The sequence below is a fragment of the Sporomusa acidovorans genome (genome assembly GCF_900101845.1).
Classification (GTDB): domain Bacteria; phylum Bacillota; class Negativicutes; order Sporomusales; family Sporomusaceae; genus Sporomusa; species Sporomusa acidovorans.
This window is the reverse complement of the sequence record NZ_FNAM01000034.1, coordinates 1-57,671: the sequence shown is the minus strand read 5'-3', so window position 1 is coordinate 57,671 and position 57,671 is coordinate 1. Positions and strand designations below refer to the sequence as shown.

The window sequence follows — 57,671 nt, the reverse complement described above, 5'->3', positions numbered from 1 at the left end:
GGAAGATTACTTTCCCTTTGGGTGTTAAGGTTACCTGTTTCACTTCATTAAAAAAACTGTAGTTTGTTGGAGTGGACACGTCTTTAGGCAGTTTTTGCATAAAGGGAAGGATGCAGATGGTGAGAACGGCAAAAGAAATAAAAGCTATCCGCCAACTAATAAAATTAGCGAAAATACCACCCAAACCAACACTTAATCCTTGTCCAAGAAATACAATTCCCATAAATTTTCCTACATATTTCTGCCGGTCCGATAACGCTACCGTGTCGCCAATCATAGCCAGGGATACAGCAATTACCCCTGCGGCAAAAAAGCCTGTTATCAGCCGCCATAGACAGAGAACCCATAAAGAAGGCGCGATGGCACAACCGATAGTGCCAAAAGCCAGCCCGAACACGATCCATTTGAGTATTTTGGCTTTACCCCAACGGTCACTGATATAACCGTAGACAGGCTGCATAATTCCATAAGGGATCAGATAGGCTGTTAAGATAATGCCAACCTGGGCGATAGAAACAGCAAATCCTGCTGCAATGGCCGGCAAGATAGGCGAGACAATCCAATTGTCTGCCGCCGAAATGAATCCGGCTAACCCTAAAATTAAGACTAATTGTTTATCGGTTATCGAACGTATGCAATTCATTCATCTCACCACAATTCATAAATAAGAGTACATTACCGTTGCTTGTAATGAACAGCCTAATACCTAACTTGTAAAACAATATATAAATAAGTGTATAACTCAACAGGAGTGATTTCAATAGAAAAAACGAATTTTACCTGGATCATTGCGAGAGGATCGACTTCAACACCGATTATTGAAACAAAAAGTCTGGAGAATTATGGCCGATAAAGTTACGGAAGTTTAGATTGCAATTATATATTTCACATTAAAGAAGTTTGCAGGCGCAGGCGGGTGGTGTATTGCGCCTGCAAAAAATCTTTAGTACACAGAAACCCGCGGAATCTTTTCGCGGGTTTCTGTCGGTTAAATATGCAAGGTTAATTTGCTTATCACGCCAGGAAGATAGGTTGAGTTAAATTGGAAAAACCTTCTAATTTAATTTGCACAGGATAGAGCCAAATCGCGCGTAGCAATAATATCTACTCCCAGACCCAAAATGTTGGGGCAGACAACATCGCCTTCCGCCACCGGGGCTTTCACTCTGACAGCAGACAAATGACGGGCGCAGGCCATTACTTTGTCTTTGGGCAGCGCTGTCCTGGAGACCACAGGCAGTAAAGGTAATTCTCCGTTATCAACTCTTACGGTGGTAGTAAGGGTACGTTTGGGCGAGGTTACTTCTTCTTCGCCATATTTGCTGCCGCGATCACAGGTAAACCCGGTAATAGCCTGAATTTCACCGTTTTCTAAAGTTACTTCTCCCACACAGCTGAGAGGACAGACAATACAATTGATTTTTTTTACACATTGTGCCATTTCTTATTCACCGCCTTGTTTGGTTTATAGTGACACTGTAATTTGGTCACCTGCGTTTACTAGTTCGCTGGCAGGTACTTCCACGACAATCATTTCGCTGGGTTTGGCCACCGGCAGGCGGCGTTCTTTGAGGATTTGCTCCGCACTGGTTACGGTAATTTTTACTTTTTTGTCCGGTTTGCCGACCCGCATAAATAACCGAACCGGTTCGGACGGCGTTTTCGGTACAGCAATTTGCTGCGGCACCACCGTACGGATGCCTGTTCCTGCCGTTACGGCAATGGTGCGCAGAGATTCGGCAAGAGTTCCGAGCGCATACTGGGCCGCATATTTGCCGGCTATTTCGCCCTCTTCCGATACAAAATCGACTAAATCGTGTACATGGACGACATTGCCGGCTGCAAAAAAGCCGGGCAGAGAGGTTTGACGGAGCTGATTCACCACCGGTCCGCCGGTAATGGGATCTAACAGCACTCCTGCCGCTTGTGACAGTTCATTCTCCGGAATGAGTCCAACCGACAGCAGCAGACAGTCACACTCGATGTCAAATTCGGTTCCGGCAATAGGTTGCAGCTTGTCGTCAACGGCGGCACAGGTAACCCCGGTTACCCGGTCACTGCCGTGAATTTTGGTGATGGTATGAGAAAGGTGAAGGGGTATGTCATAGTCTTCCAGGCATTGGACAATATTGCGGGTCAGGCCGTTGGAGTAAGGCATGATTTCCAGTACCCCCTGCACCTTAGCGCCTTCCAGCGACATTCTTCTGGCCATGATTAGGCCGATGTCGCCTGAGCCCAGAATGACGACTTTTTTGCCGGGCAGATAACCTTCCATATTGACCATGCGTTGGGCGGCTCCGGCGGTGAATACGCCGGCAGGACGAAATCCTGGGATACGGATAGCGCCCCGGGTTCTTTCCCGGCACCCCATAGCGAAAATAACAGCTTTAGGTATGATTTCCATTAAACCAAATTTAGGGTTGACCGCCCAGATGGTTTTGCCAGCCGTTACCTCCAATACCATAGTATCCAGCATAATTTCAACAGCGGCGTCTTGTTTGACAAGTTTGATATAGCGTCCGGCATAACCCGGCCCTGTTAACTCTTCCTGAAATTTGTGCAAGCCAAATCCGTTATGGATACATTGCTGCAGGATGCCGCCTAACTCCCGGTCGCGCTCAATAATGAGCACACGCTTGGCCCCGGCTTGACAAGCGCTGTGGGCAGCCGCCAACCCGGCCGGACCGCCGCCGATGATTGCGATATCATAGTTAAGTTGACTCATTGTAACGCCTCCCTGCAGTCTGCGGTCAGTTTGTCAAAGAAAAGATAAGACGCGGGCGAATCTTTTCGTACGGCTGTTACCGGAATATTTAGTTCCCGGGCCAGGATTGCCGTTACCCGCGGACCGCAGAAGCCTCCCTGACAGCGTCCCATGCCGGCGCGGGTCCGCCGTTTTACGGCGTCAACCGTACGGGCACCGCACAAGCCATGAATGGCTTCAATAATTTCTGCCTCCGTGATGGTTTCGCAACGGCAGATTACCCGGCCATATAATGGATTTTGGGCGATCAGTTGCTGTTGTGCTGCATGGGAGAGTTCGCGGAAGACAATTTTGCGGGGATTTACCGGATCAAAATTCACTTTGCGTTTCAATTCCATTCCCTGGTCCTTAAGAATATTGACCAGCATTTCCGCTATGGCCGGGGCTGAAGTCAAGCCGGGCGACTGAATGCCGGCGGCATGAAATAATCCCTGGACAATAGCTGAAGGGCGAATGATGAAATCCCCGCCGCCGTCGGCAGCGGCTCGCAGACCGCTAAACTGGGTAATGGCCGCATTTAATGGCAGTTTTGGTAGTAATTGCTGCGCTTTGCTGACAATTTCCTGTAAACCGCCCAGCGAAGTGGCTACATCTTCTTTATCATCAACATCCTGGGCATTAGGGCCGATAAAAATATTGCCATGTACAGTGGGGGAAACCAGTATTCCTTTGGAGACTTTGCTGGGTGTGGGGAATAGTACATTTTGAACCAAATTGCTGACCTTTTTATCAAAAAGGATATACTCCCCTTTACGCGGTTTTATGGCAAAGCTATCATCGCCGGCCAGCCGGCTTATTTCATCGGCATGAACACCGGCAGCGTTGATTACGTATTTGGCAGACAAAAAGCCGTGTTTTGTCCGGACACCGGTAATTTTGCCGTTCTCAGTCACCATTTCTTCCACCGGGCAGTCTGTTACCACTTTGGCGCCGTTCTTAACAGCATTTTCAGCAAAAGCAAGCGCCGCGCCGAATGGCAGAAAAATACCGGCAGAAGGCGCCCATAAAGCGCCTGTTACATTCGGAGTAATGTTTGGTTCTCTGGCCAACACTTCTTCCCGGGAGAGGATTGCCAGCCCCGGAACACCATTGGTGCGGCCCCGCTCCAGTAATTCTTTCAGTGTCTCCTGCTCGTCAGAATTCACGGCAACAACCAATGATCCTGTCCATTTTATATCAAGGCCCAGTTCGTCTTCTAAGTCGTGGTATAACTTGTTGCCACGAACATTCAAAGTTGCCTTAAGTGACCCGGGCTTGGCATCAAAACCGGCATGAAGAATGCCGCTATTGGCTTTGGTGCTGCCGGACGCAATGTCCGGATTTTTTTCCAGTAACACAACATCAAGCTCATATTTGGAGAGTTCCCGGACAATCGCCGTACCGGTAATACCGCCACCGATAACTACGACGTCAGTCTTATCAATATTGAGCATGCTTTCACTTCCTCTTAGTGAATTTGGACAAAAGAAAAAGAGAAACCCGAAAATAACCATCCTAAAATTATATGGTCATTCCCGGACTTCTCTTCATCTCAGTCCACAATATGTTTTTATATGTATATTCGCTGATCAGTAAAAAAATCCTGCTCAATATCAAAATTTTCGAATTTTTATTTTTAAAGTCGGATAAAGTCGATTTTTAGGCATGCTGATAGGAAAATTTTTATCTATTTGCCACTTCTTTAATACAATTTGCCAATGCCTGGCGGAAGACATTGCGGTTACCGCCTTCATCCAGTAGAGGCGCGTACCCGATTTCCCTGCCGGCCCTATCCCAGCTAAGGTGCCAGGTTTCGTTAAGAAATGCGGGACCGTCCCAGTCATTCGGATCTACAAGTTGTAATTTTGAAGTTGATTGGGTTAACTCAATAATAGTTTGGCCGATTTCCTCCCAAGCCAGAAACAGGCTGCCCAGATTGTAGGTATTACCGCAGTCTGTCAGGCGGCTGGCAGTCAGTTCAAGAGCCCTCCCGATATCATTCACGGTAACGAAGGTTCCGTCAGAGCCCTTAACCATTCTTAATGGTTGCCCGTTCAAGGCGAGCCTGATCAGTTCGCGCAAGTGTTTGCCGCCGATTGTATTGCCAAATGCCCACCAAAAGCGGAATACGGATACCGGCAGGTTATGCTGCCGGCCAAGTACCAAGGCTAACTGTTCGGCACAAAGTTTGGCTACCGCATAAAGCGGCTTGCGGGCCTGTTCCGGCCGGCAAAAATATGCTTCATCAACCGGCTGGGCAGGCGGCGAGCCATAGATGCCGGCAGTGCTTGTATAGATAAAGCGTTTGACACCGGCATTGGCACAGGTATGAAGTAAATTAATGTGATCAACAATATCATGTTCGAATAAAAATTCCGGTTTATCGCTGAAACTCCAGGCCAAATTAACAACAATTTCATTGCCGGCAACAATATTTCTAAGCAGTACCCTATCCGTAAGATCGGTTACACAGGTGGCAACGTCAGGCTTTTTTTGAGCAAAAGTACGTATGTTTTTATCAGCAACCGTTACCGTATGGCCTTGTTGATAAAGGTATTCGCTGAGGTTTTGTCCGACACTGCCCGCTCCGCCTACTAACAGAACTCTCATGAGTATACCTCCCGTAATTTTATTAACTTTTATTACTTCTACTTTACCACTAGTTGTTGCGGTTTGCGGTATTTTGTAAATAAGAATAGTAAATATCTTGGGATACCTTGACTAACGGGCAAAAAGCTCGTAAAATCATAAGAGAGGTATTTAATTAAAAAATAAAGAACGGATCGTTAGAGAGACTGACTGAGTGAACCGCTCATGCTGTCTTTTTTTATTTGTTTTACAGGAAATAACTAAAGACTTTTATCATCAGAATATTTAGTAACGTTTTGCCGACACATTATTTGCCTGCAAAAAATCTTTAGTATGTTGTATATAGCATGAACAAATCGATAAAAATTTAACTGGGGGTAGTAACGTGGACAGTGACAGAGTTTTATTTTCCGGGTATGCGCGCTTGCCTGCCGGCAGTGTTTCAAGTGAAGTTTTTAGGATTTTAGGCCTGATTGTCGTTGTTCATCGTCATTCTTAGCGCATATAAAATATAATTTCAACGAGCGTAAAAGTGCCCTATAGTCAGCAAAGTGGCCATAGGGCATTTTTACGTCTAATAGTATTCTTATCTTTTCAGATGGTAGGGAATTGTGGCTACCACTACATCTTCCTTTAGGATAAGCAAGGTTCTTAATATCAACCCGGTTTGATTATGGAGAAACCTGTGCCACCATTTTCTCGTTTCAAATTCGGGAATTAAGACAGTAATGAAGTCTTCCGGTGCTTTATTTTTTTGCAATTTTTCAATAAAGTGGATCACCGGCTGGATAACAAGACGATAAGGGGAATAGACCGTGATCAAGCGTACACCGGGGTCCCAGATTTTCCACTTTTCTTCTACTTTGCGGCCTAATTCCCGGTCTGTCGTAACATGTAAGGCAATTACATTCATACTGATAGAATGAGCATAGCGCATCGTTTGTACGACGACACTTGTGGGACTTGATACCGGGACAACAATAATATTTTTTCCCGGAGGCCCCTGTTGTAAGGCTTCCCATTCAGCAAAAGATAAGTGTAACTGTTCAGCCATATCGGTATAATGTTGTTTAATGGCTTTAAAAATATAAATCATAGCCGGAATAAAGAGGAGTACAATCCAGGCGCCTAGGAAAAATTTCGAAATTGCGATAATCAGTACAACAATCCCGGTAATAACAGCGCCGCAAGCGTTGATTATGGCCCGTAGTTTCCAACTGGGTCCCTTTTCCCGCCGCCAATGGATCACCAGGGCAGTTTGCGCAATAGTAAAGGAGAGAAATACACCAATTGCGTACAAGGAGATCAAATGTTCCACATTGCCGCCAAAGCCGGCAATTAAGGCGCCGGCAGACAGGCTCAGGAGAATAATGCCGTTGGAAAAGCTTAGGCGTTCTCCCCGAATTCCCAGATAGCGCGGCATATAGCCGTCTCTTGCCAGAATCGACAGCAGCAGAGGTAACCCGTTGTAAGAGGTATTAGCGGCCAAATACAGGACCAGCATGGTGGCAAGTTGGAGAAAATAGTACATCCAGCCCCGGCCAAAAGTTTCCTCGGCTAGCCGGGAAAGCATGGTTACGTTTTCTTGCGGCAGAATGTGGTTATGAAGAATCAAAAAGGTAGTGCCGGCCAGCATGACTGCGAGCATCCCCGCCATCAGGAAGGTTGTTTTTATTGCATTTTCCGCCTGCGGTTGCTTAAACATGGGAACGCCATTGGAGATGGCCTCCACGCCGGTCATGGAGCTGCAGCCGCTGGCAAAAGCCCGTAAGAGCAGTACTATGACCAGCCAGTCAAAAGGTTGTTTGGTTGTAGACTCTGCGGGAATGACAGGCGCAGTACCGGTGAAGGCCTGATATGCTCCTGTCAAAATTAAGATAAACATGCTGATAACGAAAAAATAAGTCGGAAATACAAAAACATTGGAAGACTCCCGTACGCCACGGAGGTTGACCAGCATTAAAATAGTAAAGAGGACAAATAAGTCTATAGTTACTTCTGCGTGCAGCAAGTCCGGAAAGGCGGATATGAGGGCTTCGGTCCCGGAAGAAACACTAACGGCCACTGTTAAGGTATAATCGGCAAATAAGGCGGCAGCAGCGACCAAAGCGGGAAATTCACCGATATTATTTTTGGCGACTGCGTAGGAACCGCCGCCGCCGGGATTGGCGCGGGATACCTGGACATAAGAAATAGTGACAATCGCCAGTAACACTAAAATGGCGGCAGCCACATAGCCAATATATCCGTAGAGCAGTAATCCCGGTACAGCTAGCGTAATAGCAATCTGCTCCGGTCCATAACCAACCGAAGAGAGTGCGTCGGAAGAAAAAATCGATAACGCTTTCCATTTGGGCAAATGCTCAGCAGTTAGCTCACGGTTGTGCAGGGGGCGGCCGATAAATAATTTTCGTAGTTGACGATACATGGTTACTCTCCTCAATCATGGATAGATTTCTTTATTGACAGCTACTATTGTACCCTCGTTGCCGGCAAAAATGTCGTCAAGAAATAGTCCTATGATGTAAAGAAAGTATAAAGAAATGCGTGCCAAGCAGGCAGTTAATGGTCCATTAAGCGATAGCCGACACCTGATTCGGTAATGATATGGCGCGGCTGCGTCGGGTCGGCTTCGATCTTGCGGCGAAGCTGGCCAATATAGACCCGGATATAGTGTGTGTCTTCGTCATAAGCTGCACCCCAAACCGCTTTCAGTAACTGTTTGTGCGTCAGGACCCTTCCCCGGTGCTGGGCCAGAATTTTGATGAGTTCATATTCGGTAGGAGTTAGTTTTATTTCCTTGCCGGCAACGGTCACGCGCCGTTGTACCAGATCAACCACAAGATCACCGCAGGTTATTACCGGTTCATGTTCGGAAGCAGCCGCCCGCCGGAGTGATACCCGCATTCTGGCCATGAGTTCTCCCACACTGAACGGTTTGGTGACATAATCATCAGCACCGGCGTCAAGGGCTTCGATTTTTTCCTCTTCCTGATCACGTACGGTTAACACAATAATTGGTGTTTGCGACCATTCCCGTATTGTTTTGACCACATCTTTGCCGTCTATATCCGGCAGACCCAAATCGATAATGAGAAGATCCGGCTTAAACGTGGCCGTCCGGCTAATACCGTCAACTCCTGTAGTCGCTTCCTCAATTTCATAGCCGTGCGCACCGAGCGCAACTTTTAAAAGTTTTCTAATTTGTGGCTCGTCATCAATAATAAGGATACGCATGCCTTTTTTCACAATGTGTTAACCATCCTTTCAGGAATAACAACTTTTTCCCCCACCGGGATTTGAAACGAAATGGTTGATCCCCCGCCAGGCTTTCTTTCAGCCCAGATTACGCCGCCATGGGCTTCAACGATGCCTTTGCAGATGGATAATCCCAAACCGGTGCCGCTAACATGTTTGGGTTGCTGTATCCGGTAAAACTTATCGAATATTTTAGTAAGATCTTCTGCCGGTATGCCTATGCCGTTATCGGACACGGAAATAAGAACGGCTGCCTCTTTGGGTTTGGCGCTAATCAGGATTTCGCTGCCGTCAGGTGAATATTTCATGGCGTTGTCAATAATGTTAACGAGAACCTGCTCTAATAAGACACAGTCGGCTTTCATCATCGGTATGTCCGGAGCTGTTTTAACAGTAAGAATATAGCGTTCCGTTCTTTTCCTAAGCCGGTTCAGCGAGGCGCCAATAATATCTTCGATATCACACCAGTCTATTTTTAGTTGCATCATGCCGCTTTCCAGGCGGGCTGTATCTAAAAGATTAGCAATAATACGTTCCATTCTTGCCGCACCGTCTTGAATGGTTTCGAGCAGCTCATGTCTGGCGGCTTCCGAGTACAGTTTCTCAGCTTCCACCAGTGTAGAAACCGAGCCGATAATGGAGGATAACGGTGTTCTTAATTCATGAGAAATGGAGTTAAACAGGGCGGTACGCAGCCGATCTGATTCCAAAAGCAAGGAGGCTTCCCTGGCCTGAGCCGCCAGTTTGACACGTTCCACGGCAATAGCCGCTAGTCCTGCCCAGGCATCAATCAGGCGTTTCTCTTCCGGCAGAACATTTTTTTCTTTTACATAAATGCCCAGAACGCCGACAATGTTATCATTCGTTTTAAGTGGTGTATACAGATATCTGGCAGAGGAAAGGGTATCAGTCGAGCGGCCGGCCACCTGAGCATGTTCAAAACTCCAGCGGGCGGCGGCCATTTCAGTGGGGTTTGGCGACAATTGGTTACTGCCGTCAGGGTGTGCATGGCTTGCAGCCCGGATCGATAGTTGCCCTGATGAATCAGGCAGCATTACCAGAACGGAACTGCCAAGCGTATCAGCAGCCTGTTTGACTAATTCCTGGGAAATCAGGTCTAAATCAATAATGCCCGCAATTTCCCTGCTAAACTGATATAAGGCGCGGGTGCTGATTTCCCGTTGTCGGGCGGAAGTCGCTTCCCGGCGTAAAAGTTCCGTTCGGCCGCCGATAACAAAGGCCATTATCAGAAAGGTGATAAAACTCCATAAATAGCGAATATCGGCAACACTAAAGGTCAGGGTTGGCGGTACAAACAAAAAATCAAAGGCAGCCAACCCGCAGAGGGCTGCAAAATAAGAAGGCCACCTTCCCCACCAGAAAGCGCTCATAACAACAGGAAGCTGATAAAGTAAGGCAATATTGATGAGCTCCAGCTTTTCGAGAAAGTAAAGCGAAAACAGTGTTGCCAGCGTTATCATGGCTAATCCGCCGAAATATTGACGCCAGTTAACTCCTTCTGGTTTTGCGGTTGTCCGGATGCCGGTGTCCTGATCCTGCTCAGCGGCTCCGCGAATCACATAAATGTTTATGCCGCCACTATGGCGAATGAGTTTATCCACTAATGAGCCATGCCAGAGTTCCCATAAACGGCTGTGCTGTGGTTTGCCGATAACAATAGCTGACACATTTTGTGCACAAGCTACTTCAATAATTTCCTGAACCAGGTCTTTACCGATGATTGTTAGTGTTTTGGCGCCGAGATCTTCGGCAAGCCGCATGTTACGGGCTACTCTGTCCCGCTCTTTATCGCCCACGGGAAACCGGCGGGCAGGCGCTTCAATATGGACGGCTAACAGTTCCGCTTGGATACCTGCCGCCAGCCGGCGGGCAGCACGAATTAACTGTGCGGAAAAGGGACTGGCACTTACACATACCATGACACGTTCTGCCGCCGGCCAGGGCCCCTCAATTTTATGCTCAACCATATATTCGCTTAAATCTTTATCGACGCGGTTAGCGGTAAAGCGTAACGACATTTCCCGCAAGGCATTGATATTACCCGGACGGAAAAATTTACGCATAATCGGTTCTGTTTCAGGCGGAATGTTAACTTTGCCTTCTTTTAGGCGCTTCAGCAATTCCTCAGAAGGTATGTCGATAAGTTGGACACTGTCCGCATTTTCTAAAATATGATCAGGAACTGTTTCGTTAACAATTACGCCTGTTATTTTGGTGACGATGTCGTTCAAGCTTTCGATATGTTGAATATTAAGGGTCGTATAAACATCGATGCCTGCTTTTAGAATTTCCTCGATATCCTGAAAACGGCGAACATGGCGCGACCCCGGAATATTGGTATGGGATAGATCATCCACTAGGACTAACTCCGGTCTGCGGTTAAGAATGGCGTCAATATCCATCTCCGGCAAGTGGTGATCTTCAGGATTGCGGAAAGGCAGCGGTATTTGCGGAAGCTCAGCCAGCAGCCGTTCAGTTTCCGGCATTCCATGGGTGTTTGCCCAGGCGACGACAACATCATGCCCTTCCTGTAACCGTTGCTGAGCGGCCTCCAGCATCGTATAGGTTTTGCCAACTCCCGGTGCGGCTCCTAAAAAAACCGTCAAATTACCTTTTGGTTTCACTGTATCTTTCATGGATATCCTTGTATTCCTCTCCTGTTAATCTGTTCTAAGTATACTCCTTTTGCCAATAAAAGAATGGATGATTTTTTACTTTCTTTAAAACATTACATTGTGTAAAATATAGTCTATTTCCTCTTATTGCTTTAAAAGTCTTTATTGGAAATTGCGCAGCGTTATTCTAATCGTTGGGGAAAGGGAAAACAGCTATTTATCCGGTAATGGACAAATAGCTGTTTTTTTGCAGTTTTCACTTAGTACATATTATTCATGCTTGCCTTCCCTTTCCAGTGGCAAGGAAAGGCTTATAAAGAGTGTTCTTTAAGATAATCCGATACTTTACGGCCGATGATTTTTTTTGCTGAAATATCAGGATGAAGACCATCTTGCGCATATTTAACAGGTAAGAATCCCTGCTCATCGACTAAAGCCGGGTAAATATCGACATAATCGGGTTGGCTTTTAATAAATGTATTTACTTTAGCCAATTCGGTCTGCCAATTTGGCGCGGTTTCCTCGTTAAAAACACGGAGAATACGCTCGGGATTTATGGGGGGAAGTGTCAAAAAAATCGGCCTGATATTGTTTTCTAAACATTTTTGTTTAATAGCGGCTAAAGATGCTATTACAGAAGTTGCGCTTGTTCCTCCCCGGATGCTGTTGCTGCCTCCTAAAATCAATAGATACTTAGGCTGAAATGGCAGTACATCCTGATCAAAGCGTTGTTCCAGCATGGCCGCTGTATCGCCGCTTTTGCCCAGATTTTGTACCTCATATGGCAGATAAGTTGCATAGTCGAAACGGCCATCTGATGGCGGATTGGAAATGGCCCCGCCGCCATGGGTAATACTGTCGCCGAAGGTTGCCCAGTCACAACTGCCGGTTTTTACTTGCAAGAGAACAGGATCCGAGTACAGTCCAATTGGCCGGTTGTCGGCATTATAGGCAAGAACGCGCCAATAATAAATCCCATCATTGCGAAAGGGGTTGGGATCGTAAAAATCAAACCCCTGCCCGGCAGAATAGGAACGTATCCGGTATTTGGACGGTTCCGTTCCATTTAAAGATTCCGGCCAATGGTCAGTAATTTCAATTTCATATTTGACAGCTCCCGCTACGGGAATCCAAGAGTAAACAGGATATAAGGGAACCGGACGATCATTAAAAAATGCCGTGGGGGTTGGTTTGATCGGATTCAAACTCATATCCGCGAGACTCCGTGGCAGGGAAAAAGGGCCTACGGGGTTTTTATCTAAGTCTAACGGCCGGGCCCGGAAATATAACTTTTTAAGATCTTGCCCCTCCAATAAGGATAACGGTAATTGAACACCAGGGGTATAAATGTTGGTTGCCGTATAGATAATCTGTTCTTGAGCTGCCTGTATATTTTTATTTACCGGGACTGTGGCAATCTCCAACTCATACATGACCGCATCCTCAGCATTGGGCCATAATAATTCAATTTTACCTTCCTGAGCCTGTGCGCAAACCGTCAAAAAAGTAAAAAAGACCATAATAACCATTGTTTTGATAATGTGTAACATAGTTCGCCTCCAGATAGTATGCAAATGAAAATAAGTTTCTTTGTAAGGCATTCTATGAACGATTTTCATTTTCCTTCTGCTATAGCAGCCACTGCAGGTTCTGTTGTTAGGTGACTGTTGGAAAATGGTTTTTAATAAGACGATACTTTTATTAATGGCATATTCTATAATTGAATAAGAAAAACAATTGTGCTATACTAATTACCGTAAATGTTGTTTAGCATAGACTATATTATAAAAGAGTCTATACTATTTAATATGGAGGGAAGACAGTGGTAACAAAAATAGGAATTAATGGTTTTGGGCGAATTGGGAGAATGTGTCTTCGGGCTGCATTAGATAATAAGGCAATGCAAGTGGTGGCAATTAATAGCACTTCTGATGCCAGGGCTTCGGCTCACCTGTTAAAATATGATTCTACCCATGGCAAACTTAATCATACCGTTGAGGCGACAGATACTGAAATTATTATTGATGGCCGTCCAATCACGATTCTGTCTGATCGCAATCCGGCTAATCTGCCATGGGGCAAGCTGGATGTGGATGTTGTTATTGAATCAACCGGAAAATTTAATTCCGGCAAGGACTGCCAAGTGCATTTAAATAATGGCGCTAAAAAGGTGATCATTACAGCTCCGGCCAAGGACAATATTCCTACCATCGTTATGGGAGTTAACGAAACCACCTATAATCCGGATTTGCACCATGTTATTTCCAATGCTTCGTGTACAACGAACTGCTTAGCACCTGTTGTCAAAGTTATTCATGATAATTTCGGAATTGTAAACGGATTCATGTCTACCATTCATGCGTTTACTACTGATCAGCGCGTCTTGGATAACAGCCATAAAGATCCGCGACGCGCTAGAAGCTGTGTGCAATCCATTGTTCCGACCACCACCGGGGCAGCTAAGGCAATCGGCCTCGTTATACCTGAGTTAAAGGGAAAATTAAACGGCATATCGGTGCGGGTGCCGGTGCCGAATGTTTCGCTGACTGATTTGGTCGTTGAACTAAAGCGAGATGTTACGGTGGAAGAGGTTAATCAGGCGTTAAAGCGGTCTGCCAGGCATTCGCTGCGCGGCATTATCGAATATTGTGAAGAGCCGCTGGTATCCAGTGACTTTTTAAATAACAGCCATTCGGCTATTGTAGATGCCCTTTCAACAATGGTAATTGATAAGCGCAAGCTCAAATTACTTGCCTGGTATGACAATGAATGGGGTTATTCCTGCCGGGTAATTGATTTGGCTCAATATGTTAGCCAAATGGTATCTGACAAGGAAAGCAGCTATCAAAACTTAAAAGCCATCGGTTAGCGGTAGCTTACGGCGAAGCCCTCTAGTTCAATGAATTAGAGGGCTTTTGTTTACGGCTATTTTCACCACTAGGACGGTATAAACATATTATGTAGCATCAAGATAGTTGAATGCCAATACTAAAGCGGTGGTGAGAAATGTTTAAATTAATTATGGCACCAGGGAGTCTGGCTGCAATCCTGTTTGTCGTTGAGGCAATTATTAAATTTGTGTTGTTTGACAGTCAAACATTCTTCTTTGATATTGGTCCGAGACTGTCGTTATGCAATAAGCCGGATTGGTACTAGAGAGCCAAATATAAATAAGGCAATAACAAACGATGGGGAGCAGTAACCGGCTTCCCATCGTTTGTTATATGTAATCCACATTAAAAAAGTTTGCAGGCGCAGGCGGGTGGTGTATTGCCAACGCTCCCCACTGGCGTTTGACTTCCGCTTTTGCCAACACACCACCCGCCTGCAAAAATCTTTAGCACGTTGTACATATATATGAAATCCAATAAAGATTTTCTTTTGCCAGGGTGTTAGTAACCTTCCTCCACCCACCTGAGTCTGGATTAAAAGGTAAAGGGCATCTCAACAGACTGCTGAGATACCCTTTACCTTTTAACACTTTTACTACTCTAAGACATCACAAATACATTCCCTGCATACCCGGACGGCAAAGTCCATTTCTTCACGGCTGATTGTCAGCGGCGGGTTAAAGTAGAGGACATCCCCCAATGGCCTGAGCAAAACACCTTTAGTGAGTGCTTTTTTGTAAATTTGATAGCCGATTCGCCGCTGGGAAGCAAAAGGCTGTTTGCCGGCTCTGTCGGCTACCAGCTCAATTGCATTAATTAGGCCAATGGAACGGATTTCCCCCACATGTTTGTGGCGGATCAAACTGTCATTAATCAATTGACGAAAATATTTGGCATTTTCCGCCGCGGTTTCCAGGATGCGTTCTTCCTGCAAGATGGAAAGTACTGCATTGGCGGCCGAGCAGGCCAGCGGGTTGCCGCTGTAGGTATGGCTGTGCAGGAAGGCTTTGCCTTCACTGTAATCGGCGTAAAACGCCTCATAGATTGGTTGCGTGGTTACAGCCAGCGCCATGGGAAGGTAGCCGCCGGTCAGCCCCTTGGAGAGGCACAGGATATCAGGCGAAACAGAGGCATGTTCACAGGCAAACAGCTTGCCTGTCCGGCCAAAACCGGTGGCGATTTCATCGGCAATCAGGTGGACATGGTAGTGCGTACAAGCCTGGCGAAGTTTTTTCAGGTAGCCTGGCGGGTAGATCTTCATGCCGGCTGCGCCCTGTACGAGCGGTTCCACAATAAAAGCACAGACCGTATCGGCGTATTCCGCCAGGGCCTGTTCCGCGGCAGCAAAGCATTCCGTCTGGCAATTGTCACGGCTTTTTTCATAGGGGCAGCGATAGCAGTCCGGTCCGTCCACCCGGATAATATCCATTAGCATCGGTTTATAGATGCGGGAATACAAATCCACCCCGCCAACTGACAAGGCGCCGACAGTTTCTCCATGGTAGGCGTTACTTAACGCCATAAACCGGGTTTTTTGCGGGTTGCCTGTCTGATAATGATACTGCAAGCTCATTTTCAGAGCTGCTTCCACTGCCGAAGAACCGTTATCGGTAAACAAAAATTTAGTGAGTCCCGGCGGCAGCAAGGGGGAAAGTCGACTGCATAGGTTGATAGCGGGAGTATGGGAAAAGTTAGCGAAAATGACATGCTCAAGTCTGTCAATTTGAGCCTTAACCGCGTGATTAACGCGTTCGTTGCAATGCCCCAACAGGTTACACCACCAGGAACTGACAACATCCACATAGCGGTTGCCGTTCATATCGTACAGGCAGGAACCTTGGGCATGGTCAATGACAATTGGCGGTAAGTCTTCATAATCTTTCATTTGTGAACAAGGGTGCCAAATATGTTGTAGGTCTTTTTCTACCCAATTCATGACTTACACTTCCTTATACAGGCCGCACAGGACAGCCGTATCGATAGCAAGGTCTGCTGCCTGACTGGTTACACAGGCGACGACAGGCAGCTTTGTGAGCTGGGTGATGACTTTTTTATTGTCCTGGTGTAAAAAGTTGGTGCGGTCATAATGATTGAGAATAAACCCTTTGACCGTTAGACCCAGGCTTTGGGCATAATGGGCGGTTAAAACAGCACTGTTGATGGCGCCAAGACCAGACGGGGCGACAATCAGGAGATCCAGCTTCAGCAGCTTAATGACATCGGTCTGTATTAATACCGTATCATCAAGGCGCAAGGGACAAATAATGCCGCCGCAGCCCTCAACTGTCAGGTAATCATGGCAGCGCGTAAATTTGCTGAAATCGGCCAGAATGGTCTCCGCCTCAATGGGACGCCGGTCCAACTGGGCGGCAAGATGAGGCGATACGGCTGTTTTATACATATAGGAGGTTAATTTTGCGGGAGCGATGTTGAGACCGGCGGTATGGGTAACAAATTGACAGTCGCCGGGGACTAGTTCGCCGTCAATCCATTCAGCGCCGCTTAATGCCGGCTTATAATAGCCGGCATTAAGCCCGCTGGCGCGAAGTTTTTTAACAATTAAACCGGTCACATAGGTTTTGCCGACATCTGTGCCGGTGCCGGTGATAAAAATTCCTTTACTCATAAAGCTTCGCCTCGAATCCCAATTCTTTGAGAATGTTTATGTCATCGCTGATGCTGATACCGGCTGTTGTCAACATGTCGCCGGATATTGCCGCGTTTGCCCCGGATTGAAACACGGCCCGACCTTTGTCGGCTAGTAAACCACGGCCACCGGCCAGGCGAATATTGGCGTCCGGCAGGATGAAACGGTAGGTAGCCGTAATCCTTCTGACTTCTTCGCCCGTAATCCTGACTGCATTTTCGAGAGGAGTACCTTTTATCGGATTTAAGAGATTGACAGGAACTGACTTTATTCCCAAGCTTCGCAGGTCAAGGGCCATGTCGATCCGGTCTTCCGCTGTTTCGCCAAGCCCCATGATGCCGCCGCTGCATACTTCCAGTCCTGCCGCCAGGGCATTTTTTATTGTCCGGAGTTTATCGTCATAGGTGTGGGTGGTGCAAATCTGTGGGAAAAAGCGGCGCGAGGTTTCGAGGTTATTATGATAGCGTCTCACGCCGGCGGCCTTAAGCTGCTGGAACTGTTCAAACGACAGCAGACCGTGCGAGGCACAAAGCAAGATTGTGCAACTGTCCCGCAGAGCGCGGTAGCTTTCACAGATTATGTCCAATTCGGCGTTAGATAGATTTCGGCCCGAGGTAACGATGGAGTAGCGGAGAACGCCCTTGCTTTCGTTATAACGGGCCTCTTTCACGATGCATTCACTGTCCAGAAGCGCGTATTCTTCAATCTCGGTGCAGTAATGGGAGGATTGGGCGCAGTACTTACAATTTTCGGAGCAGCGGCCGCTTTTACCGTTAATAATCGTGCAAAGATCAAAGGCATTTCCGCAGAAATGTTGGCGCAGTTCATCGGCGGCTGTGCATAATTGTTCCAGAGGAGCGCTGTAAAGCGACAGAGCTTCTTCTCTGGTTACTTGATAGCCGTGGGTGACGGCCAACTTTAATTGCTGGATGATACTCATGTTAATGAACTCCTTTTTGTAAGATGGGGATTAGACGTTTTCCCAGGCCGGCGGCGGCAAAACAAATTGCCAGGTCACCTGGGAGCGGGAATAAAAAGCAGTACAAAATGAGCGGCCAAACTCCCAGCGGTTGGTTAATAAAGTAGTTGGCAACAACGTAGTAGTAGATCATACCAAGCAGATAAACAAGGAGCAGCCCGGCAAAGTTTGCAGCTAACAGTCTTTTAAGGGAAGGCTGGCGCGCAGAGGCTGCGAGGGCGCCGGTGACATATGTACCAACGTAAAAACCGAGCAGATAGCCAAAGGTTGGCTGTAAAATGTAGCCGAAGCCGCCGCCGCTCGTAAATACGGGAATACCGAGCAGGCCGATTCCAATATAGATGCCGACAGACAGGGAGCCAAGTCTGGGGCCGAGCAGCAGGCCGGCCAAGGTTGTAAATAAGAATTGCAGGGTAAAGGGGACAGCCGGTACGGGAATTTTAATAAAGGCACCTACCGCAATGAGGGCTGAAAATAGCCCGCAGAGGATGAGACTACGGGTACCGGTTCTTGTTGACGCAGACGTATGTAATATGCTGATTCACCTCCAACCATGGTTTGGGTTGTTGTTGCTTGCATGTTAAGTTGTCTAAGAACTATTATAAAGTGTAAAAATTAATTGTCAACCTTTTAAAATAATAATGGTTAACAATACGAATATATATAAATTCTATTATTTCATTTAAGGGAAAGCCTGTTTTTACGATATAGAATATGAGCCTATAGTTCAATGAGTAGTTTGGACAGTGCCCATAAACCATTTTTATTGGAAAGAAAAGATTAATTTTATATGAAATGTTCTCTTGCGGTGTCGCTACTGGCATTGTAGTTATGATATAGTAATTATGGATATATTATTGAAAGGAATGGTCAAAACTGAAACTTTTCTTTAACCAAGAAAATGAAGTAGATATTTCCGGCTTAACCAATAAATCGACTGTGCAAGATTTTTTTGATGCTATCGATGAATTTTTAATTGAGAATCCATTGCCCTGTGGTACCTGTAAGCAGCATTGCTGCAAGGGAAGATTCAAAATTCATATGGACAGTATCAGCGCCCAACGACTATCCAAGGGAAAGCCTGAGCGAATTATGCCGAAACTGTTCGTTGACACAGGGGAGAACAAACTCGAGATATTTCTCATAGCCGGGCACAAAAAGTGCCGTTATCTTGACGGGCTGTCGAGATGTCTTTCTTATAATGCGCGGACGGCAAGCTGCCGGACCTATATCTGTATTCCGCAAAGTGCCTGCTATAAAATTCTGGATGCAGCCGTTGCGGCGGAAATGCATCATGCTATGCGGGCGGAATATCTCGATTGGGTGATCAATAACCCGGCTACGCCACCAGCGGCAATTGAACCGGCAAAAGCTTTGCGCCAAGAAATTATTAATACCAGTACCGCTTATGGACGCGGCAGTTATAGTGAAATCTTAATTAAAGATTGTGTAAGAGCTGATTTTACACATTCCAATGTATCACCAGAGCAAGTACGCTTGTTTCAGGATATTGTCAACCAGGAGGAAAACCAGGTCAAATTGAGCGCTGGCGCCTAACTTCAGTTTTTTCTGACACCCTGTCGATAAATCTTTACTGGATACAATTTAGCACCAACGCTGCCAGCAGTTGCCTGCCGGAATACTAAATATTTGTTAGAGTGTAACGTTGCCGATAGGTTACAGCAGTGTGGCGGAAACAATAAAAAAAATTCTGAAATATTCTGCCGTTTTTTGCAGGATTTTATGTGATTATGGTAAATAATTATAATGTGTCAATGGTATTAAGAAAGTATCTGCTTTGTGTCCTTGACGAAGTCTTTACTTTTGGTTCAAAGAGACTTAGCAAAAGAATTTTTCTGCGCATGACATTATTTCAAGTAATATATCGTAATTAAAATTATATGAAAGGCGGGATAAGTCGTGACAACATTATTAAAACAAACACGCAAATTAAACGAACTATTACAACGATCCGAAAAAGTGGATTATAGTGAGGTTACTAAGCTCCTTAGCGGAGTAATGGCTGCCAATGTTTATCTGGTTAGCAGAGAGGGCGCCATTTTAGGATACGCTTTGCATGAAAGCTTTGAATGTGGAGTTATGCTGGAAGACGTGCTGGAGCAAGGGCAATTTCCCGAGGAGTACATGAAAGTACTGAGAAGTGTGCGGGAAACTACCTGCAACATTCGCCTGAATAGCGGACACTGTGTATTTAATGAGGAACTAAAATGCCCTGTGGGTGAAAAGTATACGCTGGTTGCCCCGGTTGTGGGAATTGGCAAGCGTCTGGGATCTTTGCTCATCGCTAAATTTCATGTGGACTTTACTGAAAATGATATTGTGTTGGCTGAATATTGTGCGACAACACTTGGCATGGGCCTGCTCCGGGGCAAAATGGAAAAACTGGAAGAGGAAACCCGCAGAAAAACGACCGTGCAGGTTGCTCTAAACACCCTTTCCTATTCTGAACTTGAGGCAGCCATTAATATCTTAGGCGAACTCGAAGGGGATGAAAGCTTAATTGTAGCTAGTAAAATTGCTGACCGGGCCGGAATTACCAGATCCGTCATCGTCAATGCTTTGCGCAAACTTGAGAGTGCCGGTGTGATAGAATCAAGGTCGCTTGGTATGAAAGGTACGTATATCAGAATTATCAATGAACATTTGATGGAAGAAGTTAAAAAGAAAAAGCATTGATGGCTGGCATGGTGACAAAAGCTAATCTGCGAATTTGCAGGCAATATGAATTGAGTGGTTGAGGCGCATAGGCCCGCATACTGTGGGTCTATGCGGTAATGCTCCGGACTGCTGATGTGGATAGGGTCGCGTGGAGTTACATATAAAATTTTTTTATAGGAATCATAACCATCCGCAATTTCCCTAGCTTTAATCCTGCGCATTATAATATGAGCAAGAAGATGGTGCGCGGAGCGCCTTAGAGGAGGAAATTGGGGATGGAGATGCTTTTGTTTTTTGTCATGGCTATTCTTTTGTCAAAGTATGGGGATATTTCCTAAGAAGAGTACCCCTGCGGTAAACAAAATATGGCTTAAAATACTGTATACATTATTCTTTGGTTGCAGATATTGACTTGGAATGGTAACAGAGTTATTTTATACTAGTAAATAATTTTATAGGCATTAAGCAAAGACGCTTACCAGGTATTTAACTGTAAAGTGTCTTTTTTTTAAATTTTTCACGTGGTAATTGCCTCACAGCATGAAGGTAAGGACAAGGCAGCAAACTATGAGGAGTGAGGCAGTCACTTATTTTTTACTATGAGAGTGAAACTGGGTACCGCTTGGCGGAACAATACTGTTGGAGGAGTTATTGAGGTGGAATGGCTTAACCGATTTGTGACGATAATGGACTTTGTTTGTGAAGCAACAGCAGCGGGGATTAGTCTAACTGAGCTTGCGCATGCAACAGGATTAAGCAAGGGAACTCTGCACCGGGTACTTAGGGATATGGTTGATCAAAACCTTGTTACCCAAGATGCAGATACCAAAAAATATTGTTTAGGGCCAAAAGCGATGGTTTGGGGAAGTAAATTTGTTTTAGGACAGGACCCGGCAAGGCTGCTTTCCCGCTATTGCGATTTACTGGCCGAAAAAACCAGTCTATATACTTTTCTTTGCCGTATCAGCGAAGGCGAAGTTTATTGTATTTACACCAGGCAGCCAAGTAAGATCAGTAAAAAATATTTTGTTCATGTAGGGCAAAGAATGCCGGTTCATTGTACGGCGGCAGCCAAATCGATACTGGCATTTTTGCCTGACAATCAGGTCAGGCTGATTATGGCCAGATGCAATATGGAAAAATTTACAGACCATACCAAAACAGATATAAGTTCGCTTATCGGCGAGTTGCAAGCTGTCAAACAGACCGGGGTTGCCTTTTGCCGGGAAGAAATAGAGACCGGGGTTTCTGCAATTTCCGCGCCTGTGTTTGTAGACAATAAAAAAGCGGTTTATAGTATTAGTCTGCTCAGTGATGCTGCATTTCTCAGACAACAGGAAACTAATTTGGTACGTGTGATTATCCAGATTGGGCAGCAGGCCAGTGAACATATGAAGCGGGCTCAGGTACTTACTTCTGTATAAGCTGGGGAGATGTAGCATATATATTCTGTTCTGTATCAGGCACTTAAAGGCCAGGCGGGCGGGGTACCGCCTGCAAAAAATTTTAGCTATAGTCTGCGGGTGGACATATTGAACAATTCTAAAGGAGTGAAGGAAACATGGAAATGGAAAATAAAACAGACCGTCTGATTGTTGCCCTTGATATTCCGACAACCGAACAGGCAATTCATGTCGTGGATTCGCTGGGAGAACTTGTACAATATTACAAGGTTGGGATGGAAGCCTTTTATGGCATGGGACACGCTGTCCTCGCGCAAATTGCCGGCCGCGGCAAAAAGACTTTTCTTGATCTTAAATTACACGACATTCCTACGACCGTTGCGCGAACGGTGACTACGCTTTGCCAATTTTCACCGGCGTTCTTAACATTACACGCGGCCGGTGGTTCGAAGATGCTGAAAGCAGCCATTGGCGCGGCCGATGAATGGGCCGGCAAAACCAACCAGCCTCGTCCAAAACTTTTGGCGATTACTGTTTTGACAAGTATTGGCGAGCGGGACTGGGTCGAAATCGGTTATCAAAGTCCCATACGCGAATCTGTACTGCGCATGTCGGTCATGTGTAAGGAGGAAGGGGTGGACGGTGTTGTTGCTTCGCCGCGGGAGGCTGCAGCTATTCGGGCGTTGTGCGGGCCGGACTTTTTGATTGTCACGCCAGGCATACGGCTTTTGCCTGAAGAGCATGGGGATCAAATGCGAACAGCCACACCTGCCCAGGCTCTTAAAGTTGGCGCGAATTATCTGGTGGTGGGCAGGCCGATTGTGGAGGCCGATAATCCCAGAAAAGTAGCTGCCAATATTATTGCTGATATGAAATACCTATAAGACTTATCGATTAACGCGGTGTTAAGGTGGGATAAAAGTGGACGAAAATAAGATTGCTCAACCGGCAGAGGTACTACTGCTCAAAAACGGACGGATTATCGATCCGTCGCAAGGCCTGGATGGCCCGGCCGATGTTATGATTTCTGCAGGGAAAATCGCCGCGATTGCTCCTAATTTATCATGTGAGGGAGCGGGAATATTTGATTGCAGCGGCAAGTGGATTGTGCCGGGATTGATTGATGTTCATTGCCATCTGCGTGAACCGGGGTTTGAACACAAAGAGACTATTGCGACAGGCACGCGCGCGGCAGCCCGCGGCGGTTTCACGACAGTGATCGCTATGGCCAACCTTAATCCTGTTCCGGACAAACTCAGTATCTATGCGAAAATACAAAAATTAATCGAAGAAAAGGCCGTTGTGCGTGTCGTTCAGGCCGCCAGCGTCACGAAGGATTTAAAGGGCCGGGATCTTTGCGATATGGCGACTTTAGCGGCCGCAGGCGTTACCATATTTTCCGATGACGGACTCTATCTTGACCGGGCCGCAGTTTTGTATCAGGCTCTGCAATTAGCCAAAAAGCTAAATGTCGTAATTTCGCTGCACGAGGAAGATGCGACCTTAAAATCTTATTGGCCTACTGCTTATGAGCCTGTTAATGAATTTGCCGCTATTGCCCGTGATCTTGAAATTGTACGGGTTACCGGTGGAAAGGTGCATTTTCAGCACCTGAGTACGGCTAACAGTGTAGAATTGATCCGCCGGGCGAAAAAAGAGGGGCTGAATGTGACGGCAGAAGTATGTCCGCACCATCTAACACTCACTGTGGCTGACGTTGCGCGTCAAGGAACAAATGCCAAAATGGCGCCGCCGGTAAGAACGCAGGAAGATATTGCCGAATTAATTCGCGGGTTGGATGATGGAACGGTGGATGTGATTGCCACCGACCACGCACCACATGCCCTGGATGATAAGAATGTGACTTTTGATTTGGCGGCTAACGGCATTGTTGGTTTGGAGACAGCCCTGCCGCTGCTGCTTGACAAATTGGTGCATGAACAGGGGCTTTCCCCTGCCTGGCTGATTCAGCGGATGAGTTGTAATCCGGCAAAACTGTTTGGGCTGCCGGGTGGAACATTGCAAGCGGGAGCGCCGGCAGATGTCTGTGTTATCGATCCGTTTCAGGAATGGATGATTGATAAGAACGCGTTTCTATCCAAGAGCCGTAACACACCTTATCACGGAACCCGGGTAAAGGGAAATATCTGGCTTACTTTTGTTAACGGAAATGTCGTCTTTGATGGCAGGGAAACTGCACAAGAGGAACATTTTGTTAAATAATGATTTTATTATTTTAAGGAGGAGAAAAAATGGAAATGAAAACCAAACAAAATTTGTTTTCCGGTGATGATGAAGCTACCTGGAAGCGACGTTGGAAAATGATGTATGCATCAATCGCGGGGTATGCCATGGATGGCTTGGACATGCTGATTCTTTCCTTTGTTATGACTGCCATTATCAAGGAGTTCGGTTTATCATTTGCCGAGGCGGGATTAATTGCCACTTATACATTGATTGGGGCCGTTCTTGGCGGCTATATATTTGGTATTATGGCCGACTACGTCGGCAGGGTAAAAGTTTTTTCGCTGACCATTATTCTGTTTTCAATTTTTACGGGCTTGTGCGCGTTTGCCAGTTCGCTTACTGAGCTAAATATTTATCGTTTCTTGTCAGGATTAGGGTTAGGGGGCGAATTCGGTATCGGCATGACCCTGGTTGCCGAAACCTGGCCTGCTGCGAAACGGGCGCGGGCGTCTGCCGGTGTGGCAATTGGCTGGCAAATGGGTGCCGTTCTGGCCGCGCTGCTGTCGGCGCTGGTCGTACCGCATTTTGGCTGGAGAGGGCTTTTTGCTATCGGGGTTTTGCCGGCTTTATTTGCGGCCTGGTCCCGGCGGGGTATTCCGGAACCTGATATTTGGGTTAACCGCAAAATTATGAAGGAAACGATTCAGCAAAAGGTTGCGCAAGGTGAGGCATTGACGGAAAGCGAACAAGAATTTTTAAATAAGGCTAACAAGTTTCCACTGACGCACCTTTTTGCCAATCCGCGAAAATCGGTAACAACGTTTGCGCTTACAGTAATGACAAGTGTGCAAAATTTTGGCTATTATGGCATTATGATTTGGCTTCCTACTATTCTGATGCAAAAGCATAACCTTACCCTGAATAAGACTACTACCTGGATGGTTGTTACCGTAATCGGCATGGTAATCGGCATTTATCTTTTTGGGCAGTTTGCCGACCGGATCGGGAGAAGGCCGGCCTATATAACCTTCTATATTTGTTCGGCGGCTGCCGTCTGGGGTTACTCGGTTTTGAATGATCCAATTTTATTATTGATCGGCGGTGCCGTTCTTGGTTTCTTCTGCAATGGAATGATGGCCGGTTATGGGGCTCTGTTGTCAGAGCATTATACAACCGATGCCCGTTCTACGGCACAAAACTTTATTTTTAATTCCGGCCGGGCGGTTGGTGGCTTTGCGCCGGTTATTATCGGGATGCTGGCAGCCCAATATACACTTAACGGGGCACTGGTCATACTGGCTTTTATTTACTTAGCCGCAGCCGTCAATGTGTTTTTCCTTGTGCCGGAAACCAAGGACAGCAAGCTGGATTAAAGGGAGGCTTTGCCAGTGGTAGACTGCAAAAGGCTGGAAAAAAATTTTCATAAAATGGCGGCAATCGGCTTGCAGGCAAACGGCGGCTTTACCCGGCTGGCCTTCAGCGACGAAGACTGGCAAGCCCGGGAGCTTATTATCCGGTTAATGGAACAGGCCGGCTTGGCCGTCCGTACCGATGCCTTCGGCAATGTGATCGGGCGGCAAGAAGGCATAGAGCCCGCCGCCGCTGTGGTGATGGCCGGGTCACATTTGGACAGTGTGCCCCAGGGGGGGAACTTCGACGGTGTGGCAGGTGTTTTGGCAGCAATTGAGGCACTGCAATGTCTTAAGAAAAGCGGGGAACAGCACTATCATCCGCTTGAAGTTGTTGTTTTTATGGCGGAGGAGTCCAGCCGTTTTGGCATGGCTACTTTAGGCAGCAAAGCTTTTTGCGGCAAACTTACAGTAGCACAGTTGCACCAGTGGAAAGACAGTCAGGAAATTTCGCTGGCGGCCGCTTTGCGCCAAAGAGGCCTCCAGCCGGAAAACATCTGTCAGGCGCGTTATCCGGGAAACATTAAAGCATTTTTGGAACTGCATATTGAGCAAGGCAAAGTTTTAGAGACAACAAAAAAACAAATTGGCATTGTTACCGGAATTGCGGCGCCTACTCGCCTGCGTGTTACAATAACCGGACAGGCCGATCACTCGGGTGCGACTCCCATGAATATGCGCCAGGACGCGCTGACAGCGGCTGCCCGGATTATTCTGGCGGTGGAGGAAGTGGCCGGCTTGGAGGCACAGCACGGTGTTGTGGGCACAACCGGCATTGTTAAGGCTGAACCAGGGGTGATGAACGTTATTCCGGGGCGGGTTGAGTTGGGAATTGATATCCGCGGGATTTCACTTGACAGTAAACAGTGCGTTGTCCAAGGCCTTCTAAAAAAAATGGATGAGATCAAAAATCAGCGGAACGTAGGTATTGAACCTGTCATACTCACGGATGAGCCACCAGTTCAACTGGCGCCAACCATGGTGGAAATGCTATATGCCATCAGCCGGGAACAGCATTATGCCAGTATGCTGATGCCTAGCGGGGCCGGGCACGATGCTATGCATCTGGCAGCGCTTGCGCCAACAGGCATGGTCTTTATTCCGTGCCGGGGAGGAATCAGCCACAACCCTGCGGAGTGGGCACGGCTGGAAGACATTGCGGCCGGAACAGAAATCATCCTTGCCGCGATCCGCAAGCTTTCTCAGAGAAACGTAACGATTGCGTAATAGTAAAAAGAGGTCTAACCGGTAAGCGGTAGACCTCTTTTTTTAAACTTTTCGGTTGGCATAGATTTGATTGATTGTGGAAAAATAAAATAATAATATTATTATTTTCCAGCCGGATTATATATTCCGCATTAAATAAGTTTGCAGGCGCAGGCGGGTGGTGTATTCTGCAAAAATCTTGAGCACCTTATATACACAGGCAAATTATGCAGACAAGCTGGCTGTCACCGGAAAACCAGGCTTACAGATTAAAGAAGTTAAAAGTATGCCGGACTTCGTTATACTGCAATAATTCACTTACGGTGACAAAATCATAACCGCGGGCGCGAAGGCCGTCGATGATGGCTGCGAGTGCTTTGGGGGTCGGCAAGGGATATTGTCCGTCGTGAAGCAGAATAATACTGCCTGGCGTTACTTCCTTCATAACTTTATCAATTACTGCTGCGCTGGGAGGGCAGCTCCAGTCGCGCGGGTCAACCGACCAGAGGATAACGGTATAACCCCGTTCGTGCGCTGTTTCAATGACCCGCGAGTTATAGAGACCGCCTGGGGGACGGAATAAAGTTGGTTTAGGGGCTATGGGGGTTATAGCACTTTCCGCTTTAGCAAATTCCTCGGTGATTTTATTAGGGCTCAATTTTGGCAAGGAGGGATGGCTATAGGTATGAATGCCGATTTCATGGCCGTCCGCTACTTCTTGTGCTAAAATTTTGGGATAATGCTCTACGTTTTCTCCCAGAACGAAAAAGGTTGCCCTTACCTGTTTTTCTTTTAGAACAGCCAGAATTTCCGGTGTAACCCGGGAATTTGGTCCGTCATCAAGCGTCAATGCTACGACTTTCTGGGTTGTCGGGACCCTGGAAACAGTTTGTGAATCGCCGGCGACACGAATTTCCTCGATACTGGTCAGCGCTATACAAAGAGCAATTGTACAAAACAGCCAGTAGGGAACTTTCATCAAGGACCATCCCTTCCCATTATTGCTGGTAATACGTATAAATACCCCTGGCGATTGCTTCTGCCAGTTTTTGCTGGTAGTCAGGTGTTTGCAATAATTTGCGCTCTTCGATATTCGTAATGTAACCGACTTCGACGAGAGCAGCCGGTATTCTGCTGCGGCGCAGTACAAAATAGTCGGCGGCCTGGGCTGTCCGTTTCGTGGTCGTGACGGTGCAAAGTTCGGCTTGAATTGACGTGGCTAATTGTTTTCCGGCTTCGGATTTTGCGCAGAAAAAAGCCTCTGCGCCATGCCGTTTGGCATTAGTAACCGCATTGGCGTGAATACTAATAAAAATATCGGCATCAGATTCTTCGGCCATTTCCACCCGGGCCATTAAATCCCGGTGATAACGGCCTCTGACCTTTTCGCTGTCGCATTCCGGGCTAAGATCTACATCTGACTGCCGGGATAAGACAACTTTGGCGCCGTAGTGATGCAGTTTTTCCTTTAATTGGAGGGCAACGGCAAGATTGATGTCTTTTTCAATCACTCCGGGTCGGTTTGCGCCAGGATCGATTCCACCATGGCCAGCATCAACAATAATTATTTTTCCGTTTAATTTATTAGCAGTTTCAAAAGCATAGATTGAGCTTAGTAGCAGTACGGCAGGCAGTAACAAAAAGAGAAAGTGACGTTTGGCCATAAAAAGGATCTTCATGGCATATCACCTCAATGACTAAACATATGTTTAGCTTTTTGATAACCGGCTAGTTCTTATTCACGCCGGTTGCCTTTTTTATTCTGGATACAATTGCAGTTAAAAAGGCTGATTTGATTGGTTTAACCGCCATTAATGTCTTGACGGGCGAAGACTTTTCGATAACACCAATTATTCGTCCTAAAGCCCGATGATGTAGGCGTGAAGGATCATCAAACACTAAATTCGATAGTTTCCCCCGTTCAATAGCCATCAATATGATTTTGTCATAGCTTGTTTCCGGTACAATGACCCGTTGGGGCCTGGGAGACATGGTTATGCCGTTAAACTTGCAGGCCGTTACGCAGACACCGCATCCTAAACAAACCGTTTCATCACAGACCGGTTTAGCGCCGGCGCTATTTTCTTCACTATGCAATGCGCCCACAGGACAAGCTCTGATACAAGCGCCGCAGCTTTTGCAAAATTTGGGGTTAACTGTTGCCAGCCAATTAGAAGTTATTACTGCATTTTTCAGGTTAAACCGCTTGATTGCCTGAATAAATTCACAGCAGCAACTGCAACAATTACAAATAAAGCCGACATCGCGCTGCACATTATCGGCAATTTGCATCAGTCCTTGCTGTTTGCAGTCTTCGATAATGCGCAGGGCTTTATCCGGGGATATTGCTGCCGCCATCCCCTTTTTTACAAGAATAACGGCACTTTTTCCCAGCGTTATACAAGTTTCCAGTGGTGCGTCGCAGCATCTGCCGAGATGGCTGGCTTTATGCCGGCACGTGCATAAGGATAAACCGATATGTTTTGCCGAAGCAATAATGGCAGTAGTTTTCTCCCAGTCCAATACTTCGGAATACGTGTCAGCAGGCAAGGCTTGCTCATGGATCAGGGTTCTGCCGAGTTGGGTAGAACCTTCAAAAATACTTTGGGCAAACCGATCATCCTGGGACATATATTCTTCAAATAACTCCGCTAACTCTTTAAGCGGCAGATTATCGCGGGTACGCATAAAGATAAATTCGAAAAAGCCGATAACGACAGGCGATAATACAATGTAAATTTCTCCGTTATGCTCAAAATCAAACACCAAGCCGCGTTCGGCCATGGCTAATACTTTGCCGTATAGCTTTGCAGCCGGTATGTTTAATTTATTAGCAACAAGTGATAACCGGGTTGGCCGTAAGGGGATTTGCCGAGCAATATAGGCTTCTGCCGGCGTGAATAATAGTTTTAATATACTGATAAAAGCTGGCGCGTATGGCGCTCCGGTGATATTACAGTCTAACCGCTGCTGTAGCAGGCGGTATTCTTTTTCGCTGTTTACAATATGGCCCATGCGGTTTCTCCTTTATTTGGAATAATCCTCATAATAACTGAACTGGGTAATCCTGTCAATCTTATCCTATTAAATAACAATTTCATAATATTGCCGAAAACACTGGCAAAACAAAGGCCAAAGCTGCTCTTAAGATGAAAACAGCTTTGGTCTTTGTTTTGCTCAGAATGACAAGACCCTATCGAATAAACAAAATGTCTATGAATAGAATACAAACACAAACAAACGTAAACAAATTAAAACTATCACAAATATTGATTTATATTACTTTTGATAGTATCATGTTTTGTAAAGGAAGAAAATTCCTCGCGTAAGGCTTCGCTGGAATAACTATATGCTTTTTGGAGGAAATTTATGAGACTTATTACGGTATCGGGTGCGCCTTCGTCGGGAAAGACTTCGGTAATTCTCAGACTGATTGATTGTCTGCGAGAGAATAAGCAAGAGACCGGAGTAATAAAATTTGACTGTCTGACTTCGTTTGATCAGGTGAGCTATCAGGAATACGGGGTAAAAGTCCAGGTTGGATTTTCGGGAAAGTTTTGTCCGGATCATTTCTTTATCAGCAATATTGAAGATGCCGTGGAATGGGGGCGAAACGCCGGTCTGGATATACTGATCAGCGAAAGCGCCGGTTTGTGCAATCGCTGTTCGCCGCATATTCAGGGGGTCCTCGCTGTTTGCGTCATTGACAATTTATCCGGAGTTAATACGCCGCGTAAAATAGGTCCGATGCTAAAACTGGCCGACATTGTTCTGATTACCAAAGGGGATATTGTTTCGCAGGCTGAGCGGGAAGTGTTTATGTTTAATGTCCGGCAGGTAAATCCCGGTGCTAAAATTTTGTTTGTCAACGGTATTACCGGTCAAGGCGCGTTTATGCTGAGCAAATATGTTATGAATGCCGCAGATATTGCTACTTTAAGAAACCGCCGCCTGCGTTTCCCGATGCCTGCCTCGGTATGTGCTTATTGTACGGGGGAAACGCGAATCGGCGAAACTTACCAAATGGGAATGCTGAAAAAAATGGAATTCAGGTGAGACTGTGACACAGAATGTGAAAATCAGCGAAATCGTTGCAACGAGGACGATTGCCGAAATCATTGCGGATTATCCGGTGGTGCAAGATTTTTTTATTAATTATAATTTGCAGGAATTGCAACAAAACCTCACCGTGGCTCACGCGCTGGAAAAAATGATGCCGGAGCAATTGGCGGAGTTTGGACTCGATAGCTTCAGTCTAACGGCGGAGCTGGCAAAATTTATGGCAACTCTGGTAGATAATCAGGAAGAACGGGAAAAGGTGCAGACGATAACTATTATCGGCGGTAGAAATAAAGAGGGTCAGCCGGAAGATGTGAAGCTTACGATGACCGCCGGCGAGGTTGTTAGCATTGTCGGTCCTACGGGTTCGGGGAAAAGCCGGTTATTGGCTGATATCGAATGCCTGGCTCAGGGGGATACGCCGACCAAACGCCAAATATTGATTAATGAGCACCTGTTAAGTGATGAGGAACGGTTTGATATCGGCAATAAATTGGTGGCGCAGCTGTCGCAGAATATGAATTTTGTTATGGATTTAAATGTTGCCGATTTTCTGGCGATGCATGCGAAAAGCCGTCTGTGCGAAAATGCCGACCAGGTGGTTGAACGCTGTTTTGTCTGCGCCAATGAACTGGCTGGTGAAAAATTCACGCTGGATACAAAGGTGACCCAGCTTTCGGGCGGGCAATCCCGTGCTTTGATGATTGCCGACACGGCTTATATGAGTGCGTCGCCGATCGTTTTGATAGATGAAATTGAAAATGCGGGCATTGACAGAAAACAGGCGATTAGCTTGTTGACCGAAAATGAAAAAATTGTATTAATTTCTACCCACGATCCCTTGCTTGCCTTAAGTGCCGATAAGCGTATTGTGATAAAAAACGGCGGCATCCATAAAGTTATGGAAACTTCGGCGGAAGAAATAGAAAGTCTGAGCGACATTGAAAAACTAGATGCGCTCATGCTGGAAATCAGGCAGCAATTAAGGCGTGGCGAAAGAGTTCGCCCCTTAAAAATTAGCTGTTCATAGCAGGCTGTGTTGAATGAAATGAATCTCTAACAAGAAATGAGGAGATAAAGATATGTGGGAATTATATGATGCCTTGATTGAAGGGATTCCAGAGGAGTGTCTTGTTGATGAATTTCTCTGCGGCACTTATGCCGCGCTCATCCGGAGCGGCCGGGGATGCGGTTTTAGCCACATCGTTCCGGGAGATAGTCTGCCCGAAACGATGAAAAAGTCGCTCGGTATGCCGCTCAAAAAACTGGCGGAATGTATTAAATCCTGGAATTTTGTTGAGGCATCGGTTGGCATGGCCGCGATAAATACTTGGTATAATTCCCCGGAAACAGCGGTGAAGAATGGAATCGTTTTGACGGATAGTCTTTATAGTGAAGATCGCCTGAATGACCCGTTTATTGCCTATCAAAATGAGATAAAAAACAAAAAGGTTGCTATTTTGGGGCATTTTCCCTATATTGAGCAATTGTTTCAACCGGTATGTGATGTTGCGATTATTGAACGTGAACCCGAGGAGGGGGATTATCCGGAAGCGGCGGCCGAATATATTCTGCCGGCGAGCGATTTTGTTATTATCAGTTGTGTCAGCCTGATTTGTAAAACCTTACCCCGTATGTTGACGTTGGCTAAAGACGCTTATGTAATCATTGTGGGGCCGTTTACTCCTTTGGCACCTAGTTTATTTTCGTTTGGTGTCAATGATTTATCCAGTTTTGTTGTTAAAGACAATGATGTTGCCACGCGTATCGTAGCGGGGTTGGAAAGAAAGAAAATATACAAAGCAGGGCAAAAAGTCGCTATGAAAGCGAAATAAATTACTTTTGTCTATTTATGCAAGTTTGGCTGAATTAACAATAGCAAGCAACAGCGATAAGAAAGTGCTGTTACTTGTACTTTTTTTACCTTTCTTATCTAAAATAAACAAACAAAAACAAAATAAACCTAACAAATATATTGATTTATGTTTTGTTTAATATTATTATGTGTTATAAGGAATAAAATTCCTGTTAAGTTGATCTGATATTGCGTAATTGTCGAATAGTGACTTGGGGTTGGAGGAAAGTATGAAAAAATTACAGTTGTCCGGGATTGCAATTCTTGTCATCATTCTTGTTATTTTGACAGGCTGTGGGCAGCAAAGCAATAGGGAAACCGGGTCGGCGGTCGCGGCAAATGGCGGCAGGGTCATCACCGACATGGCCGGCCGTAAGGTCGTGGTTCCGCAAAATATTAAGAAGGTATATCCGATGTCACCGCTGGAAGCGGTACTGCTTTATACAATCGATCCCGACCTATTGGCCGGCTGGGGTTATCACATGGGGGCCGATCAGTCGGATTATATTTTGCCCGCTTACCGTAATTTGCCGGTTCTTGGCTGGATTAATCGCGGGTCTACCGGCAATCTGGAAGAAGTTATCAAAATGAAGCCGGATATCATTCTGATGGCAGACGAGATTAATCAGGCCAATAAGAATTTTGCCGACGAACTGGAGCAATTGACGAAAATACCGGTTGTCGTTCTTGATAAACAAATGACCAACATGGCACAAAGCTATGAGGCCGCCGGCACGGTGCTTAAGCGTGAGGCGCGGGCGGCTGAACTTGCGGCGTACTGCCAGGAGACCCTCGGCATGGTAGCGGAAAAAAAGCCGCTTGCAACCCAGCGTAAACCGGTATCCGTCTACTACGCCGAGGGGCGCGGCGGCTTGGAGACCGAACCTCGAGGCTCCTGGCATGCCGAGATCATTGAATATGTCGGCGGGGTAAATGTCGCTGATCCCGGTCTGCCAAGCAGCGGCGCCGTTGGCCGCAGTCCGGTGTCGCTGGAACAGGTGATAGCCTGGAATCCTGAGGTTATCTTAATTGGTTACTTTCGTGACGGAGAAAGCAGCAGTTACCCGTCCATAATGGGTGACAGTGCCTGGCAGCATATCAAAGCGGTTCAGGACAAACGGGTGTATGAAATTCCTACCGGACCTTTCAACTGGTTTGACCGGCCGCCGGCAGTCAGCCGTTTGATCGGCATCAGATGGGTGGCCAATCTGCTTTATCCTGATATCTACCCTTTTGATTTTCGTGCTGAGGTTAAACGGTTTTACGCCTTGTTTTATCATTACCAGCTTTCTGAAAAAGAGTTGGATGAGCTGGCGGCCAGAGCGCGGAGAAAATAGATTGTAGCGGGGAAGAGGGATTGGCATTGAAGTGTAATTATTGTGAATGGCGTTGTGAACTGGGAGTAGATAGTTTTGGCGTATGCCGGATGTATGTTGCGAAAGATGGGGTGATTCAGGAGCGTTTTCCGCATAAATGGTGTACATATGCTGTTTCACGGGTGGAATCGGTGCCGTTTTATCATGCTTATCCCGGCAGTAGAAGCCTGACAATCGGCTCCGCCGGCTGCAACCTGGCCTGCCAATATTGTGTGAATGCTTTTATCGCCAAGGCAGATCCCGCAGTCCTGCAACATAATATGTATGCATTTACTCCGGAAAAACTGGTACGTCTTGCTGTCCAACGCGGGTGCCATACTATTGTTTTTAATGTTAATGAACCGGCTGTTTCCCTGCCTTCGCTGCTGGAAGTAGCCAAAGTGGCCCGTCAGGCGGGAATTCCCATGGGCTGCCTTACGAATGCCTACACTACCGTGGAAGCAACCGAACTGCTAGCTTCGGTATTTTCCTTTGTAAATGTGAGCTTAAAAGGATTGGCGCCCGCTTTTTGCCGTGAGTATCTGGGTATTCCCGACAGTAAGCCGGTCTTGCGGAATATTGCGAGACTCGCGTCCTTAGTCCATGTGGAGGTTACAACGCCGGTAATTCAGTCGGTCAATGATCATGAGCTGGATGAAATTGCCGTTTTCCTGGCTGAAACTGACCGGGAAATCCCGTGGCATGTTTTCCGGCTGCTGCCGGAATATAAGATGAAGGAAACTGAGTATCCCAATATTGAGGCAATCAACGCGGCGCTGGAGAAAAGCCGCCGTCTGTTGCCCTATGTTTATTTTCACAACTTTGTCGGTTCCGAGTGGGTAAATACCCTGTGTCCCCAGTGCGGGCACACGGTCATTGAACGGTTTAGTTTAGGCTGTGGCGGCGACAAACTAGCCCGTTATCATTGCAAGGGAAATACGTGTTCGGAGTGCGGTTATGAAATTAAGCTGTGCGGTGAACGTATTGCCTGGAACGGCGGGGAGGGCCGGTTGGTATGAGTCTAGTTATTATTGATGCGCGGGAATGGCAGAATATGTTTGACCTTAAAACCGGTCATAAACGAAATGACGACTCGCCGAAAGTCCGGATGGTCAAAGAAGTGCTGCACGATCATCCGTTTCCCGGGGATACCGCAGAAAATAGCAACAGGTGGGTAACGGATACGGCCCTTGACTTAGTCAGCCGTTATGATCCGAATTTTGTGTTTTTGATTTATGCGCAGCAATACTACTCATTACGCTTTGAGGGTCCGGATGAGGCCGAACGCGCGCGGCTGATTGACGCGGCTTTTGCCGAGGCAGCGCGTTTCTCGGAAAAATCAGGTTTTTTGCCGGTGGTTGTGGGAACCGGCGATCTGATTCCGGTAAAAGAGTATATTGATCTGAGCGGACTTGACGGCCTGGCAATTACCAGCAACTGGCTGACACGCTATGCCGGACTCTACGGCGTAAGCTGCCGGGATTTTGAGTATATTCATGAGCAGCCGGGGGTCGGAAGGCTTGTCGGCAAAACGGAATTTATGTCGCTGTTCGGTGCGGAACCGGTAGACGCCGAACGATTGCCCGAATGGCTGGCAGTAGCCAAAGAGGGGTATTGCTTCCGGTCAACATTATTACGGCGGCCTGTTATGATCCCGGCGTATAATGCTTCCATCCCCGTATCTCGGACTTTGGATGAGATAACCTCGATTACGGGTATCAGTGGCGGTATTGAGGCTGCTTTACAAGGGAAAAAAGTCGCGCTTATTTTAATTGAGGGTGTGGGAATAAAAGATTTCCGGTTGCCGTATATACCGTGCGCCAACGGCAAAGGATGGTTTATTTACGAAAATGGGGAGGCCCAGTATTTAACCATAAGTACCGGCAGACACCAGGTCTTTGCTTATCCGCCCGGTTATAGGTCTTATCTGGAGGATGATGAAAATAAGGGATATCCGTTTTCCGGATATTTGACCTCAATTCCGTCAGGTACGATAGGGGAACGTTCGGGCGGCAGAAGCATTGCCGTGGGTAACCGGAGCATGTTTATGCATACCGTGACAGGCGCGGATATTGCCATTGAATGTTTTGCCAGAAATCTGGCTAATCAGGGATGCATGGGTGTTATTCACCGTTAAAGGAGAGGAGAATGAAGATGGAGGATATGAATTCGGCCGATTGGCAAAAGGTTGTTGCGTTTCACGGGCATGTATGCCCCGGTTTGGCCACAGGCTATCGCTTGGCCAAGGCGGCGCTGGCAGCGCTGGGATATCAGGACCCGGAAGAGGGGGATTTGGTGACGATTGCGGAAAGTGACCGGTGCACAATCGACCCCTTTCAGATTGTGCTTGGCTGTACGATTGGCAAGGGCAAGCTATACATTCGCACGACCGGCAAGCAGGCTTTTACTGTGGGGTGCCGGCAAAGCGGCAAAGCCGTACGGGTCATTCAGCTGCCCTACAATTACTCGGCGGAAAGCGATGCCCTCACGCGAAGGGTTATGAGCGGCAGAGTAGCGGACGAGGAGTATCGCCGTTACAAGCAGGCGCGGGAAGAGCGAATCAGCGAGATTTTGACGGCGCCGGAGGAAACATTGCTGAAAGTGGAACCGGTTGCGGTTGTTTTGCCGGAAAAAGAACCAATCTACAATTCGCCTTGCTGTGAATTTTGCGGTGAACAGGTTATGGAGCCATGGACAAGACTGCGTGAAGGTAAAATTGCCTGTATCAGTTGTGCCGTGCCGGTAGTACGGTAGGGGCTCACAGGAGGCGATTTATATGGGAAATAACAGTTTGGCGCAGCCAACCGTGAATAAGCCGGCCGTTTTACTGAAAAAAGATAAAGGGGTACGGCAGATACGCAAAGATCTGGCAAAGCTAACCATCATGCTGGCTGTGCTTGTCTTGGCTTTCTTCGCTTCTTTTCTCGTTGGGCGTTATCCGGTTTCGCCGGATATTGTGCTGGCGATCCTTTGTTCGAAAGTCGTTGCGCTGCCGCAGGTCTGGAATGATACGTTGGAAACGATTGTGTTTAAAATTCGCTTGCCGCGTATTGCCGCCGCCTTGTTGGTGGGGAGTGCACTGGCCGTTTCCGGGGCCGCTTATCAGAATCTGTTTCGTAATCCCTTGGTTTCGCCGTCTTTATTGGGCGCTTCCTGGGGGGCGGCCTTTGGTGCGGTGCTGGGGATGATCCTGCATTTGTCCTGGATATGGGTCGAAATATCGGCATTCGCTTTTGGCCTGGTGGCTGTTTTAACCGCAATTGCTGTTGGTTCATGGTTTGGCAATAAGTCAATGATTTCATTGGTTCTAGCCGGAATTGCCGTGTCGGCGTTTTTTCAGGCGCTGGTTTCGGTATTAAAATATCTGGCTGATCCGATGAATACCCTGCCGGAAATTAGTTTTTGGCTAATGGGCGGGTTGTCGAAAATCAAGGAACAGGATGTAGTATGGTCACTGCTTCCGATCCTGCTGCCGATGATTATTTTGTACTTTGTGCGCTGGCAGATTAATGTTCTTAGTATTGGCGAGGAAGAAGCACATACACTGGGAGTGAATGTCCGGCGCACCCGTCTGGTGGTATTGGCGTGCGCGACGCTGCTGGCGGCTGCTGCCACCAGTATCGGCGGTATCATTCAGTGGGTGGGGCTGCTCATACCCCATGCGGTAAGAATGCTGTTCGGTGCAAATTTTGCCATAGTACTGCCGGCGTCGGTGGTTACGGGTGCAACTTTTCTGCTAATCATGGACAACTTAAGCCGCAGCATCGCATCGCTGGAAATCCAGGTAGGAATTCTTACGTCTTTGCTTGGCGCCCCTTTCTTCGTTTTTCTACTGGCCAAAGCCAAACGCGGCTGGGAGTGACAATGTGATCAGAGAAGGAGAAGGTAGTTGTGGCTGATTTAACAATAACCGACGGCAGCGTCATTCGGCCGATAGGCTATGTGGAAAGCATTTTGCATGACACAATGGCTGTTCCGCTTGGCGGAGCAGAGGCTATTATCCGCATTGAACCGGAATATCAACCGGCTTTGTATCGCATTGACGAGCATAGCCATCTGTGGATTCTTAGCTGGTTTGGACAAGCCGACAGGTCGGTATTAAGAGTTGTTCCGTCAAAAGTAAACCCTGATTTGCCGGAACGCGGCGTATTCGGACTGCGGAGTGCCGCACGCCCCAATCCAATCGCTTTGACCCTGGTGAAACTGGAAAGAATTGAGGGAGAACGGCTGTATGTACGTGACCTTGATGCTGTAGACGGGACATTGGTACTGGATATAAAACCGTACTTTGAAGCAGATATTGTATTTTCACCGCACACTCCCTATATGCCGCCGCGTGAATATCAGACACGCAAGGCAATGCTCTACAAACAAGCGGTGGCCCACCATGGCGAACGATGCGCGGGGCTGGAGTTGGCTGTTAAAATGGCGCTGTTGGTGGAAGAACAGTTTGGGCAGCTTCAATCGCCGGATCTTAAGTTAATGGTGGAAGGTGACGCGTGTCTGGCCGATGTTCTCCAGGGTGTGACCCGAGCAAGACTTACGAAACCTCAAAGATTTTTTTATCAACACAATCCCTTGCGGACAACAGTGCGGTGGATAAAAGCAGGCGAAGGACTGACAGTCACTGTACAACCGGACATTGATCTCAATGCTGCAATAGAGTTGTCGGCAGAAAAACTGTTTATTTTGCAAAAATTTTCATTAAATACTTGAAGGAGTGAGGAGTATGGTTGATGTCCTAATGAAGGGCGGGGTTGTGTTTGGTATCATTCTGGTCTGTTCCCTGCTGGCTATGACAGTCGCCGTTCAGCGTTGGTGGTTTTATCGTACGGTTAAGAAGGAAGATGCTGCCTACATGCCGGGGTTAAGGCAAGCCATTGCCGCTGGCAATAACCGTCCTTTCGGCGATGGTGACGGTCCGCTGGCAAGGCTATGGGCAGCCATATATAACGGCTATCGGGAGGCAAGCACGGAAATCGGCAGTGTCGCGGAAATTGCCTTAGACAGAGAAGGATTGCGGCTGGAAAAGTATCTGTATATATTGGCCACGATCGCTACCATTGCGCCGCTGCTTGGTCTCTTAGGCACAGTGCTGGGGATGATAAAAACCTTTCACGTTGCGGCGATGAGCGGGGCGGGAAATCCGCAGCTGCTGGCTGAAGGTATTGCGGAAGCTTTATATAATACGGCAGCCGGCTTGTTTGTCACCATATTCTGTATTATCTGCCACAACCATTTTCGCAATTGGGCGGAGCGGCGCCTGCGGTTGCTGGAAATACGGGTAAAAGAATTTACGTCTTTACTTACAGAAGGAGGGAGCCACAGTGCTCGGTAGAGCGGGGAGAAGACAGCAAATCGGGGTGCATGTTGATATGACCCCGATGGTCGATGTAATGATGCTGTTAGTGATTTTTTTCATGATGACAACCGCCTTTGTTACTGTTTATCCGGGGTTTGCTGTGAATTTGCCGCAGGCATCGGCAGAAAAGCAGGCGGAAAAACAACTCACTGTGCTCATCGCCAAGGACGGACGTATTGCCGTAAACGGTCAGCCTGTAGCTAAAGAAGAACTGGCGGCGGCTGTTGGCGGTACCGGAAAGACTACGGTATCCATTCAGGCGGATAAAGAGGTAAGTCATGGGCGGGTAATAGAGGTTATGGATGAACTTCATCGCGCCGGTGTGTCCAAAATGGCGATTGCGATTGAAGAAAAAGGGAGATAAGGATATGCGGGTGGCAAATGCTTGGGGACCGGCTTTTGCCTTTGCCCTGGTCATACACCTCACAGGCTTGGCGTTAGCGGGGCAAGGACTACCGGGAGAAACAGCCTTGGAACCCAAAACGGAATATATGGAAGTGGAACTGGCGCCGGCAGCGCCACCGCCTGCCAGAGAACAGGTTCAAACCCAGAACCTGCCGGTACCGGCTGTTAGTCAGGGTAAAAACCTTATCAACAGCAATAGGATAAACACTGCTACTATGCCGGCTAGTTCTGGTTTTGCCGCAGTTGGGGACCAAACCGGTGCTTTGCCTGGGGTTCCTACGGTATCTGAAGGCGGTCAGATTATGAGCATAAGCGGCAATGGTTTTGCCGCGACGGCAGGAACGGGAGAGACAGAATCCGGTGGTACGGGAAATGGCGGGGAACCTGGCGCGGCCGCACCGGCCCAGCCGCAGGTAGAACAAGAGCCTGACCGCCGACCGTCAGTGGCTTATGGCCCCCATCCGGGTTATCCATCAGAAGCAAGGCGTAACCGCTGGCAGGGAAAGGTAATTATTAGTGCTTTGGTAGATACCTCGGGTGATGTAATAGATGTCAGGGTTACGGAAAGTTCTGGATACGATATATTGGATCAGTCGGCGGCAGATGTGGTGCTGAGCCAATGGCGGTTTAATCCTGGCTACCGGAGTGGCCAACGGGTACGGGAATGGGTAAATGTGCCTGTTAGGTTTAAGTTACCCTGACCGAAAACAGGCTTTTACTATAAAAAGGAGAGAGGGATAAAGTTGTTTGCGGTCGAGAATATCAGTTTTGGTTATCCGTCATCCGGTAGTTTGCTTACCGATCTGTCCTTTACCATTAATAAGGGCGATGTCGCTTGCCTCCTGGGCCCGAACGGCGCCGGTAAGACGACTTTGCTCAGATGTTTGCTGGGCATTAACAAGGTACAGTCAGGCAGTATTAAGATCAAGGGCCGCAGGATCGGGGATATAACGGCGAAAGAACTGGCCTGCGCGATGGCCTATGTGCCACAGGCGGCGACAACGGTATTCCCTCACAGGGTATTGGATATTGTTGTTATGGGACGAACACCGCATGTGGGGTTTACTGCCGTTCCCACCGATGAAGATTATGCTATGGCCGAAGAGTCCTTGGCGGAGCTCGGAATATCCCATTTGGCGGATTGTCAGTTCAGCCGTATCAGTGGTGGGGAGCGGCAACTGACACTTATTGCCCGGGCGCTGACGCAGCGGGCCGAACTGTTTATTATGGACGAGCCGACGTCAAGTCTTGATTATGGGAACCAGGTCCGGATACTGCGCGTCATCGACAAACTGGCAAAACAAGGTTATTCGATTATCATGACTTCCCACTTTCCCAATCATGCATTTTTGTTGTGCAACAAAGTGCTGATTATGAAAAACGGTAAAATTACGGCTATGGGCACGCCGGAAGAAGTTGTCACTGACCAGATTTTAAGCGAGTTATATACAACCAAGGTCAGGATTGTCGAACTGGACGACGGGGTATCGGACAAATTGAAAGTTTGCGTGCCGATGCTAACTTAAGAAGGTAAAGTAGGAAGATAATAACGGGTTTTGCCCGATATTATAAAAAACATGGGGGAGGAGTAAGTATGAATAAGGACATTCGATGTAAAGTAGCTATTGTGAATTGTCTTCTATTAATGTTACCTGGTTTGGCCTGTGCGGCAGACGGTAATGCCAAAACTAATGAGACTACAACTGTCGATGAGGTAGTGGTTAGCGCTGTTCCGCTGGAGAAATACCTTGTGACAACAAGCGTTATTACAGCCAAGGATATTGAGGCCAAGGGAGCGAGAAACTTGACTGAGGTATTGGAGGATGTACCGGGTCTTAACCTGCACAGTGGCAGGAAAGGCAATACCGCCATCGACATCCGTGGTCTTAGTTCGTCGGAAGTAAAAATCTATATTGATGGTGTGTTAATAAATCCGCTTGCTAAAATGACGAGCAGCGCGGCAATGGATACTTCCATGATTCCAGTGAATAATATCGCTAAAATTGAAATAATAAAGGGACCGGCACCGGTTATTTATGGCTCTGACGCCAAGGGCGGGGTAATCTTAATTACTACGAAAAGTGGCAACACGAATCAGGGAGGCAATCTTTCTTTAGCGACTGGTACTTGGGGGACATGGAATGGTTCAGTTTCCTATGGCGGTGGCAATAAGAAATTCAATTATTATTTTGACGCTGCCTCGGAGCGTACTGATGGCTATCGGAATTACGAAAAAGACACCCGGTATTTTAATACGAAATTAAAGTGGACGTTTGGTAACGATTCGTCCTTAACCTTCGCAGGCGGGTATTCGACAACCGATAAAGACTGCCCGAATGCCATTGATCCGGCGACCGGGAAACGGATAAGTTATAAGACTGGCTTTTGGCCTGGTCTGAATGATTGGCAATACCGTGACTGGGAAAAAACCAACTTGTCTTTAGATTATGTAAAAAAAGTCAACAAGAAGTTGGATTTTGATATCAAGGTGTACCGCTTTGATGAGAAACAGGGAATATGGGCTAATGGGGCAACGTACGATTCGAGCACGGGTGTGAATGCCACTAAATCTGGTTATAGTAAAGATAGATGGAATGCAAGCTACTGGGATAGTGATTTAACCGGAGTAGAAATGTCAAGCAATTGGAAGCTGAATAATATGCATACACTAACATTTGGTATGCTGTATAATACGATTGATTGGAGTAATTCCGATTCTGCTCTTTCTGATCCTGATAATTATTCTTGGTTAGATTATAATAACAAGCGTTATGGCTATTATATGCAGGATAATATTTTGGCTAATGACCGTACTACCGTTACAATTGGCATTAGACATGACCGCAACGAAGTAGAAGGTGAGGGTACCGGCAAAAGTGATGACTCGGATACCAATCCCACTATTAATATGGTTTACCGGTTGGATGATCGTAACACGTTGCGTACGTCTTATGGTCAAACTTATAATTTTCCAAGTGCTGAACAACTCTTTGGCACTACCTCCGGTAATCCTAACCTTAAAGCGGAAAAAGCTAAAAACTATGAACTTGGCTTAAAACATGTATTTGATTCAACTTTGACAGGCGATATTGCTCTTTTCCAGAATGATATTAAAGATAAAATTAACCGACTTAGCAAAAAAACAAAATATAATAATATGAACTGGGCTAAAATTAAGGGAGTAGAACTTGAATTAAACAAAGAATTTTCTGATAAAGTAAATGGCTTTCTTAATTACACTTATTTAGATACTAAGGGTGAAAATGTCGATGGAACGGTAACAGAACTCACTTACACGCCAAAACATCATATAAACTATGGTGTAAATTATCAGGCAGGTAAGGGGTATTCTCTTAATCTAACTGGTCATTTGGTGGGACGGAGGTACACTGGAGATACTGGCAAAGATGATACCCGGTCAGTTCAAACTGTTTACTCTCATCTAGCTAGCTATAATTTAGTGGATCTAAAAATAAGCCGTAAGGTTAGTGAAAAGCAGGATTGGTATGTCACTGTTTATAATATCTTTGATAAGGACTATGAGGACGAGCTGTTTTATCCCAGCCCGGGCATCTCAATGATGGTTGGCACTAATTACAAATTTTAACTATATTAAAAGAAATATTCCGTTCGCATTGTGTCGAGCGGGATATTTTTTATAGTTATTGTATGGGGATTATTTATATTAGAGGGATATTCCATGACATAGAGAACTTAAATAATAGATCTTGCCCTGTTTTATGGTATTAAGGAAAAGGGGGACGGTTAATATGGCCGAAATCCGAATGAGCGAACAAAAATCAGACGATTATGACGCCATAATCGCCTTCTGGAAGCAAACTATTGGTCTTTATTCAAAATCTTTGCCGAAGGGGTCTTCATTATGCCGGTAGCCCCCACCCCGCCAACAAAACCTACGCCTCCTGTACCGCCAACCTTAACGCCGACAGGCTCGAATGCCTCTGCTGATACACATACGGCTGCTCCTGCAAACTCGACACCAAACCCGGGTAAAACGGTAAACACAGAAGCAACCGGTGCTGTCAGACAACTAGAAGGATTAGGCAGGGCTTTTCAGGGTAACTCACCCCCAAAGACTGGTGAAAAACCAGGCACTTCTGATAAACCGGCAAACCAAACGCAAGGCATTCAGGCAACTCCTGCTCAGTCAGCAGGGTCTGGGTCTCAGGCTGAATTTTCAGCCGAAACGGCTGTCCCGGCTAAACCGCCATTGGTGGAAAGCAAATCCTTGGGTTCCGGTTATTACATGTTTCTTGTTGGGATCGTGGCGGTCGTTGCCATAGTTTTGGTGGGACTGCGATTATTTAAAAATAAACGAAAAAATAAGCAACCGCGTACTTCGCTTGACTTTTCCAAGCGGACAACTGCGGCGATGAATCAAGAAGGTATCCATATAGTAGGGCCGCAGGTGGCAGCACCTGAAGGGGAAAAACATTTTGAGGTGCGGGTGTAGAAGAATTGATTTCGTCCGGGAATATGTAAGCCGACGACAACAAAGCAGGGCGGAAAAGATTTCGTAACAACACTATAGAATTAAGGTTTACAGACTACTAGGTTAACAACGGGAGCATAAAAGGCTAGTTTAGCTTTTTATGCTTCTTTTTTTTGTGCAATATGTTTTTACAATAGCTCATAGTTGCGTTCCGTTCACTTATTTGGAAAAGAGCATAGTGTAAGCCGGATGATAAAGCAACCGTTTGTGTGCTTTTTGATATTTTTTCCATAATTGGTGAATAATATCTTAAGACTATAGTGAATCCAATACGGATTTTCCTCTAGGGTGCTGGAGATGTTTCCATGCTGGCTGGTTACTTTGTTTTTACCAACACCCTGCCCGTGAATCTTTAGTGAATGTATATATAAACAAAGGAAGAAGCATGAATAATTTTTCCGATAATTTTATTACAAAAATATATCGCACGGCTAAGCAGTTGATCGTGTATCAGCCTCCTCAGCAGCCAACCCGGTTTGTATTAGGCGAGACGCAGCAGAATAAACAGAAAGTGTCTGACAGACGGTTTTCAGGGATTAAGGAAAGCCTTACAGAATTTTATAAACTAATAAGTTATGCCAAGCGTTTAGCTGCTGTTATGGAAGAGGGGGTACGGATACTACAATCCGCGTCAATCAAGAAATCATTTCCGTCGCTAAAGCGGCTATGTACATCACTGGAGAAGCAGCAATCAGAAGTTGCTCCTTTGTTGCTTGCCTATAATGAGGCGGAGAATGATCCGGCCAGCATGTCGGTCAGTGCCAGCCTGGCGGAAAATGAAAAAAATATCAGCCGAATATACCGGCTGCCGTATAATACCGATCTTATTATTCGCAAATTTAATATACCTGTTGAGCCGGTTTTACAAGCGATGCTGGTCTATATCGAGGGGTTGTGCGACAGTAAAACGGTGAATCACCTGATCTTAAAGCCATTGATGCTTTATAGCCGGGCGGCTCCGGGTATGCCAGACGACGGGGTGCTTAATCATTTGATTACCCAATATTTGCCTAGCGGCAAAACGACTTCAGTCATGGGTTTCTCAGATATACAAAATGCTGTAAATACCGGCGATGCCGCTCTTTTTATCGAAGGGGAGCCGGCCGCGATTCTTATTGAAGGCAAGGGCTGGGAGCACCGCAGTGTCGACCGGCCGATTTTTGAGCAGTCAGTCCGCGGGGCACAAACCGGGTTTGGTGAAGTGTTAGGGGTAAATATCGCCTTGGTTAGATCGCTGTTTAATGCCAGTGATTTGGTAGCGGAAAAACTAACTGTGGGCATTAAAAGTAAGACAGTGTGTGTTGTTATGTACCTGGAGTCGGTGGCTAATCCTGCTTTGGTAAATGAAATCAAACGGAGAATTACAGGTGTTGAAACTGATTGTGTAACCGATATCAGTATTTTGGAACAGTTTATTGCCGACCATCCGCATCTGCCTTTGCCAACCGCGTTAAATACGGAACGGCCGGACAGAGTAGCTGCCGGTCTTAATGAAGGGCGGGTGGCTATATTGCTGGACAGCAGCCCGTTTGCCCTGATTGCGCCGGTGTCTTTATTTTCACTTCTTCATTCCGGGGAAGATTTTGCTTTGCTTCATCCATACAGCAGCTTAATACGCCTGATCCGCTGGACAGGTGTGGTCATTGCCTTGCTTTTACCGGCGCTGTTTTTAGCGATTAGCAACTTTCATCAGGAAGCCATCCCCACAGAAATGTTATTGTCAATCACATCAGCCCGCCTGCAGGTGCCGTTTCCGACAATCCTGGAAATGTTGCTGCTGGGAGTAGCGTTTGAGCTTATCCGGGAGGGCGGATTGCGCATTCCCGGTTTCCTGGGGCCGACAATTGGTATTGTTGGGGGTATTATTCTGGGACAGGCAGCCGTATCGGCCAAAATAGTCAGCCCCATCATGGTTATCGTGGTCGCCGCCACCGGGGTGGCTTCCTACACTATCCCGGACTACCGGTTGAGTGCCGCTGTTCGCATGGCCAGTTTAGCGCTTATGCTATTTTCGGCCGTTATGGGTCTTGTGGGCATTGCTACAGGCCTGTTGATTATGCTGGCAGTGTTATGCAATATGAAATCCTACGGAATGCCCTATCTCAGTCCGGTTGTGCCCAAATCAGGAGCAGGGTTGGATGTTATTATCCGGGGACCGGTTTATCACCAGGAAATGCGCCCCGATGCTCTTAATACAAAAGTGAGCCGCCGGCAGCCGCACAGAAGCAGGGTATGGCGAAAGCAAAAACCTGATGGAGGTGAAACCGAGTGAGCTATCAGGGGGGGAATATGGGAGTTGCGGCAGGGGTTTCCCTGGTTTTTGTGGCGACAATACCCCGGATTTTTTTAACTACATTAGCCAGCCGATTGGTGGATGATGCTCAGATTGCCTGGCTTAGTGTTTTGATTAGTTCTATAGCAACACTATTTATGATTCGACTGCTTCTTTATGTGCTTAGTCGTACTGGGGGAGACCTCATTGACGCGACACGACGACTGCTGGGGAATACAGCTGCTTGGCTTGTAGCACTATTTTATATCGCGCTGTTTTTTGGTAATACTGTATTGCTACTAAGAGAGTTTGCGGAAAATACATTACTGACCGCCTTGCCGCTTGCCGAATTTTCGTTAGTGACAATCTGGTATATCGCTTGGGTTACGGTATTTATTTCTTTTGGTATTGAGGTAATGGGAAGAGTTTCTTATATGGTACTGCCTTTTTTAGTCGCATTTATGCTGCTTGTCGTTATTTTCCTCATTCCTTTTTATAATATAAATCAACTTGTTCCTTGGCAAGGGCATGGATTGACTCTGGCCGTTTACCATGGCTTTTCCTGGGCAGGTATTAATATTGGCGCTGTTTTGCTGGCCGTGTATGCCCGTGAATTTCAGACTTCGAAAACGGCCACGCAGGCACTGATTTTTGGAGTAGGCGGCGCGTTATTTATGAAAGTAGTTTATTCGCAGTCTTATTTAATGGTTTTTGGTGTTAATGTGGGGCAGGAAAAGATTTTACCGTTTTTTGAAATGGCACGGCTGGTTTATCTGAACCGTTATCTGCAGCGCATTGAGGCTTTGTTGATTGCCTTGTGGGGGATGGTCAGTATGCTGGCTCTGGCGGTAAGTCTGTATACGGCGGTTTATCTGATTGCCCGGATACTTAACTTGCCGTCCGGCAGACCAATAATCCCGCTAATGGCCGGAATTGCTGCCAATATTGCCATGTTGCCACCGGATATCATAACAGTGCTGGGATATGAGAAAATCTATCATTTTACCAGCAGCGTCGGGATTTATGGTGTACCGCTGCTGTTATTTATTGCGTTTTGTTTCAAGCGAAAAGAGGTGAAACGATGCAACACCGTTTAATTGCCGCTTTTTTACTGGGAGTTTGTATGGCATGCTGCGGCTGTGATGCTGCAAGAGAACCGGATGATCAAGCATATATTATTGCTGTTGGGGTGGACAAGTCTGATCAGAAAGGTATGATTGACGTTACTTATGTCGCGGCTCTGCCGGTAGCTGCCAGTGAGGGGGGAGGCGGCAGCGGTGGCGGCGAACAGCAAAAGATTACCACAGAAGTAACTTTTACTGCTCCGTCACTGGCTGAAACACGCAACCTTCTTAACTCAGTATCTTATTTTTTCCCTACTCTAACTCATGTTAAAATTTTGGTTATGGGAGAAGAACTGGCAAAACAAGGAATAGGCGATGTTATTGGTCCGTTGATAAGGTTTAGAGAGTATCGTGGCACTAATTATGTTGTTGTGGCTAAGGGAACGGCCAAGAATTTTTTAAAGAAAAACAAGCCCGGTATTCCGGGCTCAGCGTCACGTTATTTTGAATCAATGATGGAAACTGCCTCGGAGACAAGCTATTATTTAAAGACAACTCTGCATGAATTTTATCTGAGGTTAAAAGATGCCGATGGAACTTCGTACACTGCAATGGTGGCCGTTAATCCACAAACTATGGAGGATTTAGCCGCAAGGCCACGAATTTCCGGCCAAAAGACAGAAGAGTATTATGTCGGTGATATACCGCGATCTAGCAGTGGCGCTAATCCGGTTGAATTCGTCGGAACCGCCATATTTAAAGATGAAAAAATGGTCGGTATGCTGACAAATGCTGAGACACGGTCACTGGCTTTATTAACCGGAAAGTACAGACGGGGTTATGAAACTCTGGAGGATCCTTTAGCACCCAAACATGGGATCAATGTCAATTTGCGGCAGGGGGAAAAACCGGATATTATGACAAGCATTGTTGACGGAAAACCGGTCGTTCACATTACAGTGTATCTGGAAGGCGAGGTAACGAGTATACCGAGTGGCATTAATTACGAAAAAGCAGAGTACAGAGAACTGTTGGAGGAAGCTGTTTCCCGGATTACGAGGGAGGAAATCACTCACCTGGTGGCACTTTGCCAGGAAAAGGGGACAGATATTGTCGGAATCGGTTATCATTTTCGCAATAAATTTCAAAAGATCGAAGATTGGGAGGGCTATGCCTGGCCGGAAAAATTTCCGCAAGCCGACATTACGGTTGAGGTTAAGTGCAAAATCCGGCGAACCGGTTTAATGTGGCGGACAACGCCCAAACAATAATGAAATATTGTCATGTTAACAAAACGGAGGGATGGTTGATTGGATTATTTATTGGCCGTAGGTACCTGTCTGGCAGCCATTCATGCTTATACCTACAGCCGCTGGCTAAAGTCAAATAATTATCGGACAGGAGCTGTCGGTGTGGTTGTATTAGCGCTTGCCGGTATGGCTCTGTCCTTATACAAACTATTTTTTGCCCAGTAATCATTGGCTAAAAACCGTTATCTGCCTAAAAGTTAACGGTTTATTTTTTTATTCTTATTCTTATCTTTTCAGTTATTGCAAGGATTTTTTTATTTTTTGTCGAAGATTAGTAAATATAGGAAAATATTTTAAACACAACCGGAGGTGGTAGGCATGTCGATTATGGATTTGATTGAAAAAGGGAAAAAGGAACGTAGGCAGAAAGCTCAGAAAAAAGCTTTGAAACATGCAGCGATTGGTGCCGCAGTTGGTGCAACTGTCGGTGCAGCCGCCGGCGTATTATTGGCACCTAAGCCTGGGAAAGAAACGCGGAGCGAACTTGTGCAGGCTGCCAAAGAATTGCCTGGGAAGGCCAAAGAAATTGTTGACAAGACAAGGGAAAGGGTTGCTGAGGCCAAGAAGGAAATTGCCGAAAAAACCAAGCCCACTGTTGACGCGGGAGACCAACAGTAGCACTTTTGAAGAAATAGACGGGGCCGGGTAAAGTTTACCCGGCTATCTGTATAATTGTGCGAAAGAAGGGATAGTGGTGTATATCTCGTTGTACGACTTGGGGCTGTTTATCTTGTTTGCAGTTCTAGTGGTTTGTGGCGTGTATTTAAGTATGGTTTTGCGGCGGATACTTTTTATTCTGGGAAGCATTCGCGAAATGTTGCAGTCACACCAGGGGGATATTGGTGAAACGGTTTCTTTGTTTAAAGAAACTCTTAACAATCTGAATGAGCTTACTATTAGCTTAAAAGAGACAACTGATCAAACGAATAAGGCTGTCCGCGCCCTGCCGGGTGATTTTGCTGATGCGGTCGATGATTTGCGGGAAAATTTTGAGACGTTTGCGCTTTATGCCAGGATTGCCGGCGATGTGGTTAAGTCAATATTTTCGAAATCGGCTTAATGGCGGTGGCCAAGCACAACAGGATTCTCCCGGATTACTATTTTAAGCCCGCGAATTTTCGCGGGCTTTTGCGTAGACAAACTATGGGGATTCAATTCGAATGAATCATAATTAACCAGTAAAGGAGTCCCAAAATGCTATCAGATGTTGTTATACGAAAAGCGCAAACGAGCGATATTGATTCTATGGTGGCGCTCATTTCTATTATTTTTTCGCTGGAAGCGGATTTTCAAGTGGATGTTGCCAAGCAACGGCGGGCACTGGAAATGTTTTTCGAATACTCGTCCGGGCGTTGCCTGTTTGTGGCGGAATATCAACAAAACGTAATAGGCATGTGTTCAGCTCAATTATTGCTATCAACTGCCGAAGGCGGCTGGAAGGCTCTTGTGGAAGATGTTGTGATTGCCCGGGAATATCAACGGCTGGGCATCGGCGGAAAGATGCTGAGCGTGTTGGAGGAATGGGCAGTGGGCCAGGGCGCCAAACGGCTTGATTTACTGGCAGACCTCAACAATAGCAAGGGACTTAGTTTTTATCATAAAATGCACTGGCACAAAACAAACCTAATTGCCTTACAGAAAAAATAGGTGCAGGGTTGTCAATTACACCAGCCGCCTGCGCCTTAAATGCGGAAGATAGAACACCTGCTGTAAATCTTTAGTGGATACTATATATTGTATTAATTTTATGCTAAAATCTAATACATAGTAAGAATTATGCAAAGGAGCGGAAGCTATGCCAATAAAAATCCCTAATAATCTGCCGGCAGTTAATATCCTTGAAAAAGAGAATATTTTTACAATGGATGAGAAACGCGCCTACTCACAAGACATACGTCCGCTTCGCATCATGCTGTTAAATCTAATGCCTACAAAAATAGCTACCGAGACACAATTGCTCCGGTTGCTGGGAAATTCCCCGCTGCAGGTTGAGGTTGATTTTATGTATACGGCTACCCATGAGCCGAAACATACCCCGCATGAACATCTGGTTAAATTTTATGAGACCTTTGAGGAAGTAAAAAACCGTAAATATGACGGAATGATTATTACCGGGGCGCCTATAGAGCAAATGCCGTTTGAAGAGGTTGAGTATTGGAGCGAGTTATGCGATATTATGGCTTGGAGCAGGAAGAATGTATACTCTACATTGCATATCTGCTGGGGAGCACAGGCGGCTTTGTATTATCACTACGGCATTCCCAAATACGATTTACCGAAAAAGATGTTTGGCGTATTTCCCCATACGGTCAATATGAAAGAAAAAATGCTGTTTCGCGGTTTTGATGATATTTTTTATGTTCCTCATTCCCGGCATACCGAGGTTCGGCGGGAGGATATTGAAAAGGTACCGCAATTATCTATTCTTTCCGAATCGCCAGAAGCCGGCGTTTATGCCGTGATTGACAAAAAATACCGGCACTTGTTTATCACCGGGCATTCCGAGTATGATCCCCTGACGTTAAAGACCGAGTATGATCGCGATGTGGCCCAGGGACTACCCATAAATATACCGGCTAATTATTACCCGAACGATGACCCGCAGCAGCAGCCGGTAGTGCGCTGGCGGAGTGCGGCTAATTTATTGTTTTCTAATTGGCTTAATTATTATGTTTACCAGGGAACGCCTTTTGACTTGGAGAAATTGACAGCTTCCGAAAATTTACGCGGAATTGATGGCGATGGTATTTAACGCTATAAGGACTTGGCAAATGCCAGGTCCTTTTTAACGTTAAACAGGGCCGGCAGCTTAGGAATAAAGGAGGATATAGGCATAAAAAAGAGAATTACTTATTTTGTCAAAAAGTTTGCAAAAATAGTTAATTTGTTGTATATGCTAGACAATAAGCACTGTGTTTTGGAAAATAAGAAATGGGGGTGAAGTTTTCTGCAATCAGAAAAGATGACCGCTGCGAAGCGCGGCCTGGTAATGGTCATTACCGGTGACGGCAAAGGAAAAACAACGGCTGCCTTCGGTCAGGCCTTGCGCGCTGTCGGCCAAGGATATTCGGTATGTATTATTCAGTTTATGAAAGGAAGAAAATACGGCGAAGTCTTAGCGGCGGAAAAGTATCTGCCGGCGATTACTGTGATTCAGTCTGGCCTCGATAGTTTTGTTATGCGTGACAGTCCGGCAAAAGAAGATATTGCTCTTGCCAGGCAGGGGTTTGCCAAGGCCCAAGAAATTATTCTGGGCAAGCGTTATGATATGGTCATTCTTGATGAGATTAATGTTGCCGTTGATTTCAACTTGATTTCAGAACAAGCCGTCCTGGAGTTAATTCATAACAAACCACCCGCAGTAGATTTACTATTAACCGGGCGCTATGCTTCGGCTAAAATTAGGGAAATAGCCGATACGGTTAGTGAAATAGCGGAAATCAAACACCATTACTATGCCGGTGTCAGGGAACGGGCCGGTATAGAATACTAAGGTATAAGGGGGAGCCAGCTTGTTTACTAAAGACTTATTAGATAAAAATGAGCCATTACGAAAAAAATGGGAAGATGAAGTGAAACGGTCTATCGCCAAACACGCTGATCAAAAAGAAAAGTGGACAACGGTCTCTGACTTAGATATAAAAAGAATTTACGGTCCGGACGATATCAAGGATATGAATTTCGAAACTGATATTGCCTACCCGGGACAATTTCCTTTTTTGCGGGGCAATCAGCCAACCGGTTACCGGGGGAAATATTGGACGTTTCGCATGTTTTCCGGTATGGGTACCGCTGTCGAAACCAATGAGCGGTGGCATTATCTGCTATCAACCGGCCAGACCGGTTTGAGTACCGCCTTCGATTTTCCTACCTTGATGGGCTATGATACCGATTCTCCCAAGGCCAAGGGGGAATGCGGCAAATGCGGGGTAGCGATTGATACGTTAGCCGATTTTAATGACCTCATAAAGGGAATCCCTTTAGGCAAAATCAGCACATCGATGACGATCAATCCGCCCGCCACTGTGTTGTGGGCTATGTACTGCGCCGCAGCCGAGCTGCAGGGTGTACCCCTTACCACAATCAGTGGCACCATCCAGAACGATATCTTAAAAGAGTTCATTGCGCAAAAGACGCTGATGTGCCCGCCTGAGCCTTCGGTCAAACTGATTAGCGACACCATTGAGTTCGGTACAAAATACGTACCAAAATGGAATACCATCAGCATCAGCGGCTACCATATCCGCGAAGCCGGTTCGACTGCCGTCCAGGAACTGGCGTTTACTTTGCGGGACGGAATTGAGTATGTCGAAGATGCCATCAACCGCAAAGGTCTGCAGGTTGATCAATTTGCCTCCCGCTTGTCCTTCTTCTTTAATTCCCATATTGACTTTTTTGAAGAGATTGCCAAGATGCGGGCTGCCCGCCGGATTTGGGCCAAAGTCATGCGTGAACGGTTTGGAGCAAAAGACCCGCGTTCCTGCTGGATGCGTTTCCATACCCAAACAGCAGGTTGCTCGCTTACGGCTCAGCAGCCCTATAACAATGTCATCAGAACGGCGGTCGAGGCGTTGGCGGCTGTGCTGGGAGGAACCCAATCCCTCCACACCAACTCACTGGATGAGGTATTATGTCTGCCATCGGAGCATGCGGTACAGATTGCCTTAAGGACACAGCAGATTCTGGCTGAGGAAACTGGTGTCGCCAATACCATAGATCCCCTGGCCGGTTCGTATTTTGTAGAATCGCTGACCAATGAGATGGAAGAAAAAGCCTGGGAATATATCCATAAAATTGACGATATGGGCGGTATGATCGCCGCTATTGAAAAAGGGTATCCGCAGATGGAAATTTCCGATGCCGCCTACAAGTTCCAGCAACAGATTGACGCGCAGGAAAAAACCATGGTCGGTGTTAACAAATATGTCGAAGAAAATGAAAAAGTCGACATTCCAATGGTTGCTATCGACGAATCGGTAGAAGCAGAACAGCTGAAACGATTGGCAGAGGTTAAGAGGACCCGGGATAACAACAAGGTGAAAGAATGTCTGAAAAACCTTGCCGCTGCTTGCAAAAAAGGCGAAAATGTTATGCCGTACTGCATTGAAGCTGTTAAAAGTTATGCCACTGTACAGGAAATCTGCGACGTCTATCGCGAGGTTTACGGCGAATACCGTGACCCTGGTATATTCTAATAAACCCTTGAGGAGGCAAACAGGATGTCAAATAGAAAAATCCGTATTTTATTAGCAAAACCTGGCCTTGACGGACATGACCGGGGAGCAAAAGTCTTAGCCAGATGCTTTCGTGATGCCGGGTTTGAGGTTATTTATACAGGCTGTCATCAAACATCTGAGCAAATCGCGTCAATTGCCATTCAGGAAGACGTTGACTTAGTCGGCTTAAGCTGCTTGTCGGGAGCGCACAAATACCTGTTCCCGGAAGTAACAAAACTGCTTAAAGAAAAAGGCGCAGGCGATATTACCGTTATCGGCGGGGGCATTATCCCGGAACAGGATATGCCGGCCCTGTATGAAGCCGGGTTTAAGGCAATCTTCACACCTGGCGTGAAAATGGATGCCATTGTCGATTGGATTAACACCAACGTAAAGCCTGAGGCGTGATTATTATGGAACAATTAAGCAAAAGGGTTTTGGCAGGCGATATTCGCGCTGTCTCCCGGTTAATAAGAAATTTGGAAGATGAAATCCCGGATACCCATATGGCGATCAAGGAACTATTTGCCGCCACCGGTAACTCCCATATTGTGGGCATTACCGGTGCTCCCGGCGCCGGCAAGAGCACGCTGATTGATGAATTGATTGCCGCCTACCGCCAAATCGCAAAAACGGTAGGTGTGCTGGCGGTTGACCCGACAAGTCCTTTTACCGGCGGGGCTATATTAGGCGACCGGATCCGGATGCTGCGCCATGCCGAAGACAGCGGTGTGTTTGTCCGCAGCCTGGCTACCAGAGGCTCCATGGGCGGACTGTCAAAGGCTGTTGGCGAAGCCATTCATGTTGTGGAAGCGTCCGGCAAGGAAAAGGTCATTGTCGAAACCTGTGGCGTCGGCCAGCAGGAGGTCGATATTATCAACCATGCCCATACCGTTGTGGTGGTGCTTGTTCCCGGGATGGGGGATGATGTCCAGGCGATTAAGGCCGGTTTAATGGAAATTGCCGATATTTTTGTGATCAATAAAGCTGACCGTGACGGCGCGGGCAAATTGTATCAGGAAGTATTAAATATTGCCTCCCAATCACACAAAGACGATACCCGGGCCGGCGCTCACTGGCAGATTCCGGTGTTAAAAGTCGAGAGCGTTTTGGAGCCGCATGCATTTGCCGGGAGTGTGGCTCTTTTGCGTAATAAAATCGACGAACACTATCAGTACTTAGTCCAAAGCAATTTGTTAGCCAACCGCTTGCGCCGCAAGACGGCCGCTGAACTCAACGAAGCCTTATGGGGCAGCATCCTGCAGCCTATTTTACAAGAACTCCACGCCGGCGGCGAAATGGCAGCCATGGTGGATAAACTAATTACCAGAGAGAGCGATCCCTATACACTAGCCGAACAGGTAGCGCAGCGATATATAAAAAAATAAGGTGCCAACACCACCTGTCGGCAAACTTTTAACTCATTGTATAGTAAATATTACAGATGAAAGGAAGTTAATCATGGAATTGACGCCAGCAGCAGAAATTGAATCGAGGATTTATAAATTCCAGCAGAAACTCGTTGAACAAGCTGTCGACGGAGCTCTTATTTTAGTGCTGAGTGATTTATTTTATTTTACCGGCACGATGCAAAATTCCTATCTGTTTATACCGGCAAACGGTCAGCCGGTTCTTATGGTGAAAAAAAGTCTGACCCGCGGCCGGCAGGAATCGCCGCTTACGAATATTGTCGCGATTAAGAATCCCAAACAAATTCCGGAGATCCTGTCGGCCTACGGGTATGACAGCCTTGCTAACATTGGTCTGGAATTGGATGTAATGCCCTATAATATCTATAAGTCCTATCAAAAGATTTTTCCGAATGCCCAATTCCAGGATTGTTCAGCGGCGATCAAGGAAGTCCGGGCAGTTAAATCCGCTTATGAAATTAAGTTAATGCGCGGTGCTTTAGCGGTTATCGACCAGGCATTTCAAACCGTACCTGCCTATTTAAGGGAAGGGATGACAGAACTGGAACTGGCCGCGCTGTTTGAAGCCGAGCTGCGCAAGCGGGGCTATGCCGGTCCTTGTATGATGCGTGCTTTCGCGCAGGACTTTTTCTTTGGTACGGTTTGTACCGGCGCCAGCGGATTTTATCCTAACTTCTTCGATGGACCGGTGGGCGGGCAGGGACCCAGTGCCGCGCAACCGGCCGGGGCCGGCTGGAAAAAGATAAACCGCAACGAGGTCGTCTATATTGACTATACGGCAATCGTTAACGGCTATACCGGTGACCAGACACGGATATTCTGTATTGGCGAGCTTTCTCCCAAACTGGTTAAAGCCTATGAGGATGCCTTATTTATTGAGGCGGAAATCGTTAAAAGCATTAAACCGGGAACACCTGCCGAGGAACCCTATCTGCTGGCAGTTAAACTGGCGGCAGAAATGGGGTATAAAGATCATTTCATGGGGTACAAGGAAGATCAAGTTAAATTTGTCGGCCATGGCATTGGGATCGAATTAGATGAATGGCCGGTACTGGCGAAAGGAATCAAGCAGCCGATTATGCCGGGCATGACATTTGCCCTTGAGCCCAAATTTGTTTTCCCCGAAGGGGCTATTGGTACGGAAAATAGCTTTGTCATGACTGAGGCGGGGCCACAATATTTGAGCATAACTCCTCAGGTGATTACGTACGTAAAATAAATAGATATTCCGCATTAAGAAGTGTAGCGGCGCAGGCAGGTGGTGTATTGCCAACACACCACCCGCCTGCAATAAATATCACCGCGTTGTATAATGCGTAGAATCGAGCTAATAGTAACATTAGGGAGGCCGGAAATGAGTCAACCGAAAAAAATTAGTTTAGCCGAAGCCGCCGCGCTGGTGCACGACGGCGATCAGATCACCTTTAGCGGGTTTACCATCTGGCGGCGTCCGGTAGCTTTATGCTATGAATTGATACGGCAAGGCAAAAAAGATCTGCATTTATTTGAGGTTCAGGGCGGCTATCATAGTGATTTACTGGTCGGCGCAGGCTGCGTAAAAATCTGGGAAGGCGCCTGGATGGGGCAGGAAATGCTGGGGAAAATCGGCGAAAATCTGGCCCGCAAGCAATTGAGCGGTGAGATTTTAGTTGATGATTACAGTCATGGACATACAGTGGGACGGTTGATGGCGGGAGCGTTGGGACTGCCGTTTTTTCCCTGTGCCTTGGCGATGGGCACCGACATTTTTAACCCGGAGTATGACCAATTGGCCAAGGCCGGTTTACGGGACGGGAAGCATCGCAACATCCCTGCCAAAAAATATGTGATGGCTGACGATCCTTTCTATGGCAGGGGAGAATGTGCCTTGCTGCCGGCGGTTAACCCGGACGTGGCGTTAGTCTATGCGCCGATTGTCGGGGATGAAGGCACGGTACGCATTCTCTCTCAATGTTATAGTGACGCCGAGGCAATCAAGGCGTCCAAAACCGTTATTGTAATTTGTGAAGAAATTGTGCCGGACAGCTATTTGCGGCAAGAACCCACAGCCAATCTGGCGTCCGGCTACGAGATTGACTATATTGTGGAATGCCCCTGGGCGGCTCACCCGACAGGTTCCCAGTATTACTATGACTCTGACGCCGACTTTTTAAAAGCTTTTAACCGGATACGGGATCAGCAGGCGTTTGACGAGTTTGCGGAA

General features: G+C 46.7%; 55 protein-coding genes (1 of these 55 running past the window's edge). 39 read left to right on the top strand and 16 right to left on the bottom strand.

Translation table 11 applies throughout. The annotated features are described in order from the left end of the window. From BLR65_RS20085 to BLR65_RS20045, 9 genes are all read right to left on the bottom strand, one after another. A protein-coding gene (locus BLR65_RS20085) for an MFS transporter (protein WP_093795964.1) crosses the window boundary here: on the bottom strand, window positions 1-643 show its 5' portion. The gene continues 515 nt to the left of window position 1, outside the view; 643 of the gene's 1,158 nt are visible here — the first part of the coding sequence; it begins with the start codon at window positions 641-643; its stop codon lies off the left edge, out of view. Between the two features lie 417 nt (window positions 644-1,060). After that, complete coding sequence (locus tag BLR65_RS20080; protein WP_093795963.1) at window positions 1,061-1,441, bottom strand: DUF1667 domain-containing protein; 381 nt, start codon at window positions 1,439-1,441, stop codon at window positions 1,061-1,063. 24 nt (window positions 1,442-1,465) lie between these two features. After that, window positions 1,466-2,725: an NAD(P)/FAD-dependent oxidoreductase gene (locus BLR65_RS20075; protein WP_093795962.1), complete on the bottom strand. Its 1,260-nt coding sequence runs from the start codon at window positions 2,723-2,725 to the stop codon at window positions 1,466-1,468. Then, the gene (locus BLR65_RS20070; RefSeq protein WP_093795961.1) at window positions 2,722-4,197 is read right to left on the bottom strand and encodes an NAD(P)/FAD-dependent oxidoreductase; all 1,476 of its coding nucleotides are present in this window, start codon (window positions 4,195-4,197) and stop codon (window positions 2,722-2,724) included. The genes BLR65_RS20075 and BLR65_RS20070 overlap by 4 nt, the downstream gene beginning before the upstream one ends. A 229-nt stretch (window positions 4,198-4,426) precedes the next feature. Continuing rightward, entirely contained in the window at window positions 4,427-5,353 is a 927-nt protein-coding gene (locus tag BLR65_RS20065) for an NAD-dependent epimerase/dehydratase family protein (RefSeq protein WP_093795960.1), read from the bottom strand. Between the two features lie 565 nt (window positions 5,354-5,918). Further along, on the bottom strand, window positions 5,919-7,760 hold the full coding sequence (locus BLR65_RS20060; protein WP_093795959.1) for an APC family permease: 1,842 nt from the start codon (window positions 7,758-7,760) through the stop codon (window positions 5,919-5,921). 134 nt (window positions 7,761-7,894) lie between these two features. Further along, window positions 7,895-8,581: a response regulator gene (locus BLR65_RS20055; RefSeq protein ID WP_245692944.1), complete on the bottom strand. Its 687-nt coding sequence runs from the start codon at window positions 8,579-8,581 to the stop codon at window positions 7,895-7,897. After that, window positions 8,578-11,247, bottom strand: a complete 2,670-nt coding sequence (locus tag BLR65_RS20050; RefSeq protein WP_093795957.1) for a sensor histidine kinase — start codon at window positions 11,245-11,247, stop codon at window positions 8,578-8,580. Before BLR65_RS20050 ends, BLR65_RS20055 begins: the two co-directional genes overlap by 4 nt. A gap of 290 nt (window positions 11,248-11,537) precedes the next feature. Further along, entirely contained in the window at window positions 11,538-12,776 is a 1,239-nt protein-coding gene (locus BLR65_RS20045; RefSeq protein WP_245692943.1) for an SGNH/GDSL hydrolase family protein, read from the bottom strand. 272 nt (window positions 12,777-13,048) lie between these two features. Between BLR65_RS20045 and gap the strand changes: the two genes are divergently transcribed. Together gap and BLR65_RS29930 are read left to right on the top strand one after the other, a co-directional pair. Then, window positions 13,049-14,095 (top strand): type I glyceraldehyde-3-phosphate dehydrogenase, encoded by a 1,047-nt coding sequence (gap, locus tag BLR65_RS20040; RefSeq protein WP_093795956.1) that lies wholly within the window; start codon window positions 13,049-13,051, stop codon window positions 14,093-14,095. Between the two features lie 137 nt (window positions 14,096-14,232). After that, complete coding sequence (locus BLR65_RS29930) at window positions 14,233-14,382, top strand: hypothetical protein (RefSeq protein WP_169717023.1); 150 nt, start codon at window positions 14,233-14,235, stop codon at window positions 14,380-14,382. 330 nt (window positions 14,383-14,712) lie between these two features. Here the strand turns inward: BLR65_RS29930 and bioA are convergent, their stop codons facing one another. Genes bioA through BLR65_RS20020 form a run of 4 tightly spaced genes read right to left on the bottom strand, consistent with a single transcriptional unit; the run spans window position 14,713 to window position 18,233 of the window. Beyond that, window positions 14,713-16,053 (bottom strand): adenosylmethionine--8-amino-7-oxononanoate transaminase, encoded by a 1,341-nt coding sequence (bioA, locus tag BLR65_RS20035; protein WP_093795955.1) that lies wholly within the window; start codon window positions 16,051-16,053, stop codon window positions 14,713-14,715. A 3-nt stretch (window positions 16,054-16,056) separates the two neighbouring features. Continuing rightward, window positions 16,057-16,743 carry a dethiobiotin synthase gene (gene bioD / locus BLR65_RS20030; RefSeq protein WP_093795954.1) on the bottom strand — a complete coding sequence of 229 codons (687 nt, stop codon included), beginning with the start codon at window positions 16,741-16,743 and terminating at the stop codon, window positions 16,057-16,059. Continuing rightward, window positions 16,736-17,704, bottom strand: coding sequence for a biotin synthase BioB (gene bioB, locus BLR65_RS20025; RefSeq protein ID WP_093795953.1), 969 nt, complete (start codon window positions 17,702-17,704; stop codon window positions 16,736-16,738). The genes bioD and bioB overlap by 8 nt, the downstream gene beginning before the upstream one ends. Before the next feature lies 1 nt (window position 17,705). Beyond that, window positions 17,706-18,233, bottom strand: a complete 528-nt coding sequence (locus BLR65_RS20020) for a biotin transporter BioY (protein ID WP_342741401.1) — start codon at window positions 18,231-18,233, stop codon at window positions 17,706-17,708. Window positions 18,234-18,682: 449 nt separating this feature from the next. On the opposite strand from BLR65_RS20020, the gene BLR65_RS20015 reads away from it, so the two are divergent. From BLR65_RS20015 to BLR65_RS19985, 7 genes are all read left to right on the top strand, one after another. After that, the gene (locus BLR65_RS20015) at window positions 18,683-19,300 is read left to right on the top strand and encodes a hypothetical protein (RefSeq protein WP_093795951.1); all 618 of its coding nucleotides are present in this window, start codon (window positions 18,683-18,685) and stop codon (window positions 19,298-19,300) included. Window positions 19,301-19,663: 363 nt separating this feature from the next. Next, window positions 19,664-20,440 carry a GTP-sensing pleiotropic transcriptional regulator CodY gene (codY, locus tag BLR65_RS20010; protein WP_093795950.1) on the top strand — a complete coding sequence of 259 codons (777 nt, stop codon included), beginning with the start codon at window positions 19,664-19,666 and terminating at the stop codon, window positions 20,438-20,440. A gap of 581 nt (window positions 20,441-21,021) precedes the next feature. Continuing rightward, a complete protein-coding gene (locus BLR65_RS20005; protein ID WP_093795949.1) occupies window positions 21,022-21,846 on the top strand; it encodes an IclR family transcriptional regulator in 825 nt (274 codons plus the stop codon). Window positions 21,847-21,983: 137 nt separating this feature from the next. After that, on the top strand, window positions 21,984-22,709 hold the full coding sequence (gene pyrF, locus BLR65_RS20000; RefSeq protein WP_245692941.1) for an orotidine-5'-phosphate decarboxylase: 726 nt from the start codon (window positions 21,984-21,986) through the stop codon (window positions 22,707-22,709). Between the two features lie 37 nt (window positions 22,710-22,746). Further along, the gene (locus BLR65_RS19995; RefSeq protein ID WP_093795948.1) at window positions 22,747-24,048 is read left to right on the top strand and encodes a dihydroorotase; all 1,302 of its coding nucleotides are present in this window, start codon (window positions 22,747-22,749) and stop codon (window positions 24,046-24,048) included. Between the two features lie 29 nt (window positions 24,049-24,077). Continuing rightward, complete coding sequence (locus BLR65_RS19990; protein ID WP_093795947.1) at window positions 24,078-25,385, top strand: MFS transporter; 1,308 nt, start codon at window positions 24,078-24,080, stop codon at window positions 25,383-25,385. 15 nt (window positions 25,386-25,400) lie between these two features. Then, window positions 25,401-26,648, top strand: a complete 1,248-nt coding sequence (locus BLR65_RS19985; protein ID WP_093795946.1) for a M20 family metallo-hydrolase — start codon at window positions 25,401-25,403, stop codon at window positions 26,646-26,648. A 241-nt stretch (window positions 26,649-26,889) separates the two neighbouring features. On the opposite strand, the gene BLR65_RS19980 is transcribed toward BLR65_RS19985, so the two are convergent. Genes BLR65_RS19980 through BLR65_RS19970 form a run of 3 tightly spaced genes read right to left on the bottom strand, consistent with a single transcriptional unit; the run spans window position 26,890 to window position 29,642 of the window. Continuing rightward, entirely contained in the window at window positions 26,890-27,606 is a 717-nt protein-coding gene (locus BLR65_RS19980; protein WP_093795945.1) for a polysaccharide deacetylase family protein, read from the bottom strand. A 19-nt stretch (window positions 27,607-27,625) separates the two neighbouring features. After that, on the bottom strand, window positions 27,626-28,306 hold the full coding sequence (locus BLR65_RS19975; protein WP_093795944.1) for an N-acetylmuramoyl-L-alanine amidase family protein: 681 nt from the start codon (window positions 28,304-28,306) through the stop codon (window positions 27,626-27,628). 49 nt (window positions 28,307-28,355) lie between these two features. Next, on the bottom strand, window positions 28,356-29,642 hold the full coding sequence (locus tag BLR65_RS19970) for a 4Fe-4S binding protein (RefSeq protein WP_093795943.1): 1,287 nt from the start codon (window positions 29,640-29,642) through the stop codon (window positions 28,356-28,358). Between the two features lie 354 nt (window positions 29,643-29,996). On the opposite strand from BLR65_RS19970, the gene BLR65_RS19965 reads away from it, so the two are divergent. The 30 genes from BLR65_RS19965 to BLR65_RS19830 form a co-directional block, all read left to right on the top strand. Continuing rightward, window positions 29,997-30,683: a GTP-binding protein gene (locus BLR65_RS19965; protein WP_093795942.1), complete on the top strand. Its 687-nt coding sequence runs from the start codon at window positions 29,997-29,999 to the stop codon at window positions 30,681-30,683. Window positions 30,684-30,687: 4 nt separating this feature from the next. Continuing rightward, window positions 30,688-31,716, top strand: coding sequence for an ATP-binding cassette domain-containing protein (locus BLR65_RS19960; RefSeq protein WP_245692940.1), 1,029 nt, complete (start codon window positions 30,688-30,690; stop codon window positions 31,714-31,716). Between the two features lie 52 nt (window positions 31,717-31,768). Continuing rightward, window positions 31,769-32,521, top strand: coding sequence for a Rossmann-like domain-containing protein (locus BLR65_RS19955; RefSeq protein ID WP_093795941.1), 753 nt, complete (start codon window positions 31,769-31,771; stop codon window positions 32,519-32,521). 250 nt (window positions 32,522-32,771) lie between these two features. Continuing rightward, window positions 32,772-33,878 carry an ABC transporter substrate-binding protein gene (locus BLR65_RS19950; protein ID WP_093795940.1) on the top strand — a complete coding sequence of 369 codons (1,107 nt, stop codon included), beginning with the start codon at window positions 32,772-32,774 and terminating at the stop codon, window positions 33,876-33,878. A 26-nt stretch (window positions 33,879-33,904) separates the two neighbouring features. Continuing rightward, window positions 33,905-34,915, top strand: a complete 1,011-nt coding sequence (locus tag BLR65_RS19945) for a radical SAM protein (protein ID WP_093795939.1) — start codon at window positions 33,905-33,907, stop codon at window positions 34,913-34,915. Beyond that, entirely contained in the window at window positions 34,912-36,033 is a 1,122-nt protein-coding gene (locus BLR65_RS19940) for a hypothetical protein (protein ID WP_093795938.1), read from the top strand. The genes BLR65_RS19945 and BLR65_RS19940 overlap by 4 nt, the downstream gene beginning before the upstream one ends. Before the next feature lie 11 nt (window positions 36,034-36,044). Then, window positions 36,045-36,650, top strand: a complete 606-nt coding sequence (locus tag BLR65_RS19935; protein ID WP_169717025.1) for an FmdE family protein — start codon at window positions 36,045-36,047, stop codon at window positions 36,648-36,650. Window positions 36,651-36,672: 22 nt separating this feature from the next. Beyond that, the gene (locus BLR65_RS19930) at window positions 36,673-37,758 is read left to right on the top strand and encodes a FecCD family ABC transporter permease (RefSeq protein WP_093795936.1); all 1,086 of its coding nucleotides are present in this window, start codon (window positions 36,673-36,675) and stop codon (window positions 37,756-37,758) included. Between the two features lie 29 nt (window positions 37,759-37,787). Next, a complete protein-coding gene (tsaA, locus tag BLR65_RS19925) occupies window positions 37,788-38,612 on the top strand; it encodes a tRNA (N6-threonylcarbamoyladenosine(37)-N6)-methyltransferase TrmO (protein WP_093795935.1) in 825 nt (274 codons plus the stop codon). Between the two features lie 13 nt (window positions 38,613-38,625). Next, a complete protein-coding gene (locus tag BLR65_RS19920; protein WP_093795934.1) occupies window positions 38,626-39,234 on the top strand; it encodes a MotA/TolQ/ExbB proton channel family protein in 609 nt (202 codons plus the stop codon). Continuing rightward, window positions 39,224-39,622: an ExbD/TolR family protein gene (locus tag BLR65_RS19915; RefSeq protein ID WP_093795933.1), complete on the top strand. Its 399-nt coding sequence runs from the start codon at window positions 39,224-39,226 to the stop codon at window positions 39,620-39,622. The genes BLR65_RS19920 and BLR65_RS19915 overlap by 11 nt, the downstream gene beginning before the upstream one ends. A 4-nt stretch (window positions 39,623-39,626) precedes the next feature. After that, window positions 39,627-40,364, top strand: coding sequence for an energy transducer TonB (locus BLR65_RS19910; RefSeq protein ID WP_169717026.1), 738 nt, complete (start codon window positions 39,627-39,629; stop codon window positions 40,362-40,364). Between the two features lie 42 nt (window positions 40,365-40,406). Continuing rightward, window positions 40,407-41,189, top strand: a complete 783-nt coding sequence (locus BLR65_RS19905) for an ABC transporter ATP-binding protein (protein ID WP_211285253.1) — start codon at window positions 40,407-40,409, stop codon at window positions 41,187-41,189. 68 nt (window positions 41,190-41,257) lie between these two features. Further along, window positions 41,258-43,270: a TonB-dependent receptor plug domain-containing protein gene (locus BLR65_RS19900; protein WP_093795930.1), complete on the top strand. Its 2,013-nt coding sequence runs from the start codon at window positions 41,258-41,260 to the stop codon at window positions 43,268-43,270. A gap of 163 nt (window positions 43,271-43,433) precedes the next feature. Then, window positions 43,434-43,556: a hypothetical protein gene (locus BLR65_RS31485; RefSeq protein ID WP_281241558.1), complete on the top strand. Its 123-nt coding sequence runs from the start codon at window positions 43,434-43,436 to the stop codon at window positions 43,554-43,556. Beyond that, the gene (locus tag BLR65_RS19895; RefSeq protein ID WP_093795929.1) at window positions 43,547-44,137 is read left to right on the top strand and encodes a hypothetical protein; all 591 of its coding nucleotides are present in this window, start codon (window positions 43,547-43,549) and stop codon (window positions 44,135-44,137) included. The genes BLR65_RS31485 and BLR65_RS19895 overlap by 10 nt, the downstream gene beginning before the upstream one ends. A 424-nt stretch (window positions 44,138-44,561) precedes the next feature. Next, complete coding sequence (locus BLR65_RS19890) at window positions 44,562-46,448, top strand: spore germination protein (protein WP_093795928.1); 1,887 nt, start codon at window positions 44,562-44,564, stop codon at window positions 46,446-46,448. Continuing rightward, on the top strand, window positions 46,445-47,545 hold the full coding sequence (locus tag BLR65_RS19885; protein WP_093795927.1) for a GerAB/ArcD/ProY family transporter: 1,101 nt from the start codon (window positions 46,445-46,447) through the stop codon (window positions 47,543-47,545). The genes BLR65_RS19890 and BLR65_RS19885 overlap by 4 nt, the downstream gene beginning before the upstream one ends. After that, window positions 47,530-48,783 (top strand): Ger(x)C family spore germination protein, encoded by a 1,254-nt coding sequence (locus BLR65_RS19880; RefSeq protein ID WP_093795926.1) that lies wholly within the window; start codon window positions 47,530-47,532, stop codon window positions 48,781-48,783. The genes BLR65_RS19885 and BLR65_RS19880 overlap by 16 nt, the downstream gene beginning before the upstream one ends. A gap of 39 nt (window positions 48,784-48,822) precedes the next feature. Continuing rightward, a complete protein-coding gene (locus BLR65_RS29925; protein ID WP_169717027.1) occupies window positions 48,823-48,987 on the top strand; it encodes a hypothetical protein in 165 nt (54 codons plus the stop codon). A gap of 153 nt (window positions 48,988-49,140) precedes the next feature. Then, window positions 49,141-49,440 carry a YtxH domain-containing protein gene (locus BLR65_RS19875; protein ID WP_093795925.1) on the top strand — a complete coding sequence of 100 codons (300 nt, stop codon included), beginning with the start codon at window positions 49,141-49,143 and terminating at the stop codon, window positions 49,438-49,440. Between the two features lie 76 nt (window positions 49,441-49,516). Next, the gene (locus BLR65_RS19870) at window positions 49,517-49,882 is read left to right on the top strand and encodes a hypothetical protein (RefSeq protein ID WP_093795924.1); all 366 of its coding nucleotides are present in this window, start codon (window positions 49,517-49,519) and stop codon (window positions 49,880-49,882) included. Between the two features lie 134 nt (window positions 49,883-50,016). After that, window positions 50,017-50,469, top strand: coding sequence for a GNAT family N-acetyltransferase (locus BLR65_RS19865; protein ID WP_093795923.1), 453 nt, complete (start codon window positions 50,017-50,019; stop codon window positions 50,467-50,469). 148 nt (window positions 50,470-50,617) lie between these two features. Beyond that, the gene (gene metA, locus BLR65_RS19860; protein ID WP_093795922.1) at window positions 50,618-51,574 is read left to right on the top strand and encodes a homoserine O-acetyltransferase MetA; all 957 of its coding nucleotides are present in this window, start codon (window positions 50,618-50,620) and stop codon (window positions 51,572-51,574) included. Between the two features lie 210 nt (window positions 51,575-51,784). Then, window positions 51,785-52,315: a cob(I)yrinic acid a,c-diamide adenosyltransferase gene (locus BLR65_RS19855; protein ID WP_093795921.1), complete on the top strand. Its 531-nt coding sequence runs from the start codon at window positions 51,785-51,787 to the stop codon at window positions 52,313-52,315. Between the two features lie 19 nt (window positions 52,316-52,334). Further along, window positions 52,335-54,017 (top strand): methylmalonyl-CoA mutase family protein, encoded by a 1,683-nt coding sequence (locus BLR65_RS19850; RefSeq protein ID WP_093795920.1) that lies wholly within the window; start codon window positions 52,335-52,337, stop codon window positions 54,015-54,017. A 24-nt stretch (window positions 54,018-54,041) separates the two neighbouring features. Next, window positions 54,042-54,446 carry a cobalamin B12-binding domain-containing protein gene (locus BLR65_RS19845; RefSeq protein WP_093795919.1) on the top strand — a complete coding sequence of 135 codons (405 nt, stop codon included), beginning with the start codon at window positions 54,042-54,044 and terminating at the stop codon, window positions 54,444-54,446. Between the two features lie 5 nt (window positions 54,447-54,451). Continuing rightward, on the top strand, window positions 54,452-55,426 hold the full coding sequence (gene meaB, locus BLR65_RS19840) for a methylmalonyl Co-A mutase-associated GTPase MeaB (protein ID WP_093795918.1): 975 nt from the start codon (window positions 54,452-54,454) through the stop codon (window positions 55,424-55,426). Between the two features lie 73 nt (window positions 55,427-55,499). Then, complete coding sequence (locus tag BLR65_RS19835; protein WP_093795917.1) at window positions 55,500-56,687, top strand: M24 family metallopeptidase; 1,188 nt, start codon at window positions 55,500-55,502, stop codon at window positions 56,685-56,687. A gap of 135 nt (window positions 56,688-56,822) precedes the next feature. Beyond that, window positions 56,823-57,671 (top strand): CoA transferase subunit A (locus BLR65_RS19830; protein WP_093795916.1); only part of this gene is annotated, 849 nt, incomplete at its 3' end.

Coding starts and splice junctions, on each gene's coding strand:
- BLR65_RS20080 (WP_093795963.1), bottom strand. CDS start 1,441: ATGGCACAATGTGTAAAAAAAATCAATTGTATTGTCTGTCCTCTCAGC.
- BLR65_RS20075 (WP_093795962.1), bottom strand. CDS start 2,725: ATGAGTCAACTTAACTATGATATCGCAATCATCGGCGGCGGTCCGGCC.
- BLR65_RS20070 (WP_093795961.1), bottom strand. CDS start 4,197: ATGCTCAATATTGATAAGACTGACGTCGTAGTTATCGGTGGCGGTATT.
- BLR65_RS20065 (WP_093795960.1), bottom strand. CDS start 5,353: ATGAGAGTTCTGTTAGTAGGCGGAGCGGGCAGTGTCGGACAAAACCTC.
- BLR65_RS20060 (WP_093795959.1), bottom strand. CDS start 7,760: ATGTATCGTCAACTACGAAAATTATTTATCGGCCGCCCCCTGCACAAC.
- BLR65_RS20050 (WP_093795957.1), bottom strand. CDS start 11,247: ATGAAAGATACAGTGAAACCAAAAGGTAATTTGACGGTTTTTTTAGGA.
- BLR65_RS20045 (WP_245692943.1), bottom strand. CDS start 12,776: ATGTTACACATTATCAAAACAATGGTTATTATGGTCTTTTTTACTTTT.
- BLR65_RS29930 (WP_169717023.1), top strand. CDS start 14,233: ATGTTTAAATTAATTATGGCACCAGGGAGTCTGGCTGCAATCCTGTTT.
- bioA (WP_093795955.1), bottom strand. CDS start 16,053: ATGAATTGGGTAGAAAAAGACCTACAACATATTTGGCACCCTTGTTCA.
- bioD (WP_093795954.1), bottom strand. CDS start 16,743: ATGAGTAAAGGAATTTTTATCACCGGCACCGGCACAGATGTCGGCAAA.
- bioB (WP_093795953.1), bottom strand. CDS start 17,704: ATGAGTATCATCCAGCAATTAAAGTTGGCCGTCACCCACGGCTATCAA.
- BLR65_RS20005 (WP_093795949.1), top strand. CDS start 21,022: ATGAGAGTGAAACTGGGTACCGCTTGGCGGAACAATACTGTTGGAGGA.
- pyrF (WP_245692941.1), top strand. CDS start 21,984: ATGGAAATGGAAAATAAAACAGACCGTCTGATTGTTGCCCTTGATATT.
- BLR65_RS19990 (WP_093795947.1), top strand. CDS start 24,078: ATGGAAATGAAAACCAAACAAAATTTGTTTTCCGGTGATGATGAAGCT.
- BLR65_RS19980 (WP_093795945.1), bottom strand. CDS start 27,606: ATGAAAGTTCCCTACTGGCTGTTTTGTACAATTGCTCTTTGTATAGCG.
- BLR65_RS19975 (WP_093795944.1), bottom strand. CDS start 28,306: ATGAAGATCCTTTTTATGGCCAAACGTCACTTTCTCTTTTTGTTACTG.
- BLR65_RS19970 (WP_093795943.1), bottom strand. CDS start 29,642: ATGGGCCATATTGTAAACAGCGAAAAAGAATACCGCCTGCTACAGCAG.
- BLR65_RS19965 (WP_093795942.1), top strand. CDS start 29,997: ATGAGACTTATTACGGTATCGGGTGCGCCTTCGTCGGGAAAGACTTCG.
- BLR65_RS19955 (WP_093795941.1), top strand. CDS start 31,769: ATGTGGGAATTATATGATGCCTTGATTGAAGGGATTCCAGAGGAGTGT.
- BLR65_RS19950 (WP_093795940.1), top strand. CDS start 32,772: ATGAAAAAATTACAGTTGTCCGGGATTGCAATTCTTGTCATCATTCTT.
- BLR65_RS19940 (WP_093795938.1), top strand. CDS start 34,912: ATGAGTCTAGTTATTATTGATGCGCGGGAATGGCAGAATATGTTTGAC.
- BLR65_RS19935 (WP_169717025.1), top strand. CDS start 36,045: ATGAAGATGGAGGATATGAATTCGGCCGATTGGCAAAAGGTTGTTGCG.
- BLR65_RS19930 (WP_093795936.1), top strand. CDS start 36,673: ATGGGAAATAACAGTTTGGCGCAGCCAACCGTGAATAAGCCGGCCGTT.
- BLR65_RS19920 (WP_093795934.1), top strand. CDS start 38,626: ATGGTTGATGTCCTAATGAAGGGCGGGGTTGTGTTTGGTATCATTCTG.
- BLR65_RS19910 (WP_169717026.1), top strand. CDS start 39,627: ATGCGGGTGGCAAATGCTTGGGGACCGGCTTTTGCCTTTGCCCTGGTC.
- BLR65_RS19900 (WP_093795930.1), top strand. CDS start 41,258: ATGAATAAGGACATTCGATGTAAAGTAGCTATTGTGAATTGTCTTCTA.
- BLR65_RS31485 (WP_281241558.1), top strand. CDS start 43,434: ATGGCCGAAATCCGAATGAGCGAACAAAAATCAGACGATTATGACGCC.
- BLR65_RS19895 (WP_093795929.1), top strand. CDS start 43,547: ATGCCGGTAGCCCCCACCCCGCCAACAAAACCTACGCCTCCTGTACCG.
- BLR65_RS19890 (WP_093795928.1), top strand. CDS start 44,562: ATGAATAATTTTTCCGATAATTTTATTACAAAAATATATCGCACGGCT.
- BLR65_RS19880 (WP_093795926.1), top strand. CDS start 47,530: ATGCAACACCGTTTAATTGCCGCTTTTTTACTGGGAGTTTGTATGGCA.
- BLR65_RS19875 (WP_093795925.1), top strand. CDS start 49,141: ATGTCGATTATGGATTTGATTGAAAAAGGGAAAAAGGAACGTAGGCAG.
- BLR65_RS19865 (WP_093795923.1), top strand. CDS start 50,017: ATGCTATCAGATGTTGTTATACGAAAAGCGCAAACGAGCGATATTGAT.
- metA (WP_093795922.1), top strand. CDS start 50,618: ATGCCAATAAAAATCCCTAATAATCTGCCGGCAGTTAATATCCTTGAA.
- BLR65_RS19855 (WP_093795921.1), top strand. CDS start 51,785: ATGACCGCTGCGAAGCGCGGCCTGGTAATGGTCATTACCGGTGACGGC.
- BLR65_RS19845 (WP_093795919.1), top strand. CDS start 54,042: ATGTCAAATAGAAAAATCCGTATTTTATTAGCAAAACCTGGCCTTGAC.
- meaB (WP_093795918.1), top strand. CDS start 54,452: ATGGAACAATTAAGCAAAAGGGTTTTGGCAGGCGATATTCGCGCTGTC.
- BLR65_RS19835 (WP_093795917.1), top strand. CDS start 55,500: ATGGAATTGACGCCAGCAGCAGAAATTGAATCGAGGATTTATAAATTC.